This window comes from Flavihumibacter fluminis (assembly GCF_021491375.1).
Taxonomy (GTDB): Bacteria; Bacteroidota; Bacteroidia; order Chitinophagales; family Chitinophagaceae; genus Flavihumibacter; species Flavihumibacter fluminis.
The window spans coordinates 1-57,671 of the sequence record NZ_JAKEVY010000006.1 but is presented as its reverse complement, the minus strand read 5'-3'; the positions used below and the strand labels follow the sequence as shown (position 1 = coordinate 57,671).

Here is a 57,671-nt window from a genome sequence, read left to right as displayed (position 1 = left end):
CAGCAAGGAAATTCTGGATATAACAACTGGTTAGTTGGTTCTGGTAAGTAAAGGCGTAGGAACGTCTTCCTTCTTTCTCCTTTTCAAACAAGGGAGACACACTGAAATGTGTGAAGGGGTTGTTTTGTTTGGACTGAATCAGAAGCGTATCACTTATCGTTGTAAATGCTTCGAGGTAGTTTTCACCAAGACGGTATACACGATACCCAATTGCTTTTGGTACAGGTGCCCAATAGATCAGGAAGGAGTCCGCGCAGTTAAAGCCGGTAACCATTCTGGTTTCATTGGACACAGTGATGGTATCGGATACGATTTCTGTATCAGTAAACACAAAGCGGAACTGAACCCATTGAAGAGAGTCGGGCACGCTCCAGGGATAATTGCTTAATCCGGGTTGAATCGCGTTGGAGATCAGTTTCCATTGAGTGTTGCCTGATCTGTAGAAAAGCGATCCGGTTTTATTGCTGTTTATTTCCCAACGGAGGCGATGCTGGTTGCCAGGTGTAAGAATATCAGCCTTTGTTGGATAGGTGATCCGGAGCTGATCAAGGCTATCCAGTTGCCAGGCGATAGCAAAAGCTTGCTGTGTTGTTGTTAAGTCGCCTGCGCGAATTTCAATGGTATAAATTCCGGCAGTAGGCAGAGCAATACTGATTTGCTCCAGGTTATTCAATGAATCGCGGCCCCGGTTGGCGGTTTGATTACCGGAGAGGGCAGTGGCACGATGATCCAGTACCCAGGGTAGGATGGCATTCCCGTTTGGATCCATTACGCGCAGGTCCAGATCGTTTACCAGGGCAGGAAAACTATTGGCGGTGGCAGCAGGATCATTCCAGGCAAGGGTAATCTTACAGGTAGCAGTTTGTTCCGGCACCTCTATACTAAATCGCAGCACCGCATTTTCGGTTATACCTGCCAGTGTGTACTGGCCTTTTTGCAGGAGTTCTATGGCTTTGACTGCATTCAATGCCCCATAACCGGATTGAAAATCTGGTCCCGGTGCGTTTACTTCATCTGTACTGGTAACCAATACAGCCCGGAGTAGTGCTGAGGGTGCCGGCCTGGAATGCATATTTTGATAGAGCTCCTGCAGCAAAAGCGTGGTTCCGGATACCAGTGCTGCTGCGCCGGAGCTGCCATCTTCTCCAAAGGCAATGAGTTCCGGTTTGATTCGACCATCGTGTGCGGGTCCCCGTGAGCTGAGAGGCACCACCCGTTGCAGGGAGTCCATTGCTCCGACTACCAGGCTGTTTTTACTCATTTTGAAACTGCCGGTGAGGTTGGCCCATCCTGTAATGCCGGCATAGGGGCCATCCGGACTGGTTTCAGTTCCCCGGTTGCCTGCAGAAAAAACATGCAGCAGGCTGGTATCTTCATTGAGTTGCTGGTCGTAGGCAGCAGCATCCAGACCGTAAAAATTTTCTATTCCCACTCCATAGGAATGGTTCTGAACAGTAACGCCCTGGCTCTTCAGCAGGCTGGTTGCATCGGGCATCAGTTCTGCAAAATCAGCGGATCGGATACCTGCCCCCCAGGCGGCACCTTTGCCTGTGTAGTAGGTGTTCCCTCCACCTGCTGCAATCGTAGCCATATTGGTTGCATGGGTTTCCATCTCCGGGGCTGCATTTATGGAGGGCAGCCATCTGCCTTTGAAATCGATATCAGTTGTATCGGGTTTGCTTTCCTTGATAGAGATCACCTGGTTCCTGCCGGAGAGTTCGGGATACCAGAAATGGGCTGCATTAAGTTTATTGGCACTGAGGTCGAACCCGGTTAATTCTCTTTCGGTTGTGGGTTTCCGGTAGCGGGAAACTTGTTCAATGCCGGGTGATTTCAATAGCTCCGGAAGCCTGGAGGGATTCATTCGTACAACAAAAGTTGACCAGGCAGCATTGGTTCTCAGGATGCGTAATTTGCCTTCCTGTTCCAGCCCTTTAAGTTCAGCCGCGGAAGTCGCACGGATAATCAGCTCCAACTCCTGGCGCCCGATGGTGTTGGCTGGATAGTCGGCTAGTAAATCGGGGGATAGTTTCCAGAGATCATTAACCGGCCGGAGCTTGGGGATGTTTTGTTTTGATTTCGGGATCTCATCGCGGTAGCGAACAATAAACCGGGTAGGTGAGAGTCTTCGTAGAATGAGTACATCAGGAGGAACTGTACTGGATTCCAACAGAAAGAATTGTCCGCTGGTAGCTGAATCCAGCAATCGTTCTGTTCCGGGTATATGTATTTCTTCCTGTGCCTGTATGTGCAGGGTCAGGACAAGAAAAAGGAGCAGGGAACAGGTTGTCTTCATATGTTTGACGTAATCTAAAATAGGAAATCCGGACTGGATCTGACTGTGCAACACAGATGCAAAAATATTTATACTTATCTAGTACTTTAACAGTATTTTAAGACTCTAAAAACACACACACCTATGTTGAACAAATTTTATGTTGCAGCTGCTGCTGTGCTGCTATTCAGTGCTACCTCCTGTCAGAAAAACGACGCCCCCGTACAGGAAGAAACCATCACCAATGATGTTATTAACAGTGTAAAAGCGATGGGCTTCTCAACCCAGAACATCATGGCCACAGAAGGGGGCTATATCGTGGAAGGCGATATTTTTATTCCAGGTTCAGATTTGAAACGCGCTCACAATGGAACCATTCTGAGGGTGGGAGAATCTGAGCAGTACCGGACTACCAACCTCGTAACAGGATTGCCCAGGGTTATAACCATTTCAGTGGATTCAAAACTTCCCTCCTCTTATGTTGCTGCTACTGATGATGCGATTGCCCGCTTTAATGCGGAAAATTTACAGATCACCTTTCAGCGGGTTAGTTCAGGAGCCAGTATCGCTATCAAAGCTGCACCCCGTAATGCACGTTACCTGGCTTCCGCAGGATTTCCTACCAGCAACGGCAATCCTTACAACCAGGTTTTAGTTGCTACGCGCCAGATCGGAAACCAGCCTCAGGCTACTGTTGCTACTATCCTGGCACATGAAATTGGCCATTGCATTGGATTCCGTCACACTGATTATATGGATCGCTCTTATAGCTGTGGCGGTTCAACTGCTAATGAAGGTGCTTCTACTGTTGGTGCTATTCTGATTCCTGGTACACCAGCCGGACCGGATCCCAATTCCTGGATGCTGGCTTGTATCGGCAGTGGTCAGAACAGACCTTTCAATAACAATGATAAAACGGCACTTGCTTACTTATACTAACACTCAAGCATCCGTACTTGCATGAAGGAGGCCGTTCGTAGTACACGAACGGCCTCTCTTTATGGGAACCAACCTCAACCTCTCAACTTACTGAATGCTATGGTATCCTTTTCTAACCGGAGAGATATCACCGATTACCACGATGGTGGTGGGGGCTGGTAATTTCTCATTGTTCCGGCCGATGGAGTAATAGCCTTTTTTAACTTCCGGGGCTTTCCTGCTCAGGGCAGTTTCGCTTACCGGCTGTTTATTGGATGGCAGTTCAGCTGCCTTGTTTTTCATGGAATAAAATCCTTTCTGGGCGGCTTTTACAGGTTGCTTGTCCTGCGCCATGGCTGTTCCGAATGTAAGTGCTGCTATAAAAAGAGTATTTGCTATCTTTTTCATGCTATGTAATTGATGGATTAAAAAATGAAATACACGGTTTGCTGATCGTCATCTGATCAGATGCGTCAGTTAAATAAAGAAGTGAGACCAGCCTAAATCAGAAAACTTCGGTGCTGCAGATAGAGGGGAGAGTCTGGGGCAAAATGAACCCTTGTGGTCAGCCGCTCCTGTTTTGTAAGATTGGTTGAACCAAGCACTTGTTCACGAACAGGGGTTGATACCGGCAGTTGGGCTGCCTGAACCCTGGTTCGGTAATGAATGAAATGCTCCTCCTGCTTTTCTTCCGTGGTAGATCTTTGATCTCCGCTGTTTGTGATCTCAGCAAGGGAAGCAGGATCCACCAACTGCTGAAGGGCCGCTCCCGGCAAACTTGCCACCAGGAACAGAAGACCGAGCAATATGGTTAGTACCTTTTTCATTTTTTGGTAATGCAAAGATACTAGTGCCCAGTTGCTTACTTATTTAGATTTTTGTTAAATCGTTCACGCAGGTAGGAGCGGGTAAGGATGCCGGATTGCTTGAGATCAGTTTCTTTCCAGCCCCCTTCGGAGGAGGCGGAGGGGTATAATACAGAGCAGGTTTCATCCTTGTCTGAAACCGACCAGGTTACCCAACTGATCTTATTTTTCTCTGACCAGTCGATCCAGCGTTTCCACTCTTCTTCATTCAGCGGACCATTACCTGTTGCTTCCATCCCCGCGGATTCGGATATAAAGAGAGGAATCCCTTTTGACAGCGCATACTCACCCCGATCGCGCAGAAACTGCTTATGCGTGGCAGCATAATAATGCAGGGTGTACATAATATTCGTCTGCCCTTTTATTGGATCATCCGCAACCAGGTGCAGATCCTGGTCCCAATGCGGATTGCCAACCAGTATAATGTTATCGGTATCAATTGCCCGGATAGTTTTGATCAACTCAACAGAATAAGCCTTTACTTCTTCCCAGCTTTCCTGGTCTGGCTCATTGAAAATTTCATAAATGAGATGCGGGTAGTTGCCATAGCGTGCAGCAATCTCCTTAAAAAATGCTTTCGCCTCTTCCAATTGAATATTGTGCGAATGCCAGTCGACAATGACATAAATATTTTGCTCAATCGCCGCCCTGATTACTGTTTCAATGGCTTTCAGGGAGGTCGCTTTCGCATGCAGGTATCCGTTAGGTTTGGGTTCAATCCCCATGGCAGCGCGCACCAGGTCCACTTTCCAGTCATTGTGTAGCCATTTTACGGCACCGGCAGTATAAAATCTGGGCCAGAAATTATGCCAGCCAAAACTCATGCCCCGTAGTAAAACGGGCTGCCCCTGCTGATCACAGAGCTGGGTTCCGATTACCTTCAGCTGCCCATATTTTTTAACGGGCTGGGCAAAGAGGAGAGTGGGCAAAAAAATCAAAATAAGAATGATATACCGGCGCATGCATCGTTGATTGGTGAACAGTAAGTTCCAAAAAAAACACCACATTGCTGTGGTGTTGTAATTTATTCGCTAAAGTAGCTTATCCGAAAGCCTGGGTGATATCGTCCTTGATATCATCAATATGCTCGATGCCCAGGGAAATGCGCAGTAATCCGGGTTCAACTCCCGCTGATTTCTGTTCCGCCTCACTTAACTGTTCGTGGGTAGTGGTAGCCGGATGGATGATCAGTGTTTTCGCATCACCTACATTAGCGAGGTGACTGATCAGTTCCAGTTTGTTCACAAATGCATCAGCAGCTTCCTTGCCTCCTTTGATCTTGAAGGACAATACACCACCGAATCCATTCCGCAGGTATTTCTTCGCCAGCGCATGGTATTTGTTGTTCTTGAGTCCGGGGTAGTTGACATATTCCACCTGGGGTTGCTTCTCCAGCCATTCAGCCAGCTCCATGGCATTGTCAACCGTGCGCTGTACCCGAAGGCTCAGTGTTTCCAATCCCTGCAGGAAAAGGAAGGAGTTAAACGGACTCACAGCAGGACCGAGACTTCTCAATCCGGTTACCCTTGCCCGTATGATAAAGGCGATGTTGCCAAATGGTCCGCCTGAACCAAATATGTCCCAGAATTTCATGCCATGATAGGCTTCATCCGGCTCTGTGAAATAAGGAAACTTGCCATTGCCCCAGTTAAAATTACCTGCATCCACAATGATACCACCAATGCTGTTACCATGCCCGCCAATCCACTTGGTAGCGGATTCAACTATTACATTCGCACCGAAGTCAATAGGGCGGCAGAGATAGCCGGCTGCTCCAAATGTATTGTCAACAATCAGGGGAATGTTGTGCTTTTTTGCGATGTCTGACAGGCGCTCAAAATCAGGAATACTGAATCCGGGGTTGCCGATCGTTTCAACATACAATGCTTTGGTGCGGGCATCAATTTTGGATTCAAAATCAGCCGGATCATCCCCATTGGCAAATCTAACCTCGAAGCCTAACCGCTTGAAGCTCACCTTGAACTGGTTGTAGGTCCCGCCATATAGGAAAGATGAAGACACGATATTATCGCCCTGCTGCAGGATGTTCTGAAAAGTAATGAACTGTGCTGATTGTCCGGATGCCATGGCCAATGCAGCCACTCCTCCTTCCAATAACGCTACCCGTTTTTCAAATACATCCGTAGTGGGATTCATCAGGCGGGTATAGATATTACCAAACTCCCGCAGTCCAAACAGATTTGCTGCATGTTCAGCACTGTCAAATACAAAGGAGGTGGTTTGGTAAATAGGTACCACCCTGGATTTGGTTACCGGATCGGGTTCCTGCCCGGCATGCACCTGCAGGGTTTCAAATCGGAGTTGCTTGGCCATAGTTTGTTGTTTTGAATGTCTACAAATATACTAGGAATTGTAAATCAAGTGGACAATTGAGCAGGATCAGTTTTTAAGCAGGGTGTAGATTCTATTTTTAAACCTATGAAAAAGTTTCTGCTTGTACTGGATGGATTTCAACTTTCCATGGGAACAGTTGATTTTGCGATCCGCCTCGCAAAGTCGGAACAGGCGCAACTGGTGGGTTTATTTCCGGAGGAACCAACCTATCGCAGTTATGATATGTACCGGGTGATCATGGGCGCCAGTGATGTGGACCAAACGGTGGAAAATCTCGACAAGCTGGATGAAGCCAAAAGAGAGGAAGCTATGAGCCAGTTTCAGTCTGCCTGTGAAAAGGCAGGAATTACATTTTCTATTCATCGCGATAAAAGATTGGCGGATCGCGTGGTTATTGAAGAAAGCACCTATGCGGATCTGCTCATTATCTGCAAACTGGAGCGTTTCTCCCTTGCAGAAGAAGAGATCCCATCCGTTTTTTTACAGAAGCTGATGGCGTCCAGTTTTTGTCCCGTTTTGGTAGTACCCCCTGCTTACCAAGCGGTGGATGAGGTATTCATTCTGTATGATGGAAAACCATCTTCGGTATTTGCAGCTAAGCATTTCCGTTATATCCTGCCGGGACTGGCAGCAACTCCCAACGTACAAGTCGTAACCGTACACCCGGAGGGTGAGTCCAGCCACCTACCCAATAATAAACTGATGCGGGATTTTGTAAACAGATTTTATCCCAACGCGAACTATATACAATTGAGAGGATCATCAGAGGAGCAGATCAAAGGGTATGTTCGAAACAACAGCGGCAACGAATTACTGGTTGTTGGCGCTTACAGAAGATCAGACCTTTCGAGATGGTTTAAATCCAGTATGGCCGATGTTCTGATTAAGGAATTAAACAATCCGGTCTTTATTGCTCATCATTAAATTAGTAGTATGCTGAAACGATTTTTAGTCCCCACCGATTTTTCCCCCACTTCCGAAAGAGCATTTAACTATGCACTGGAGCTGGCATCCAGAACAGGCGGTACAGTTGTGCTTTATCATTTGTATACCCCGGCGGAGTCAGGTTATATTGATAATATGACCAAACTCACTGCGTATAACAAGCAGATGGAAACCGACCTGGTGAAAGAGCTCAACCGGCTGGCGGACAAATACAAGGGAAATTATCCCGGACTGATCATCTCAACCGTACTCGGGCGATCTCCTGTGGTGGATAATATCCTGGGCTTTGCTGAACACAATGCCATCGATATGATCATCATGGGCACGCAGGGGGCAAGTGGTTTGAAAAAAGCATTGGTGGGTACCATCGCCTCCCGCGTGATTGAAAAAAGTGATTTGCCCGTGCTGATGATCCCGGAACGATATGAGTGGAAACTGCCAAAGACCCTGGTACTGGCAACCGACTACCAGGCTGCCGATAAACTGGCTTTACCACTCTTATCCGGAATTGCCAATCTATTTGATGCTTCGGTTACTGTTACCCGTTTGATGGATGGCCATGGTACCCCAGATGATGCCCGCCTGGAGCAGGAACGCTTTGATGCCTATGCTACCCGGTTACAGGCTGAGTTTCCTGACCAGCCGATGGAATTTAAATTGATCCGCACCTCTTCCATAGTGGACGCGATGGAACGCCTGGATGATGAGATCCCCTATGACCTGCTGGCCCTGGTTCGCAGGAAAAAGAACTTTTTGCAGAAATTCCTCTTTGAAAGTTTTACCCGCCACATGGCCTATCTCACCAATCATCCTTTCCTGATGGTGCCGGATATTGAATAAATAGTTGGAGCCTATTGGAGCAGGATTTATTGCTGGTTTTCCAAAGTCAGAAGATGGTCGTATTTTACAAAATACGCAGACGAAATGACTGACAAACATTCCATTGGAAACTGGTTATCCAGGCTGGGTCCGGGTATTATTACAGCGGCACTTGTTTTTGGTCCCAGTAAAATGACCATCACTTCCAGGCTGGGAGCTGAATACGGTTATGCGCTAACCTGGATCATTGTAGTAGCCATCTTTTTTATGATCAGTTATGCCAATATGGGTGCCCGCGTTGGAGCTAATGCACCGGGAACTTTTCTTTCTGTGCTCCGGAAGAAATGGGGTAATGCAGCAGCCATCGCGATCGGTTTTGGTATTTTTCTGGTAACGGCATCTTTCCAGGCTGGTAATGCCATTGGAGTTGGCATCTCACTTTCAGAATCAACGCATACTAAGCCAAATGGCTGGATACTTTTATTTACGGGTGCTTCAATTGCGCTGCTCTTCTTTCGCAGTTTTTATGCTGTACTTGAAAAACTGATGATTGCGTTGGTTGGATTGATGTTGTTTGCCTTTGCATCCACCCTGTTGATGACGAAGCCTTCTCTTTCGGGTATTGCATCCGGACTTGTTCCTACAGTTCCGCAAGGATCAACCGGATTGATCATCGCCTTCATAGCTTCCTGTTTCTCCATTGTTGGAGCTGTTTATCAATCTTACCTGGAAAGAGAACGCAGGCGGTTAAAGCCCCATTTGTCCAATGGAAATTCGAGCGCAACTACAGGCATCCTTATTCTTGGCATTATGAGTGCAGTAGTTTTGATTTGTGCAGCGGCAGTTTTGCATCCCCAGCAAATCCAGGTTACCAATGCCGCCGGGATGGCTAAGGCATTGGAGCCTTTATATGGAGAATATGCATCCGGACTGTTTTATTTGGGACTTTTTGGTGCTTCTTTTTCCTCTCTTGTCGGTAACGCTACCGTAGGAGGAAGCCTGATGGGAGATGCCCTGGGTTGGGGGGATGGATTTCGCGATACAAAAGTCAAATTCCTGATAGCAACTGTTATGATAATTGGTGCAACCGTGGCGGTGCTGTTTGGAAAACTACCCCTGGAGATGATCATACTGGCGCAAAGCATAACCATTTTCCTGGTACCCTTTATTGGATTTGCGCTGCTGAGCATTGCTAATGATAAAACCATTATGGGATCAAAAGTGAATACCCGTTATCAATCCCTGGTGGGTTACCTGGGTTGGCTGCTGATTACGGTACTGGCAGTTTTTAATTTTTACGAACTCTTTATAAAATAGCAAGCATGACTGACCGAACAACTGATTTACAAAGCTGGGAAAAGCGCTTACTCGCACCCTCCGCAGCTTTAATCGAAGACCTCAAACAAATTGATGGGGATATCCTGCTGCTGGGTGTTGGTGGCAAGATGGGGCCAAGTATGGCGAAACTGGCTGTGGAAGCAATCCAGGCAGCCGGGATTTCCAAAAAAGTAATTGGGGCATCGAGGTTTTCAGAAAGCAGCCTGAAAGAAGAACTGGAAGCCAACGGGGTGGAAACCATTGCTGTGGATCTGCTGGATGATAAAGCGCTGCAAGAACTTCCCGAAGTAGAAAATGTAATCTACCTGGCCGGACAAAAATTTGGCACTACAGGCAAGGAGGCTTTTACCTGGGCGATGAACAGTTACTTACCCGGACGTGTAGCCGAAAAATTCAAAGACTCCAGGATTGTTGCATTTTCTACCGGTAATGTATATCCGTTTGCACCACTGCATAAAGGAGGATTGGATGAATCCGTTGCTCCTGAACCCATTGGTGAATATGGCCAGTCCTGTTTGGGCCGGGAACGAATTTTTCAGTATTTCTCAGAAAAGAATAATACTCCCACCCTGATCTATCGCCTCAATTATGCAGTTGATTTCAGATACGGTGTGATATTGGAAATCGCAAAATCTGTATGGGAAGGCAAGGCCATTGACCTGGGTTCAGGCAACGTAAACGTTATCTGGCAGGGTGATGCCAATGAAATTGCGATTCGTTCTTTGAGACATTGCAGCAGTCCGGCTCGTATAGTAAATGTAACCGGCCCTGAACTCTTATCCGTACAATGGATTGCCGAACAATTTGGAAAGCAATTCGCAAAAGATCCTGTACTGGTTGGCGAACCGGAACCCACTGCACTATTAAACAACGCTTCTTACTGCCACCAGTTATTCGGTTACCCACGCACCACCATCCGGGATATTATTGATATAACGGCAGAATGGATGAAACAGGGTGGCGACACATTTGGAAAAGCTACTCATTTTCAGGAAAGAAAAGGACAATTCTAAATATGGAACAAAAGAAATTAAAGCCGGCCCTTACTGCGCTTTTGCAGGAAGGAACAGTTATACCCGCGCATCCGCTTGCTCTTACTGCGGATCGTAAGCTCGATGAAAAAAGACAGCGATTGCTGTCCAGGTATTATATCGCCAGTGGAGCTGGTGGGATGGCAGTTGGTGGTCACTCCACCCAGTTTGAAATCCGTGATCCACAGATCAATCTCTTCGAAATGGTATTGCGTATTGCGATGGAGGAAGTAGAAGCTGCCCGCCTGCAACGTCCCTTTATTATGGTGGCAGGAATCTGCGGACCGGTAGAGCAGGCCATCGCTGAAGCTAAACTGGCAGTCTCCTTAGGGTATGATATAGGATTGCTGAGCATGGGAGGGTTGTCTCATTATTCGGAAAAAAAATTATTGGAACGAACAAAAGCAGTAGCAGCAATCATGCCTGTGTTCGGTTTTTACCTGCAACCGGCTGTTGGCGGACGGATATTCAGCTATGCATTCTGGGAAGAATTTGCAACTATTGAAAATGTGGTCGCCATCAAAGTGGCAGCCTTTAACCGGTATTGCACACTGGATGTGGTAAGAGCAGTGGCGGCTTCACCGAGGAAGGATGCCATCGCCTTATACACAGGGAATGACGACAATATCATTGCTGATCTGATTACTCCGTTCCGGTTTAACATCAATGGTCAATGGGTAGAGAAAAACTTTGCAGGGGGGCTGTTGGGGCAGTGGGCAATCTGGACCAGTAAGGCGGTTGAATTGCTGGATTGCATCAAGATTGTTCGGGCAGATAATTCACTGAATCGTGCAGACTTGCTGGCGGAAGGTGTACACCTCACAGATGTCAATGCTGCTATTTTTGATCCAGCCCATGATTTTCATGGTTGTATTCCCGGCATTCATGAAGTGCTGAGAAGGCAGGGACTTCTTAAGGGAACCTGGTGTCTCAATGAAAAAGAGCAATTATCAGGAGGACAGGCGGATGAAATCACCAGGGTTTATACAGCCTATCCGCACATGAATGATGATGCCTTTGTAACTGAATTTTTATCTCAACAGTCCGATTTGTTATCATAACATGAAATCATCCCTTTTCTGGATTATCATTTTATTCATTGTCTGTACGCAAACATTGAAAGGGCAATCAGCATCCACCAACCTTGGTCCTCAGCTCCGTGCTGCCATGATCCAGGGCAGTATATTTTTAACGGATACGAATAAACGAAACTGGATTTATACGGTGGTTCGCGGTGAGCCTGCTCATTTACTTGGATATGATGCTGCTTCAGGAAATCTCGTTGTTGATCAGCCATTGCCCGGTGCCGATGGTGCTTGGGATATGGCCTGGTCGGAGGATGGCTGGTTGTATGTGCCAGGTGCCAGTGGGTATCTGTTCCGGCATAAACCGGGTACACAGGAAGTAGAGAACCTGGGACTCGTATTACCTGCTCAAACCTATGTATGGAGCCTTACAACCGGTAAGAAGGGAGAATTGTTTGGTGCTACTTATCCGGGATGCCGGGTATTTCGGTACCATCCGAAGGATGGATTTACAGATCTTGGAAAAGGTCCATTGGTAGAAGGTGAGAATTATGTAAGAAGCCTGGCATTTAACAAAAAGACGGATAAACTTTACGCAGGAGTAGGCTCCCATGCGCACCTGGTTGAAATTGATACCAGGACAGGCACTAAAAGTGAGCTCCTTCCTGCAAAATATAAAGAGAAGGAATTTGTATATGGATTGGAAATCGTTTACCAGGATAAGGGGCCGGATTACCTGCTGGCCTTATTGACCGGCGGGCAATTGACCCTTGTCATCAATCTAAATACCATGCTGGTGGAAAGAGAGTTGGAAGGAATCGATATGAAAACAATTGTACAGGAACCGGGTAGTGCTATCATTTATTATACGATGAAATCAAAACTCTACCAATTGAATCTCTCAAAAAGAGGAAGCTTACCCCAACCTATAGCCGAAACCAGAGGTAGTGCTAACGCCTTTCGCTGGGATGGAAAAAAGAAACTAAGCTTGCTTACATCCAATGCGGTTTATCACCAGGTTTCAGTGAAAAACAGGAAAGCCACTACTCATAAACTCGATGTACCGGGACAACCGATTCCCATTCAGTCTATAATGAAGGGTCCGGATGGCCGCATCTGGATGGGAGGTTATCTGGCGGGGGGACATGCAGCCTATGATCCTGCCACTGGTGTAACAACTTCATACAAAGGGCTGGAACAAACGGAGGGTATGGCATATTCTGGCGATACCATTTTCATGGGTATTTATCCGCATGGACATTATTATTCCTACAACACCAAATTACCCTGGGACCCCAAACAGGGGAACCCCAAACACCTGGGCCAGGTACCTGGTCAAAGTCGCGGTTTTGCAGTGCTGCCCTTAACCGAGCGTAAGAAAGTGTTTTTTGGAACAGTACCGGATTACGGACAGTTGGGAGGAGCACTGGTAAGTTATGACCTGGAAAAACAACAGCTTGATGCTATTGTGAATATCATCCCGGATCAATCTATTGTAAGCCTTGTATCCATAAATGATATGGTGATCATGGGAAGCTCGATCAGTGGTGGATTAGGTGCTAAACCTACAGCCGCGGAGGCACGACTGGTGGGGTGGAATCTGGATACGAAGCAGAAAGTCTTTGATATTGCACCTTTGCCAGGAGCAATGGCTATTACAGGGCTGATGAAAACTCCGGATGGAAAAATCTGGGGAATGGCGGATGGCGTTTTGTTCATTTTTGATCCGGTCCTGAAGGAGGTGCTGCGTACCCAACGAATTCATCAAGCACCATCCCGTGGTGGTCATATCTGGAGAAGTGCTTTCCTGGTGATGCACCCGAATGGATATGTTTATGGAACAGGAGGCAACTGGTTATTCAGGATCGACCCCGGAACACTGGAAGTAAACATGCTGGAAGAAAATGCGGGTTTGCTGGCGATGGATGAAAAAGGCGACTTATATTTCAAACGTAATACAGAATTGTGGCGTTATAAGGTGAGTGAAAAATAACAACATGCACGAAGCGGTTTCGATTACAAGGCAACTGGTGGCGATTCCATCTGTGAATCCTATGGGCAAAGGATTAACCGGTCCCATGTATACCGAGCGCAATATGGCTCTGTATATTCAGGATTTTCTGGCAGATGTGGGTATTCGTGCTGAACTGTTTGGCGCTGATGCAGAGCGGCCCAATCTCGTAGCGTTTATTGATGCAGGTAAGTCGCACACCATTATGCTGGAAGCGCATATGGATACGGTTTCTGAGGAGCAGATGACCATTGCGCCCTTTGATCCTGTGATTCGTGAGGGGTTGTTATATGGTCGCGGTTCCTGTGATACCAAGGCTTCCCTTGCAACCTATCTCTATGCGATCAGGCGGATTATTCAGGAGGGAAAATCTTTGCAACACAATGTGGTACTGGCTTTCGTAAAAGATGAGGAATATTCATTTTCCGGTGCAAGAGAACTGGTGGCCAGGGGAATAAAAGCAGACTATGCAGTGGTAGGAGAACCCACAGAACTGAACCTGATTTATGCGCACAAGGGACTTTGCCGGTTTTTTATTCATACAGATGGACTGAGTTGTCATTCCAGTATGCCCTGGAATGGAGAAAGTGCTATTTACAAGATGGCTTCGATACTTCAGGGGGTAGAAGCATATGCGAAAAGTCTGTCTAAGCTAACGCATCCTGTTTTAGGGCAGGCGACCGCCAGTATTGGAAGGATCACAGGCGGACAAACAGTGAATACGGTACCGGCATTGTGTAGTGTTGAGTTGGACAATCGCCTGCTGCCTGGTATGACGCTGCAGGATATTTTAAAAGGATTGAAACCCTATTTGGGTGATCCTTCCGGATATCGGATCGAGGAGCCTTATTTATTGGCCATGGGAGTTGAAAATGCCATTGATGCAAAACATTTAAAAGCACTTGTAGATGCCTGTGAGTTGGAGGGAATTCATCCTACATTACAAACAGCACACTATGCTACTGATGCTGCCATTTACCAGGAAGCTGGAATTCCCTGTGTGGTATTTGGTCCGGGTTCCATTGCCCAGGCCCACACCGCCAATGAACACATCGACATAACCCAAATCGAAAAAGCCAGCGACATCATCTTCCGCCTTCTGACCACCTGATGCCTGCATCCATTTTATGACTCCCTTTCCCTTTCTTCCATTCCCCAATCTTCCGGTGTCCTTTCTTCCATTCCTTCTCACGTCTCACGTCTGACGTTTCACTTTATGAGATGCTCTCCATACCCCTCCCTCACCAGCAACTCAAAAGCATCCCAAACCTCTTCCGGAATTTCCTGTTCAATCTGAAATCCTTTCGCCGGATATTCTTTTATCCGTTGTAAATCGCCCACCATGATATTGATGATTCTGTCAAGCGGGATTTCTTCATTTGGGTAGTCATCATAAGTGAGTGGCGGGGAAGTTACCAGCAACTCTTTTTCCGGCATGTGTTTTTTGAACGTTGCATAACTCCTTCTTTCCATATAAGGTTTCTGCACCACTATAAAACGTTGAGGATCCAGTCCGCGTGCTGCCAGCAATGCCTTGGAAAAAAGGATATTCTCCCCTGTATTCGTCGACTGGTTTTCAATCAGAATAACCTCCTCCGGCACACCCATCTTTCGCGCAATTGCTGCAAATTTATCAGCTTCCTTTTCGGTCCACATGCCCTGGGTGAAATTTCCCAGTCCGCCGGATAGCAACAACAAAGGCGCCCATCCCTCCAGCCATAATTGCGCTGCCCATTCGGCAACCCGCAAATCGTGACTGCCCAATGCGAAAATGCAGTCGGACTTTTCGAGGGAATGGTTCATGTGGTGGTAGTCCCATACCAGGCGTGCTGCCTTATTGACGCTTTCTTTCATTCGCTTGTTTTTCTTCCCGGCGAAGGTAGATTTTCAATCTTGCATTGATGTAATTGATCATATCCTCTTCATTGGACTGGCGACAGAATTCATAGCTGGGCCGAAAACGTAACATAAAGGTCTGAAGGGAATCACCTTTTAAGCCTGTATAGCGCTGCACAAAGGACCTGGAGAACCGGTAATCAACATATTCAACCTTCTCATTCTCCAGGAGTTTTTTCTTGAGTTCGCGTTCCTGGCGATTTTTGGAGGAGAAAAAGCTAGCCGGACTCAATACAATTCCGAAACCAGATTGCGGGGTATTCCTGCCTGTAATTCCTGGAAGCGGTTCATCGAGTATATGGCGGTAGGCTTCTCTTCTTTCAAGGGAATCAGTGCTGTAATCTCTTTCTGTAACAATAACAGTTTTAAGCAGGTTGTATCGTTGCTTGAGAGAGATATCATACCCGGTTACAAACATGTGAAACTCTACCCTCAGGGTATCTGGCACATATCCGATAGCAGAAAAAACAATGCGATGACCTTCTGCTGCAGGAATGCTGTATCTCCCTGTTTTGGATACCGTCGTCGTTTGATTCGTGTTCAAATTTACCAGAAATACATCCTGCAAGGTGGAGTCGGTTTGCGCATCAAAAACCGTCCCGGATAGTTGTTGCTGTGCAGCAGTAGAAAGGAAACAGCTCACGCCAAAAAAGACAGTAAGGATAAGTCGAAAGGCAGTCATGGTTAAAGTTAATGAGCAAGCTGAATTGGAGTTGCTGTTAACCTGCAAACATTTGTTAATCATTCTTAATATGAAGAAAGGCAAGTTCCATGTTTATCTTTACAAAGGAGGTTATATTATTTTAATGAAGCAACTACTGGTGATTGCAGCCATTGTGCTGACCGGAATAGCTACTGTCGCATTGACCGAACAAAAAGGTTCGTTGAGAAAGATGTACGGTAAACCGACTAGTTTATGGCCGGCTCCTAGCATTGATCCCGGACTGCCCTGGAAGGAACTGGAGGCCTTGCCACTGCCTGATTCCGCCAGTATAGCAGCATTGAACGATCCCCTGGTTTTGTTAGGCAAAACCTTGTTTTTTGATCCGCGTTTATCTGCATCCAATCAGATATCGTGCAGCAGTTGTCACGATCCGGATTTGTCATGGGCCGATGGCCGGGCAGTAGCATTGGGTCATGATCACCTGCAGGGAAAAAGGAATACGCCATCCTTATTGAATATTGCAAGAATGGAGACTTTTTTCTGGGATGGTCGGGCCCGAAGCCTGCAACAACAGGCCATTAATCCGATCAGCGAACCCCATGAAATGGCCCAGGACCTGACCAAATTAATTCCAAAGATCAGGGCCATTAAAGGCTATCATCAGCTCTTTAAAAATGCCTACGATTCAGAAGAAATTTCAATGGAAGGAATACTGGATGCCATTGCTGCATTTGAAGAAACGATTGTTAGCAGACCCAACCGGTTTGACAAATTTGTAAGGGGAGAATACAATTCACTTACCGATGAAGAAATAGAGGGACTTCATTTATTTCGCACCAAGGCGCAATGTATGAATTGCCATTATGGGCCAGATTTTTCAGATCAGCAATTTCATGCACTGGGGTTCTATGATTCAACGGATCACAAAGAGGATCCGGGTCGTTTTGCTGTTACGAAAAAGAAAGAAGACCTGGGTCGATTCCGAACTCCATCTCTTCGCGATGTCATGCGAACCGGACCCTGGATGCATGATGGCAGGTACAACGAAATGGAAGATGTCATCAATTTGTTCAATGATGGCGGAGCAGGTAACCGAATCAAAAAACTGAACCTAACAGCCGCTGAAAGAAAATCACTCCAGGCTTTCCTGAATGCTATCACTGCAGCCCCTTTTAAAGTGCAACGCCCGGAATTGCCTAAATAAAAAATGCCCCCACAAAAGCAGGGGCATCTTTTCAACTATATAATGATTAAAACGCTTTCTTCTCACCTGTTATCTGAACCTCGGTTACCGGCCCGTATTTTTCAGCCAGCTTCTTAATCTCCTCCGACTTGCCCACCAGTATAAATTGCAATTTATCTTTCGGGAAATAGGTCTGGATGATCTGGCGCGCCTTCTCCAGCGTTAAGCCATCTACATTCGCCTGGAAATTATTGATAAAGGATTCATTGAATCCATACCAGAACATCTGGGTCATTAAAGAAGCCAACTGGCGACTCGTTTCAAAATCCGGCGGGAACTGTCCCTTTACATAGTTTTTTGCAGAAGTAAGCGACTCCTCTGTAACCCCCTGTGCATGCAGTCTGTTCAATACCTCCAGCGATTTGTCAATAGCCGCTTCTGTATTCTCAGTTGCTGTAAACGTGCTGATTGCAAATCCACCTCCATATTTCAGCGTGCTGAATGAACTCCTGGCTCCATAGGTCAGGCCACTGTTCACCCGCAACTCATCATTTAGCATAGAGGTAAATCGTCCGCCCAGCAGGGTATTGATCACATCAATGGCAATATAATCCGGATTGTTTCTGCTGATACCTGGTGCACCAATATAGAATGTTGTTTCCCGTGCATCATTTTTGTTCACCAGCAATACCCGGTTGCCGGATGGCTTTGCAATAGCCGATTTGGCATTGGCATCCGAAACAGCCGGACCTTTTTTCCATCCTGCAAATGCTTTGGTCACCAGTGCTTTCATTTGTTTGGCATCAAAGTCTCCCGCAATTGCAATGGCAGAACCATTCGGAATATAATGACTCGCATAAAATGCCCGGATATCGGCAACACTTAAGGGTTGTACACTTGCAGGTGTACCCGAAACAATATTTCCATAAACATGCTCTCCATAAAGAAATTTATCAAAGTAAGAACCGATCACACTTCTCGGACTCTCTTTCTGTTGTTCCAGCCGAATCAGTGCACGCTTTTTTTCTTTTGCAAATTCCGCTGTATCAAAACGCGGAGCAGTCAATACCTCGTTTAAGATGGCCAGCATCTTCTCCATATCCTTGCTGGCAAAGGAAGATGACAAGCCTGCATATTCCTTATTTGCATAACTGTTGATGCTGGCTCCTATGAAATCAATCTGCTGATCCAGTTCCTGTTTGGAATAGGAGGCTGTTCCATGCTGCAGGGCTGCTGCTGTCAGGGAAGCCAATCCCGCCTTTTCCCCATCAAAGATGGCGCCGGCCGGAAAGATAGCAGACACAGAAATCATGGGAACCTCTTTTTGCTCCATCAGGTAAACCGTTAGTCCATTTTTCAAGGTGAACTTTTGGTATGCAGGCAGCTTGAAATTCTGCGCCTGTAGAACAGTAGTGGCACTCATCGCCAATACTGTTGTCAGAAATAATATGTTGAATAATTGTTTCATTGCTTAGAATTAATAGGTTAATCATCCACTTTAGCTGCCAGCACACCAACCGTACGATTCGGTTTGGTGAAATATTCTGCCGCAACCCGTTTGATATCCTCAATCGTTACCTTGTTGTAAAGCGATGGCGCATCAAACAGTTTTTTATAATCACCAAAGAACACTTCATAGGTGCCGATATTATTGGATTTCCCATTGATGGTTTCAATCTGGCGATAGAATTCAATCAGTTTGGCATTCTTTACTTTTTCCAGCTCTCTTTCAGTAACACCCTCTTTTTTGATGGACTCCAACGCTGCATAAATCTCTTTTTCGATGTCTTCTGTTTTCACACCTCTTGAAGCGGTTGCTGTAATGCTGAACAAGGTTGGATCAAAACTTTCTTCATACCGTGCAAATACTGAGGTAGCCAGTTGTTTCTGATCCACCAGTAAGGAATACAGGCGGGATGATTGTCCTTGTGTGAGCAAATCTGACAAAAGCGACAACGCATAATAATCAGGATGTTTCGCCTCCGGTGTATGCCAGGCGATGCTGAGGTAGGGATTGGCGACCTGCTTCTGTACAGTGATTCTTTTTTCTCCGGTTTGTTTGGGCTCTTTGATATGAACCGCAGGTGGCGCCGGTTGTGCAGGTATGGGGCCCAGGTATTTCTCGGCCATTGCTTTTACATCTGCAAATTTCACTGCTCCGGACATCACTACTACACAGTTATTCGGCGCATAATAGGTTTTGAAATAGCGTTCCAGGTCTTCCTGTTTCCAGTTTTTCATATCATCCAGGTAACCGATTACCGGCCAGTGATAAGGGTGCTCAGCAAATGCCTGTCCCTGTACCGCCTCAAATAAAACTCTGTAAGGAGAATTCTCCAATCCTGTACTGCGCTCGGATATCACAACACCGCGCTCACTTTCCACTACTTTCGGATCAATGGTCAGGCTGGAAATCCGGTCGGCCTCCAGGTCAAAGATCACTTCGGTTGCGGAAGCCGGAAACCAGTTCGTGTAAACAGTTACATCTTCCCTGGTATAGGCATTATTCGCGCCACCATTAAATTCCATGGTACGATCAAACATCTTGGGACCATATTTCTTCGCCCCATTGAACATCATGTGTTCAAAAAAATGCGATAAGCCGGTAATGCCCTGGTATTCATTCCGGGATCCAACCCGGTAAAACAGGTACATATTGGCATTGGGAATGGAAAAGTCCTCTACCACCAGGAATTTCATCCCGTTGGCAAGGGTAAAACTTTGAACTTCATCTGCTTTTAACTGTGCCTGGGCCACCGATGCACAAAGTAGCAGGAGGCCCGTCCAGATTTTCTTCATAATCGTGTGTTTAGTGCGCCTTAAAGCTAACAATTGTTCACCGGGAAGAACAACCATTCCTAAAAAACCCAGCTACTTATACATTATTTTTCACGGCTTTACGTTGTAGAATCAAAGATCCAGACCTTGAAGAACTGCTACCTGCTTTTTTTACTGCTTTTTTGTTGTTTCATTGGTATCGCCCAACCTTCCATTGATACAACCGTCAAACTCATTGCCCAGAAAGAAAATGTGATAAAAGAAAATACGATCATCAAGATCGAGAACCTGGGTCCCGGTATCAATTCCGAACTCCCTGAACTGCGACCTACCATTTCTGCGGATGGCAACCTCCTCTTTTTCATCTGTGAAAATCACCCTCGTAATACCAAGTACCGCTCGGTGCCCAACAGCCAGGATATCTGGGTGGCTTTCCGCGATACCCTGGGTAACTGGAGTGAGGCCAAACACCTGGCTTCTCCACTGAATACGACACATTATAATGCTGTATACTGGATCTCTCCTGATAATAACAGGATCCTGATCCGTGGTGCTTTTATGAAAGGAGGGTATGTGGGCAAAGGAATCAGCATGTGCGTGCTGCAGGAAGATGGCCGCTGGAGTCCACCCGAAGGGCTTAATATCAAAAACTATTTCAAATATGACCGGGGCCGGCTCTCCGGTGCCTCCATGGCGCATGATGGCCAGACCCTCCTGCTCTATATGACCCCGGAAGAAGGCAGTTCACTGAATGATATTTTTGTTTGTTTTCTAAAAGCAGACGGCAGCTGGACCGAACCTAAAAGCCTGGGTAAGAAAATCAACCTGCCAGAAACCGATGAGATGACGCCCTACCTGGCTGCGGATGGGGTAACCCTTTATTTCAGCAGTAACCGTGTAGGTGGTTTGGGAGATAATGATATCTGGAAAGCCCGCCGGCTGGATGATAGCTGGACCAAATGGTCAGATCCTGAAAACCTCGGAGCCCCAATCAATTCTGAAAACTGGGATGCTTTTTTCACCATGGATGCGGGAGGAGAATTTGCCTACCTCACTACCAGTGAAGAAGGTTATGGTGCCAGTGATATTGTACGGGTCCGGCTCCTGGAAGAGAAAAAACCGGATCCTGTAGTAATGGTAACCGGCAACGTGTATAATAAGAAAACTGGCGAGCCGATTGCTGCTTCCCTCTTATATGAAACCCTGCCGGATGGGGTGCAGGTGGGCAATGCACTTTCCAGTCCCTTTGATGGAGCCTTTAAAATTGTATTGCCCTTCAATCGCAATTACAGCATTCGGGCAACTGCCAACCATTTCTTCTCTATGTCTGAAAACCTGAACCTGGATTCCATGATCCAGGCTGGTTATACTGAAATTCACAAAGACCTCTACCTGGTTCCCATTGAAATTGGGCAGACTGTAAGACTGAACAATGTCTTCTTTGATTTCGACAAATGGGATTTGCGCAAGGAAAGCTTTGTGGAGCTGGATCGGGTAGTGAAATTGCTGGCTGAAAATCCGGCCATCGAAATCGAACTGGCGGCACATACCGACAGCAAAGGTTCGGATGATTATAACTACAAACTCAGCGATAACCGTGCCCGCTCGGTGATGAACTACCTGATCTCCAAAGGAATTGCAGCATCCAGGTTGAGATCCCAGGGTTATGGAGAAACCAAACCGCTGGCTTCCAATGAAACAGATGATGGCCGTCAGCTGAATCGTAGGGTTGAGTTTACCATTTTAAAGAATTAATGTAGCTTAGCTGACAGGTTAAGGCAGGCATTCATTAAAAATTTAAACTCATGCATTCAGTTCAATTGCCTTCCGTATCTAATTTCTACAGATCAGTTCTCTACATTGGCTCTGTACTTTTTGGCTTGCTCGGGATGAATTCCGCTTTTGCGCAATCCCTTCCCGATAATTATGAATTTGCCCTGGGCGTCACTTATGAAATGAGTTCCGGCAAAAACGGGAACCTGAAAAAGGGCGAACAGATGGGGATGTGGTTCTCCAATCAGCCTTATACCGGGATGGAAGTTCCCAAGCAAAAAGGATTCTTCATGGTGATGGATCTGAAAGATCAGAAAATGGTTACCCTGATGACGGATCAAAAAATGGCCATGGTGATGGATCTTAAGAAAATGCAGGAAAAGATGAAGGGACAGGTAAAGGAAGAAAATCCATCGGATGTCAAGATTACCAAAACCGGCAAATCAGAAACGATTCTGGGATATAAATGCGATCAATACCTGATAGAAACCTCAGATGGGCAATCGCTCGTGTGGATCACTACCGAACTGGGTTCCGGTATGGGGAATCTGGCCAAAAGCCTTTCTTCCATGCTTGGTTCCGGTCCCAAACCAGTAGGACTTCCCTCCATGAAAGGAATTGAAAACGGGGTATTGATGCGCCTGGAGTCCACCGATAAAAAATCTGGTAACAGCACGCGAATTGAAGCCGTGAATGTTAATAAGGATGGCAAAAAATTCCCGACTGCAGGTTATAATGTGATGGCTATGCCGGGCATGTAATCTGTGGAAGCCGGATATCTATCCGATGCATACCATCCGGAGTTCTGTTCACCAGCAACTGACCACCTTCTGCCTGGGCCATTGAAATGGATTTTTTCAGCAATAAGAGTTTGGCTGGATCTACCACACTGTTGGTCTGTGGGCGATAGCGAAACTTCAGTTGTATATCCATTTCCTGCTGAATGCTTAATTCAAGTTGCTGAGCTCTATAGGTTTTAACCAGGGGTAGTACTGTTTGCAATAAGCGGTATAAAGTGAGTCCGCTTGCTGGAGCTAACTGTTCCTCCAGTTCCATTGTAAAATCAACTGCTACCCGGTTGTTGGCGGACCATTGATCAACCAGTTCATGAATTAACAATTTCGCGTCAGCCTGGTACGCATCAATCGGTTTGATATAATTACACAGCAGCCGGATCTCATTGATAATATGTTCTATGTTTTCCTTGCTCTTGATAAGGAATGATTCACTCAGGTCCTTTTCTGTTTGCGCGAATTCAATGTAGAGTTTGGTGGCAGCAAGCGTCTGGGCAAAATTTTCATGCAACTGGTGCGCGATAAAACTTCTTTCCTTTTCCTCTTCTTTAATGGAAAGCCGGTGCAGGGCTTTTTCTGCTTCGATCAGTTTATTCGTATAGTTGATGAGTGATTGGTTTTTTCTCCTGAGATCCATCAGCCGGCTTACCTGGTTGGCGATGGTATGCAATGCATCCAGTTGAAATTTATTCAGATTGCGGTTAGAGATGGAATCTAATACACAAACAGATCCCAGTTTATGTCCGGAACTACTTCGTATAGGAGCACCGGCATAAAAATGAATATGGGGTTCCCCATTAACCAGCGGGTTGTCCTGAAAGCGGGGATCTTTTTTTGCATCGGGAACCAGCATAATTCCATCCTGCTGAATGGTATATCGACAGAAAGCTACGTCCCGGGTGGTTTGCTTTGTACCAAGATTTTTAATTGCCTTGAACCATTGACGTTCTTTATCAATAAAACTAATAGCCGCCATCTGGCAGTTGGTGATATTCGCAGCCAGTTCAACCAACTGTGTAAAATCTTCTTCATCTTCAGAATCGAGGATCCCGAAAGAGTAAAGATCGGCCAGTCGCATTTCTTCCTGTAAGTCGGGCAATTCATTCATGGTACAGATTTTAAAGTGGGAGTCATTAGGGTTCTTACATAAACGTAAGCATCCGGTTAATAGTTTGGGCGGATCTGTCGAAATATTTCTAATCTCATTATATTCGGGTTCACTCACATATGAATAACATGACGAGATCGCAACTGGAACAACTCTTTTCAACAGAGTCAGCTCAATTGGAGAAACTGAATGAAATGGTTCGGCGGTCAGTTGAGGAAGAAAAATTATTAACAGAGAAACTAAAGGAATTTGAAGAGCAGCATCCTGGCTTCCAGAGCCGGGTCGCTGATAAAGTTGCTTCCTTCGGAGGAAGCTGGCGCTTTATTATCAGTTTTGCAATATTTATGTTGGCCTGGATCTTGCTGAATATATTTTTATTAACAAGACCCTTTGATCCCTATCCCTTCATTTTACTTAACTTGTTACTCTCTACTATTGCGGCCCTTCAAGCTCCCATCATTATGATGAGCCAGAACCGAAAAGAAGAAAAAGACCGCCAGCGTGCCATCAGTGATTACATGATCAACCTGAAGGCTGAAATTGAAGTCCGTAACCTGCACAGCAAACTGGATCTGCTGATTACCGAACAAATGCAGACCCTTTTTGAGATTCAGAAAACACAGATTGATATGATGGATGACATGAAGGATCTTTTGATGAAGATCAAAAAGTCCGATGATTAGTATCAATCTTTGCTAACAGGGTTCTATCTAGTTTCGTAACGAAATCTGACCGGCTATGATTCCAGCACTTACACCAGACCTGAGAAAGGTACTGGAGGCGGTTCATTATCGGCCTGCAGTATCTATTGTGTTGCCGTTTGATCCAAAAATGACGGCAAAGGACAGCCTATCTGCTTCTTTGAAGAACACCTGCGACCAGGTGGAAAAATCCCTTTTGAAGCAATACCCCGCCGAACTGGCCTTGCTATTGCTCCAGCGGTTACGAAATCTGCTGAATCAACTGAACTACAGTACGCATAAAAAGAGTATTGCACTGTTTCTCTCTCCGGTGTTTGAGAAACTATTGTATCTCGATATGGATGTAGTGCCGAAAATCATCATTGACGATTCATTCGAAATCCGGGATCTGATTGATTGCAAAATAGTTTCGCGGCAATTCCTGGTATTGTTGCTGCATAGTCAGCACATGCACATTCTTCTGGGAGAACCGGGTAAACAGCAACGTATTCTGTCTGCTCCAATTGAGTATTCATTGCCCACATCCATTAAACAGGCCGATCAAACCCTTGAACAATTAATGCGGGCTTACCAGTTACCGGCCTTTGTATTGGGAGAGGAGAAATTAATCGGGATCTTCAGTAACGCAAACAATTGCACCGGAAGCATCATTGACTACATCGAATTTTCCGGAACCGAGAAAGATTCGGATCAGATTGACGAGGTACTCAAACCTTACCTTGAAAAATGGTCAGACTGGAAAGAGGCGGCAGTGCTGCAGCGCTTGAAGGAAGCTGGCAAATCACAGCGCTTGACAATCGGTATGTCTGAAGTTTGGAAAGAAGCCATGCACCACAATGGCAAGTTGCTGGTAGTGGAACGCGGATTTCATTTCGATGGATTTCAGCCCCACAATCCTTACTCCTATGTAAAGGATGCGGTGGATGAGATCATTGAAAAAGTGCTGGAATCAGGGGGCGATGTTGAATTTGTGAAACAAGGAAAACTGACCGACCAAGGACAAATTGCACTGGTTCGCTTTTATTGAATCCGTGCCCAACAGAATAATCATGAGTAAATCAGCCTGGATCAGACGCTTTCGCGAAATTGGATTGACAGATGTACCCAGCGTGGGCGGAAAAAATGCCTCCCTTGGTGAAATGATCTCCCGCCTTGCTTCCTTTGGTATCCCGGTTCCTGACGGCTTTGCTACAACTGGCCTTGCATTTGAAGATTTTCTTAGCCAGAACAGGCTGCATCTGCCCTTGCGCGAACTCATCCAGCAACTGGATCATGTTCATTACAGCAATCTGCGGGAAATCGGATCTGCAGCCCGCAAGTTATTGATGGAGGCAGAATTGCCCATTCATTTAAAGCAGGCTGTACTGGAGGCCTATAAGGAACTTGGAAAGCAAGAACCAATTGCTGTAGCTGTAAGAAGCAGTGCCACTGCTGAAGATTTACCCGAAGCCAGTTTTGCAGGTCAGCACGAATCCTATCTCAATATCCGGGGAGAAGAAGCCCTGCTGCAGGCAGTGAAAAAATGTTTCGCCTCTCTGTACACTGACCGGGCCATCAAATACCGGGAAGATCATGGTTTTCAACACGAGAAAGTAGCATTATCAGTTGGTGTTCAGATCATGGTTCGATCAGATATCTCCTGCTCAGGTGTGCTTTTTACGCTGGAGCCCGAATCCGGATTCCGGGATATCATTCATATTTCCGGAGTATGGGGATTGGGAGAAAACATTGTGCAGGGCACCGTTACGCCGGATGAATTCATGGTGTTCAAACCTACTTTGGGTAAAGCAAAGCAGCCTATTCTGCAGAAGCGACTCGGCGAAAAGGAACAAACCATGATCTATGGCGATACTGCTGAAACTCCTGTGCTCAACCTTCCTACTCCACCTGAAAAGCGGGGCGTTTTTGTTCTTACAGATGAGGAGATCATCCAACTAGCCTCCTGGTCCAGGATCATTGAAGAGCACTATGCCAAGCCCATGGATATTGAATGGGCAAAGGATGGATTGCAAAATCAGCTCTATATAATCCAGGCACGTCCTGAAACAGTTCATTCCCGCGCGAATCCATTGTTGCAGAAAGAATATAAAATTGAGAAGGCAGGCGCCAGGTTACTGACATCCGGCCAGGCGATTGGATCTGCAGTTGCCATGGGTACTGCCAGGTTGCTGAAGAGCACAGCTGAAGCTGATAAACTAAAGCCCGGCGAGATCATTGTCACCGATCTTACCAGTCCCGATTGGGATCCCATTCTAAAAAAATCCGGCGCGATTATTACCAATAAAGGTGGACGTACCAGTCACGCTTCCATTGTTGCCCGCGAATTAGGTGTGCCGGCAATTGTAGGTTGCGAAAATGCAACAGAGCAGATTCAGGATGGACAGCCCATCACGGTATCCTGTTGTGAAGGAAAAACGGGGAAGGTTTATGAAGGCTTGCTGAAACTGGAAACCATTGAGCATGATTTTAGTACGATCAGCAAGCCCGAACATACCGGTATCATGCTCATCACCGGTGATCCGGAAAAGGCCTTCCAGTTATCTTTTTATCCAAATGATGGAGTGGGATTGATGCGCATGGAATTCATCATTACGCATGCCATCAAAGTTCATCCGATGGCATTGGTTCAGTTTGATGAACTCGCAGCAGAAGCGGCAGACAAGCAGGCCATCGCAACACTTACTAAAGGATATGCCGATAAGAAGGAATATTTTATAGACAAACTTTCACAGGGTATTGCTACCATCGCAGCAGCTTTTTATCCTAAGCCGGTGATTCTTAGGATGAGTGATTTCAAATCGAATGAATATGCCAACCTGCTGGGTGGTGCTGCATATGAACCCAAAGAGGAAAACCCCATGATTGGTTTCAGAGGCGCCTCCCGTTATTATCATGAAAAGTATAGAGAAGGTTTCCGCCTGGAATGTGAAGCCGTAAAACGTGTGAGAGAGGAAATGGGTCTCACGAATGTTAAAGTCATGATCCCCTTCTGCCGCACGGTGGAAGAAGCTGCAAAGGTGGTGGAACAGATGAAACTATTTGGTTTGGAAAGAGCTGCGAACGGTCTTGAATTGTACATGATGGTGGAGATCCCAAGCAATGTTTTGCTGGCAAAAGAGTTCGCCCGCTATTTTGATGGTTTTTCAATCGGTTCCAATGATCTCACTCAGCTGACACTGGGCGTGGATCGCGACTCAGCTCTGGTAAGTACACTCTTTAATGAACAGAACCCTGCCGCCAGGGAAATGATCCGCCTGGCAATAGAATATGCACATGTTGCAGGCCGGCCCATTGGTCTATGCGGACAAGCGCCCAGCGATGATCCTTCCTTTGCGCGCTTCCTTGTAGAAGCAGGTATTGATACCATCTCCTTTAACCCGGATGCACTGCTGAAAGGCATGGAAAATGTGAAACGTGAGACGTGAGAAGGGAGGAAAGGAGAAGGGAGGAATGGAAGAAAGGATAAGGGAGGAAAGGAAGACGGCCATTCCTCCTTTTCTCCTTCCTCCTTTCCTCCATACATCAAATGTTAAATTGTCCTTTCTTCTGTTTTTCCCACAAATACTACAGAATCTAAGCCCCCAGTTGCACTTGTTTATCCATACATTTGCATCCTTCAATGAATTTTAATCATGGATTGGAAACAGTTTGAGAAAGTGTCAAAGGCAATGGGTGATCAGAACCGCCTCCGAATCCTCGAAGCAATTTCAAAGAAAAAAGGTGTTTTGGAATGTGCTGCTATTGTTCAGAAACTGGACCTGGCACAGCCTTCCATCAGTCATCACATCAAAACCCTGGTGGAAGCTGGACTGATCGAACCTGAAAAATCCGGACGTAATTACACGTACATCCTGAACACTGAGCTGCTTGATAAGTATATCAAAAAGCTGAAAACGATTGCCGGCTAAGAAAGCCAACGTAGAAGCGAAACAAATCAAAAGATGAGAACAAAGTTACTCTTGTCCGCACTCCTGGTGGGGTGGTTACAGGGCAATGGACAGGCTGTTCCTGACAGTTTACCTAAACAAGTGGACCTGGAACAGGCTATTGCATTTTCCCTCAAGAACCAGCCCCTGGTGCAGCAATCAGAAATCGATGAGAAAATTACCGCAGCCAATATCCGTAACAGGTTGGCCGACTGGTATCCGCAGGTGAATTTCAATTACAACCTGCAACACAACTTCGTAGTGCAAACAAATATTATTGGCGGTAACCCGGTGAAACTGGGTGTCGACAATGTTTCTGCTTTGCAGTTTACGATGTCGCAAACCCTCTTTAACCGCGATGTGTTACTGGCCCGCAGAACCCGTACGGATGTACAGCAACAGGCACTGCAAACTACCAGACAACGTAAGATTGATCTGGTAGTGGCGGTTTCAAAAGCTTATTACGATGTGCTGGCTACAACGCAACAAGTAAAAGTGGCAGATGAAAACATTCGTCGAATTGAACGCAGTCTGCAGGATGCAAAATTTCAGTACGATGCCGGGGTAGCTGACAAAACAGATTTCAAGCGTGCTACCATCGCGCTCAACAATGCCAAAGCTTCCAGAATTGCCAATGAAGAAATTCTGAAAGCAAAGCAGGAATACCTGAAATCGCTGATGGGATACCCGGTAGAAACACCAATCGAATTGTTATATGATAGTGCATCACTGGAACAATCCATCACTGCGCCGGCTGATGAAAATCCGGAATTGAATAACCGGATCGAATACCAGTTGCTGACTACACAAATCAAATTACAGGAAGCTAACCTCAAATACAATAAGTGGGCCTACCTGCCGAATGTATCACTGAATGGTGCGTATAACCTGAACTACCTGAACAATCAGTTTGCGAAACTCTACAATGTGAACTATCCTGCTTCCTTTGCAGCCATCACACTGGGATTCCCGATTTTCCAGGGAGGTAAAAGAAAATCTGCCATCGATGCGGCAGAATGGCAACTGGAACGCACCAAACTGGATCTGCTCAGTTTGAAAAATTCTGTGAATGCGGCGTACTCACAGGCAATTGCGACCTATAAAAGCACCTACACTAATTACCTCGCACTGAAAGAAAACCTTGATCTCGCCAGGGAAGTGTATGATGTGATTCAGTTGCAATACCGGAATGGTATTAAAACCTACCTGGAAGTGATCAACGCGGAAACAGATCTGCGTACCGCCACCATCAATTATTATACAGCATTATATAATGTACTGGCCAGTAAAGTGGACGTACAAAAAGAACTCGGACAATTTAACTATTAATCAACTGGTATGAGAAGCATTTTATATACAGCCTTTATCGGATCAATTCTTTTAGCAGCCTGTGGTCAGCAACAGCAACAGGCGGGTCCCATGGCTCCTGCAGCAGTGAATGTAACATTGGAAGCTGTAAAGCCGGGCAACCCACTTTATTACGATGAATTTCCTGCTACCTTAACTGCCCTTAACCAGGTGGAACTGCGCGCACAGGTGAGCGGTTTTGTCACCGGAATTCATTTTAAAGATGGTCAACGCGTGCGCAAAGGCCAGCTGCTCTATAGCATCGACGCCCAATTATATAACGCCAACTACCAGCAGGCGGTAGCCAACCTGAATGTACAGGAAGCCAACCTGGCCCGTGCGCAGAAAGATGCAGATCGTTATCATGAACTGCAGAAAAATGATGCGGTTGCACGCCAGCTCGTGGACAATGCAGATGCAGCCCTGGAAGTGGCAAAAAAACAGGTTGATGCGGCCAAAGCATCCAATGCTGCAGCGCAAACCAGTGTACGTTATACACGTATCACGGCCCCATTTGACGGACTGATTGGAATATCCATGGTAAAACCAGGTGCACCGGTTACAGCCGGACAAACCATTCTCAACACAGTGTCAACTACCGGAGAGATGGCTGTTGATTTCAACCTGGATCAATCACAGATTTATCGCTTCAGTCAATTGTTAAATACAACCCCCAAAGATTCCATCTTCCAGCTTGCTTTTGGCAGCGATGAATATCCTGCACCGGGCAAACTCGTGTTGCTGGATCGTGCCGTGGATGCGCAAACCGGAACCATCAAGGCAAGGGTAGTTTTCCCAAATAAAGAAGAACGCCTCCGTGCCGGCATGAATGGAACGCTGAAAGTGAAGAATGCCTCCGGAGAGCAGGCTTTGCTCATTCCATATAAAGCGGTGGTAGAGCAACTGGGCGAATTCTTCGTCTACAAAAAGACCGATAGCAGTACAGTAACCCAACAAAAAGTTGTCCTGGGTAAACCTATTGGAACTGATATCATTATCCAGTCCGGACTGCAGGCAGGAGATTCCATCGTTACACAGGGAGTACAAAACCTGCGGGAAGGCGCGAAGATTGCATCAGTTCCGCCAGCAGCACCTGCTCCAGCCAAACAATAATCCCGATTCATCAGAAGAAGTACGAATAGCATGATAGCAGATATATTTATTAAAAGGCCCGTTACAGCCATTGTAGTATCCATCGTGATTGTATTGGTGGGTATTATTTCGCTGATCAATTTACCGGTTGCCCAATACCCCGATATCACTCCTCCTACTGTTTCTGTTTCCGGCAACTTTATCGGTGCCGATGCACAAACAGTGGAACAAACTACCACTACCGCTATTGAAACCCAGATCAACGGTACGCCTGGTATGACCTATATGACCAGTAACAGTACGGCAAGCGGACAAAGCAGTATTACGGTCAATTTTGAAGTGGGTACCAATATTGATATTGCCACCCTTGATGTGCAAAACAGGGTGAGTGTAGCAGAACCCACCTTACCGGATGCGGTTAAGCGCTTAGGGCTTACTGTTAGAAAGAGAAATCCGAGTGTGATGATGGTACTTGGGTTCTATTCTCCCAAAGGATCACACGATGCCACGTTTATCGGGAACTATGTGAACCTCTATGTGAAAGATGCGATTACCCGTGTGAAAGGAGTAGGTGATGTTTTCACCCGTGCAGATGATTTTTCTATGCGTATCTGGCTCAACCCGGAGAAACTGGCAGCCCTTAATATGACACCGGCTGAAGTAAACCAGGCACTGCAGGAGCAAAACCTGCAGGTGGCAGCAGGTACGGTGGGTGGTAATCCGCAACCGGGTTCCCAGGCTTTTGAATACACCATCCTTACCAACAGTCGCCTTACCACGCAGGAGCAATTCGAGAACATCATTGTAAGAACCCGCCCTGCAGATGGCTCTATTGTATACCTGAAAGATGTAGCCCGCGTAGAATTGGGAAAATTCGATTACGGTATTAACGCCTTTGTGGAAAATGGAAAAGCTGCTGCCTTCCTGCTGATTTACCAGGCTCCTGGCGCAAATGCCCTGGACACGTATAAAGGTATCCAGAAAGCCCTGGATAACCTGCGCCCCACTTTCCCCAAAGACATTGATTATGTAGTTCCCCTGGAAACTGTTTCGGTGGTGGAAGAATCAATCAGCGAAGTATTACATACACTCGTGGAGGCACTTATACTTGTGGTATTGGTTGTGTTCCTTTTCCTGCAAAGTTGGAGAGCTACTTTCATTCCCTTGCTCGCGATTCCCGTATCACTGATTGGTACCTTTATTTTCTTTGGTCCCCTTGGCTTCACGATCAACACCCTCACGCTCTTTGCCTTTGTATTAGCCATCGGTATCGTGGTGGATGATGCGATTGTAGTGGTGGAGGCTGTGCAGCATAATATTGACCATGAAAAAATGTCGCCAAAGGAAGCAACGCAAAAGGCGATGAAGGAAATATCCGGGCCTGTTATTGCGATTGCATTGATCCTGGCTGCGGTATTCATTCCGGTTGGATTTATTCCCGGCATTGTAGGGCGATTGTATCAGCAGTTCGCGATTACCATTGCAGTATCTGTATTGATCTCCGCTTTTGTGGCGCTTTCACTTACTCCTGCTCTCTGTACCCTGATGCTGCGTCCCTCCAAAGGTGCGGATGCAAAGAAAAATGTACTGGAGAAGTTTTTCTACAATTTCAACAACTGGTTTAATAAAGTAACCCGTGGTTATGCGAAATCAGTAGGTGGTTGGATTCGCCGCACACCCTGGGTATTGGGTATGATGATCGCCCTGTTTGTTGGCCTCTTTCTTTTATTTAAAGCCAAGCCAACCGGATTTATCCCAACAGAAGATGAAGGTCGAGTACTGGTTACCTATGAAATGCCGGAAGCGAGTTCTACCACCCGGAGTGTTGAGATGTTAAATGACCTGATCAAGCGCATCTCTGCGATTCCTGAAACCAGGGTGGTAGGAGGATTAGCAGGCTTGAACATAATCAGCTTTTCTAATAAATCCAATGCAGGTACTGTGTTTGTAAACCTGAAATCCTGGGATCTCAGAAAAGATAAGGGACAACATGCTATGGATGTAATGAACAAGGTAAGGGCAGCAACAGCAGATATCAAAGAAGCAAGGATCCTGGTAATTGCACCACCTGCTATACCCGGATTGGGTTCTACTTCCGGATTCTCCTTTGAATTGCAGCAATCCGGTGGAGCAGATGATGTCAAGAAGTTTGAACAGGTGGTGAATGAGTTTATAGGTAAACTGAACCAGCGACCAGAAATCGCCATGGCATATACTTTCTTTAATGCACGCACGCCTTCTTATAAACTGGATGTGGATCGCGAACAGGCAAAAAAGCTGGGGGTTCAGGTATCTGAAGTGTACAGCACCCTGTCCAATTTCCTGGGTAGTAGTTATATCAATGATTTCAATATTTATGGAAGAAACTTCCGCGTGGTAAGCCAGGCCGACAGCAGTTACAGAAGTTCACTGGCAGGCGTGGAGAAGTTTTATGTGCGCAACAGTATGGGTAATATGATACCGCTGGGCTCTCTTATCAAAACACAGGTGATCGAAACACCGGCAGTGATCAACCACTTTAATATCTTCCGGTCGGCACAGATCAATGGTTCTGCAAAACCAGGATACAGCAGTGGCCAGGCTATTCAAGCCCTGCAGGAAGTGGCTGCTACCCTGCCAGCCGGATATACCTATGAGTTTTCAGGATTAACCAGGGAAGAAGTGGCAGCAGGAAGTCAGCAAACCATCATCTTCGTGATTTCGGTTGTGTTTGTATTCCTCTTCCTGGCGGCCTTGTATGAAAGCTGGTCGGTTCCCTTCTCTGTATTGTTTGCAGTTCCGATCGGTGCTTTTGGTTCTATTCTGACCCTAACCCTGATACCCTCTCTCTCGAACAATATCTATGCACAAATTGGTTTGATCACGCTTATTGGGTTGGCTGCCAAAAATGCCATCCTGATTGTTGAGTTTGCAAAAGAGCGGGTAGATAAAGGTATCGATATCGTATATGCAACCCTGCAGGCGGTTCAACTTCGTTTGCGCCCCATCGTTATGACATCCCTGGCCTTTATCCTGGGTGTTTTGCCGCTGGCATTTGCAACCGGTGCTGCTGCTGAATCGCGCCGGACAATCGGCTGGACGGTATTTGGAGGTATGATTGCAGCAACTACCCTGGCCATTTTCGTAGTGCCGGTATTATATGTTCTGATCACCAAACTCGCCTATGGTAAAAAGCTGAAAGAAATCAAAGCCCAGAAAGACCTGGAAAGCCAGATTGATCAGCATATCGTAGAAAGCAGAAACTAATGGAAGTAAGAATTTTGAGTTATGAATTATGAATTGAGTATGGATCTCCATATCCAATTCATAATTCATAATTCACACTTCATAATTCTTCTTGATTTTTCTCATCCTTTCACCTGATGGAAATCACTCCCTTCTGTAACTAAGGACACAAATCCTCCTGTAGAAGATGGTCAAATTTGAAGTACTAAAATTGACCATCATGAAAATTGAACAGATTTATACCGGATGCCTTGCTGAAGCAGCCTATTATATTGAGAGTGCGGGAGAAGCCCTGATTATTGATCCCCTGCGGGAAACCAAGCCTTATATCGAGCGGGCCGCAAAGGACAATGCCAAAATCAAATACATCCTGGAAACCCATTTCCATGCTGATTTTGTAAGTGGTCACCTCGACCTGGCCGCCAAGACCGGTGCAACCATTGTTTTTGGTCCAACTGCAGCGCCCGGATATGCTGCGCATATCGCTACAGACGGCGAAATACTGTCTCTTGGTAAGATAAAAATTAAAGTACTTCATACACCCGGACATACAATGGAGTCAACTACTTATCTGCTCATTGATGAGGCAGGTAAGGAAGTGGCCATTTTTACCGGAGACACCCTCTTTATTGGGGATGTTGGTCGCCCTGACCTGGTTCAGAAAGTAAAGAAAGAAATTACGCCAGAGTTCCTGGCCGGACAATTATTTGACTCGCTTCGCAATAAGATCATGACCCTGCCGGATGAGATTATTGTTTATCCTGGTCACGGTGCAGGAAGCGCCTGTGGCAAGAACATGAGTAAAGAAACTACCGATACCCTCGGTAACCAGAAGAAATTCAATTATGCGCTTCGGGCGGATATGACAAGAGAAGAATTTATTAAAGAAGTTACAGAAGGATTGGTGGCGCCTCCCCAGTATTTCCCACACAACGTAATCATGAATGTGACAGGTGGATTAAACAGCATCGATCAGATCATTCGCAGGGGAACTACTGCACTCGAACCAAAAGATTTTCAACTGGTTTGGGAAACAGAAGAAGCACTGGTGATTGATGCCCGTAGCAAGGATGAGTTTCCGAAGGACTACCTGCCAGGTGCCATCTTCATCGGACTGGATGATAATTTCGCTCCCTGGGTAGGAACCCTGGTAACCGATCTGAAACAACCGATCCTGCTGATTACAGATCAAGGTAAGGAAGAAGAAGCTGTTGTTCGACTGGCTCGCGTAGGATATGATAATACGCTCGGTTATCTGAAAGGAGGCGTGAAAGCCTGGATTACAGCCGGACTCCCAACTGAGCAGATGGATGAAATAGATGCACCGGAATTTGCAGAGCTCTATATGAAGAACCCGGATATGAAAGTACTGGATGCGCGTCGTGAATCAGAGTATAATAGTCAGCATATTGAAGGCACGATCAACTTCCCGCTCGACTTCATCAACTCGAACATGAGTATGCTGGATAAAAACAGCACTTATTATATACATTGCGCAGGCGGTTATCGCTCTATGATCACTGCATCCATTCTGAAAGCAAGAGGATATGAAAACCTGATCAATATAAGAGGAGGATTTGCTGCTTTGTCTAAGACAAGTCTTCCCAAAACAACATACGAAGCTCCTAAGACAATGTTATAGGTTGGTTTTCTGGCAGTTGGTTATAAAGCCGCTCTGTTCCTCCGGTCGGTCGGAAACAGGCGGCTTTTTTGTGTGATATAAGTCACGCAGGCAATGTGACTACCATCACCGAAAAAGGTTTTTAAATGGTTCACATTTGTATTCTAAAATCAAGGATATGGAAATCATCGGATACATTGCTTCGCTGGTCATTGGAATCTCACTCGGCCTGATTGGTGGTGGCGGTTCCATTCTTACGGTACCGGTGCTGGTTTACCTGTTCAGGGTACAACCGGTTGTTGCAACAGCCTACTCTCTTTTCATTGTAGGTTCAACCAGCCTGGTGGGAAGTTTCCCCAAATACAAGGGCAATGAAATAAACCTCAAGACAGCCCTGATCTTTGGTCTTCCTTCCATCGCTGCAGTATATGCAACACGGGCGTTTATTGTTCCGGCTATTCCGGATGAATTGTTCACCATCGGATCAATCGTATTCACTAAATCACTCCTGATGATGCTGCTCTTCGCAGTGCTCATGGTGTTTGCTTCCGTATCCATGATTCGAAGCAAAAAAGAAGTAGTTACGGAAGATGAAAACGCAGTACAAAAATTTAACTATCCGGTTATTTTACTCGAAGGTGTTGTAGTAGGTATGTTAACCGGACTCGTTGGTGCAGGTGGTGGATTTTTAATTATCCCGGCACTGGTATTGCTCAGTAAACTGCCCATGAAACAGGCGGTTGGTACCTCCCTGTTAATCATTGCTGCAAAATCTCTCATCGGGTTCACTGGCGACTTGAAAAATGCTTCTATGGACTGGAGCCTGTTGCTGAGTGTAACCGGACTTGCTATCATCGGAATTTTTATCGGTAACAAACTGAGTAAAAAAGTTTCTGCAGAAGGATTGAAAAAAGGCTTCGGCTGGTTCGTCCTGGTAATGGGTATCTATATCATTGTAAAAGAATTGTTCCTCAGTTAATCAAACACTAAACTTTTAAATAATACAACCATGTTTTTTCAACACATTTACGACAAATCTCTTGCACAGGCCAGTTATTTCATTGGCTGTCAGAAAGCAGGTGTTGCTGCTGTGATTGATCCTAAACGCGATATCGATACCTATCTTGAAATCGCCAAACAACAGAATATGAAAATCACTCATATTCTGGAAACCCATATTCACGCCGACTTCCTCTCTGGTTCCCGTGAACTGGCTGCTGTAACCGGCGGTAAAATGTATCTCTCTGCTGAAGGTGGAGAAGGATGGGAATATGAATTTCCGCATGTAGGTGTTAAAGATGGTGATGTGTTGATGGTAGGTAACCTCAAACTGGAAGTGATGCACACTCCCGGCCATACACCCGAAAGCATCAGCTTTGTGTTAACGGACACACCTGCAAGCGATGAGCCTGTTATGATCTTCACCGGCGATTTTGTTTTTGTTGGTGATATCGGTCGCCCTGATCTGCTCGAAAAAGCAGCCGGTATCAAAGGAACACAGGATAAAGGAGCACATCAGCTCTATGAATCACTTCGCAAGTTCAGTGCCCTCCCTGATTTCGTTCAGGTATGGCCCGGCCATGGTGCAGGTTCCGCCTGTGGTAAAGCGCTGGGTGCAGTTCCGAGTTCCACTGTTGGTTATGAAAAAGCAAGAAACTGGGCATTCCGCTATAAAGAAAATGAAAAAGGATTCGTGGACTTCCTGCTCACTGATCAGCCTGAGCCACCGAAGTATTTCGCGATGATGAAAAAACTCAATAAAGTGGATCGCCCGCTGCTGACAGAAGTTCCCAAACTGAAAAAGCTGGATCCAGCCGCAGCAAAAGATGCGTTGAAGAAAGGTATCATGATTATCGATACCCGGAATAAAACTGATTTTGCAAAAGGATTTATTCCTGGCACAATCAACATCCAGGGTAACAATTCCTTCAGCACCTGGGCAGGATGGTATCTCAATTACGAAGAACCATTCATCCTGGTAGCAGAAGAAGCACAGCTGGATGATCTGACCCGTAAACTGATGCGCATCGGTCTGGATAATATCCTCGGATACATTGCTGTGGAGGATATCGAAAAAGTTGCTGATGGCAAACTCGATACGGTGAAACTGGTGGAATATGATGAATTCAAAAATATTGTAGATGCCGGTACTGCCGAGATCATCGATCTGAGAGGTGCGGCTGAATACAATTCGAATCATATTCCGGGTGCCAAACATGTATTTGTGGGTACGCTGCCTCAGCACCTGAATCAGATTCCAAAAGATAAAGAAGTGGTGATTCATTGCCAGGGTGGCGACCGTGCATCGATCGGTTACTCCCTGCTTGCAAAACATGGATTCACGAACGTTCGCAATTTCTCAGCGGGCATGAATCGCTGGGTACAGTCCTAAAAAAATAACAAATGAGCTTGCTAAAGAAACACTGGTTTCCGGCTCTGTTGGTAGTATTGATTGTGGTTGTTGTTGCATATCAACTGGGAAGCAGCGATAAGGCTGGTGAGAAAGTATTGCCTGTCCGCTCTGGTGAAAACCAGGGCTGGCAGGCACCCAGTTTATACCTCGACAATGAACTGGAGGGCGAAGCACGTGAGATGGTGATCTATGGGGAAGAACTCATCGCTCATACATCCAAATACCTGGGCCCAAAAGGAACTGTTGCGCAAATTTCCAATGGGCTGAATTGCCAGAACTGTCACCTCGATGCCGGTACCCGAAACTGGGGCAATAACTATGGTGCTGTTTCATCAACCTATCCCAAATTTCGCGATCGCAGCGGAAGCCTTGAAACCATTCCTAAAAGAGTAAATGATTGTTTTGAAAGAAGCCTGAATGGGAAAGCGCTCGATACTACCAGCAAAGAAATGCAGGCGATTGTTGCTTACATTAACTGGGTTGGTAAAGATGTGCAGAAAGGAGAAAAACCAAAGGGCTCAGGAATCAGGGAACTGGCTTACCTTGAACGTGCAGCTGATCCGGTAAAAGGAAAAGTTATTTACCAGGGGCAATGTCAATCCTGTCATGGTGCAAACGGAGAAGGACTGCTGGCATTGGATGGCAGCGAATATTCCTATCCTCCTCTATGGGGTGAACATAGTTACAACTCCGGAGCAGGCTTGTATCGCTTGTCGAGGTTTGCAGGTTATGTTAAAGACAATATGCCCTTCAACCAGGCAACACACAAACTCCCGATGTTGACAGATGAAGAAGCCTGGGATGTGGCAGCTTATGTGAATTCGCAGCCCCGGCCCAAAAAAGACCTGAGCGGGGATTGGCCCGATATTTCCAAAAAGCCGGTGGATCATCCTTTTGGTCCATTTGCAGATGGGTTCTCAGAACAACAACATAAATTCGGACCCTTCGGTCCAATTGTAGCAGCCCGTAAAGCACAGGCCGCCAACAAGAAATAATACAAAGTATCCGATTGCCATGCCTACTTCCAAACATTCAAATTGCACCTGCCATTCCTGCCAGCAGGAAACCGTTCGCGAAGCAGAAAAAAAATTACATGTCGAGATCAGTGAAAACAGTCGCCGTGAATTCCTCCGAAACGCCGGCCGGCTTGGCCTCGGACTAGGAATTGGTGGTGGTTTGCTGGCTACTCCCATGGCAGCTTCTGCCCTCACAGGTGAAGATGCTGCACATCAGTTCAAAGAAATTGAAAGAAACAAAGCCTTGCTAACTGGTAAGGCTAACCGCTTTACGATCCTGCACACAGCAGATATCCATGCACAATTATTGGTGCATGATGAATTCTTTATCGAGAATGGTAAAGTAGTGTATAAAAAAAGGGGCGGGATGGCTACCCTTAAAACCATGATCCGGCAACTGAAAAACGAAAACCCCGCCAACACGCTGGTGATTGATGGTGGTGATTGTTTCCAGGGTAGTGGTGTGGCTGCACTGACAGAAGGAAAAGCCATCGTGCCGTTGATGAATAATATCGGCTATGATATTATGTTGCCAGGTAACTGGGAAGTAGTCTATGGCAAGGAAATGATGATGAAGGATATGTTCGCTTATGATGGTGTGAAAGTTTGCGCGAATATGTTTCACAATACCAACGATGATCTCAATGGCGATCTGATTTTTCCTCCCTATTTCGTTCAGCATATTGGTGGATTGAAAATTGGATTCATTGGGTATAATGATCCCCTTACTCCAAAGAGGCAATCGCCTGCCTATAGTGATGGCATCACCTTTACACCACCTGAAAAAAATGTGGCCAAATACATTAAACTCCTGAAGCAATATGAGCAATGTGATATGGTCTTTTTGCTAACGCACATGGGGCTCGCTCAGCAAATTGGCTTATCCAATATGGCGCAAATAAAAGGAGCGGATTATATTCTGGGTGCTGATACACACGAACGCGTACGGGAGCCAATTCAGGGCCTGCACGCGAAAGTAACAGAGCCGGGTGCTTTCGGTTCCTTCCTTGCAAAACTGGATATTGTAATCGAGAACGGTGTTATAAAAGACCAGGTCTACCAGTTGCTGGATGTGGATCCCGAAAAATATCCGGAGGATCCTGAAATGAAACAACTGATTGAAGAAGCCCGGGAGCCGTATAAGAAAACATTACACCGGGTGATTGGTAAAACCAAAACACCCCTGGTACGCTATTACGTGATTGAAACGCCGATGGATAACTTCATCACGGATGCCATCATGTGGAAATTCAAACCGGATATCGCACTGAGTAATGGATTTCGTTTTTGTCCGCCGTTGGTACCAGATCCCAAAACAGGTGTTGCTGATATTACGATGGACTATCTCTGGAATATGTTGCCGGTGGATAGCGAGGCTAAAAAAGGGTTTGTCACCGGCGAGCAACTCTGGAACTGGATGGAAAAAGAACTGCAGAATGCCTTTGCAAAAGATCCGGCCAAACGTTTTGGCGGTTGGGTGGTTCGGTTCCAGGGTATGCAGGTCAATTTCACCATTAATAAAGACATGGGCCAACGCGTCAATTGGATCAAGGTTGGAGGCAAACCGCTGGATCGAAATAAGACTTACAGTTTTGTTGCCTGTGAACGCGAAGGTGATCCGGATACTACGATCTGTCGGGTGGAAGGAGTGAAGGAACCCAAACGCCTGGGTGCTACTTTGCACAGTGTAATCCAGGAATACCTGGCTGCCAATTCACCCATTGCTCCAAAGCTGGAAGGCAGGTGTACCGCCACCGATGCACCGAATTCACTCCTTACCCAGTTAATGGGATTTGGTTATGAATTCCGGTAAAACTGGATGAGCGGCGGAACCGGATCAGAATAGCATTGTAGCTTCATATACATGGAGCAGCATCGCAAATCACTGGTATTTTATTTAGTCTTCCTGGCTATTGCAGTCGCAGGAATTGTATATGGTGGTCAGTTAATTGACGACTATCCAAACCTGCGCTTATGGCCCTGGTCGAATATCGCATTGTTGTTAATCGGATTGCCATTTGTCTTCCTGCAAAAGCCGGTTGGACTCCCGGCTGTTTGGGATGAGCAAATTCCGGTAACAAAAAGAATTGTACAGCCAGTGCTCATTGGTTTGTTATTTGGACTGGCGGATTGGCTGCTGATTGAATTTGTCCTTCGCCAGGAGCCGCATAATGGCTTGCCTCCTTATACCCAGCCCTTTCCTTATTCAGTATTCTTGTACAGTTCCGGTGCCTTCGAAATTGAAGTCTTTTATCGCCTGGTTCCGGTTACTATAGTTTTATTGCTCTTCACCAAAATCCGGGAAGGTCGATACTGGTTGCACGCATTCTGGACCATTGCGATTCTTAGTTCCCTTCGCGAACCTATTGAGCAATTGCCAGGCGGACCAACCTGGTTTATTGTTTACGCAGTTGTATCCGGCTTCGCGATGAATTTCCTGCAGGTCTGGTATTATCGCAAAGCAGGATTCAGCGCCTCGCTTTTTCTGCGCCTCGGGCACTACCTGATTTGGCATATCTTCAATGGGTGGCTGATTGAAAATGGATGGCTTTCCTAATATTGAATTATGGCATGATGCGTTATCTTCTGTTTCAACTTTTTCTGCTGGTTTCGGCAGCCTCTTTTGCCCAATCCAAACCTTTTGTATTAGGAATTATTGAGGAAATCAATTCCAAAGAATTGAATGAAAAAAGAGTCCTGAATATTTATCTTCCTGATGGGTATAATCAAAACGACACCACCCACTACCCGGTTATTTATCTTTTGGATGGGTCAGCGGATGAGGATTTTATCCATTTAGCCGGACTTGTACAATTCAATAGTTTCGAATGGGTAAACCGGGTTCCCAAATCAATTGTAGTGGGTATCGCAACAGTTGACAGAAGAAGGGATTACACACAACCAAGCAAGGTGCCCGAAGAACAAAAAGCATTTCCTACCAGTGGAGGCTCTGCAAAATTCATAGCTTTTATTGAAAAGGAATTGCAACCCTTTATTCAAAAAAAATTCAGAACCACTTCTTCTAAAACTATTATAGGGCAGTCACTGGGTGGCTTGCTGGCGACTGAAATCCTGCTTACCAAACCATCCTTGTTTACTAAATACATTATAGTGAGCCCGAGTTTATGGTGGGATAATGCCTCCTTGCTTCAAGGGAAAGTTACTAACTGGTCGGTCAATGACTCTCTTCGTGTATACATTGCTGTTGGAAAGGAAGGACTCACGCCGGGTGCTAATCCAAGAGTTATGGAAGTTGATGCCAATCTATTGTTTGAAAAACTAAAAGCACTTTCACCGCGCATGCAATGTTATTTTGATTACCTGCCGGATGAAAATCATGCAACCATTTTGCACCAGGCCGTGAACAATGCATTCATCCGGTTGAACTAATCAGGCAGCTTCTTTTTTAGTGCCCAATGTGAGCAGCACAATTGTAATCAACACAAACAAAGTGCCCAGCCAGTCCATGCCCCCAAAGGGAACCTTCAGCCAGAGGACCGCAACAGCCGCAGCCGCCAGTGGCTCAACACAACAAAGCAGGCTGGCAGTTGGAGCCCCTATTATTATTACTGAACGCAGGAAAATATAAAAAGCAATTACACTTCCGAAAAGAATGATGTATCCAAATGCCAGCCAGGTGCCTGCATCCCACACACCCTGAACCTGCCAGGGTTTGGTGAAAATGGAAAAGATAATCCCTCCAATAAACATACCCCAACCTGTAACTGTGGCGGCTGAATATTTTCGTAGTAGCTGAACCGGTTGGATGGTGTAAAAAGCCAGGGTAAAAGCAGATAAAATTCCCCAGAAAAGAGCTGCTTCAGTGATTACCATTTTGTCCAGGCTTCCATGGGTAACCAGCAGAAAAGTGCCTCCTAGTGCTAAGAGCAGTGAAGCATATTCTATCAGCACCGGCCAACGCCTGTGTTTGATTGCATAAAATGCCACTACAAAGAGGGGACCAATATATTGCAGCACAGTGGCAGTTGCGGCATTCGACAAATGAATGCTGTAGAAATAGGTATACTGTACCGCTACCATTCCCAAAATACTGAAGAGCAGCAAAGACAAGGCATCCATCGGATGCTTCCAGATCCGGAAAGCATCACTGTCTTTTCGGGTAATGGCAAACACAACCAGGATACTACCGGCCAGCAATAACCGCCAGCTTACGAGCCAGCCTGGTTCTATAGCTTTCTGCTCAAATAAATACTGTGCACAGGTTCCGGAAAGGCCCCAGAAAATGGCAGCAAACAGTGCCATTACGATTCCTGATGCTTTGCTGGGTGAGCTCATGTTGCTGCAAGTTCTTGCATGATGGATGCAGTAATTTCATAGGACTTCAACCGGTCTTCCAGGTGGAACGCATTGGTAGTAATCATCAGTTCATTCACCTTTGTCAGTTCCAGGAATGCTTTGATCTGTTGTTTCACGGTTGCACGGGATCCAATAAAACTGTATTTCAAAAAAGACTGCAAAGCAGGATGTTCCCGCAATGCTGCCAGATCACTGGTCATTTCAGCTGGCGGTTGCAGGTAGTCCATTTGTCCGGACATAACACCGAGGATCATACGCAGATAAGAAGTCGATAATTTTTCCGCTTTTTCATCTGTTTCTGCAGCAATTACATTTATACAGGCGATTGCATAAGGTTCTTTTAAATCCGCACCTGGTTGAAACCGCTGGTGATAAATCTGAAGCGCCTCCAGCAAATGTGTGCTGGCAAAATGACTGGCAAATGCATAGGGTAATCCTTTCTCTGCCGCCAGGTAAGCACTATCGGTACTGGATCCCAAAATATACATCGGAACCTGAACTCCTTCTGCCACAGCCGCCCTTACTTTGGCACTTGCATTGGCCGGAGAAAAATACTGTTTGATCTGGCTGATCTCCTGCGGAAACTGGAAAACCGATTGCATCCGGTCGGGTCGGATCGCCTGTGCTGTTAGCTGATCTGTACCAGGCGCCCTTCCCAGCCCCATATCAATACGATTGGGATAGAGCTGACCCAATGTTCCAAATTGTTCAGCTACAAGAAGGGGAGAATGATTGGGTAACATGATCCCGCCGGAGCCCACCCGAATGGTTTTGGTGCCCCCTGCAATATGGCTGATCAGTACTACCGTAGCCGAACTGGCCACACTTACCATATTGTGATGCTCTGCCAGCCAGAACCGGGTATAACCCCATTTTTCAGCCTGCTGAGCAAGGGTTAAACTGTTTCGAAATGCATCAGCAGGGGTGGAGCCTTTTGCCACCACCGCTAATTCCAATATGGAGTAAGTAATTGCTTTCATGAGGCGCAAAGATACAACTCTGCTATTGCGTAAATAGGATCAACTGCAACAACCTTGCAATCATATATTTCTTAAATCAATACTGAAGTTGAAATTTTGAAATATGAATGAATGGTTGCCTTTTTACCTGTCGGTTTTTATACTGGCCTATCTGTTGATCAGCTTTGTAGTACCCAGTGTTAGGGTGTACAGGCAAACAGGTATTAACCCGGTCACTTTTGGAAAATCAGATTCTGCACATGATTATATTGGAAGGATCATGAAAATCATCACCGGTTTATTGGTGCTGGTGGTAATTTGTTATGCGTTCCTACCGGCTTTATATCATTGGCTGGTTCCAATCCCCTATTTTGAAAAGGATGAAATTAAGTGGACCGGATTAATCATCGCGCATCTGGCATTGATCTGGATTGTTATCGCACAGCAACAAATGAAGAACTCCTGGCGCATTGGTATTGATGAACAACATAGAACCGGACTGGTAACAAATGGCTTATTCGCTTATTCGCGCAACCCGATTTTCCTGGGCATGCTTTTCAGTGTATTCGGTTTATTCCTGGTACTGCCAAACCTGATTACTTTTTTTGTATCGTGTTGCAGTTACATCGTTATTCAAATCCAGATACGATTGGAGGAAGAGTTTCTTGGGCGTCAGCATGGGGAAGCCTATACGCGGTATAAAGAGCGGGTGAGGCGTTTGATTTGAACTTTATACCAAAAAATAAATAGAATATCCCCCTTCATTCAACTCATTGGCTGAAAAAGACTGCTGCATCAATTCGATTTTATCAAACAATTCTCCTACTCCTAAACTAGACCAAATAATAAATGCGCCTAATAATACTTTGCTCCATACCGGAATGCGAAATCCTGTCATACCCTGTATAAAATAGGTTACCGGCGGAAAATAAATCAGCGCCAGAAGCACCACAAATACACCATAAAAAGGGTCGTTTCCCCAGAACAGGTTGATCAACCCAATCAATGTAAATACCAGGCCGAAAAACCAACCTGCGAGTTGTTGAATAGAAATTCTTGCTTCCATATTGATTGTTTAAAAAGCACTTTGAAATACAAAGTTATTGGACTGGAGGACATACGCAAGCTTTTCATCGAGATTTTGATAAAAAATTCCCAGTCCTTTGGTAAGGTGCTGATAATCAGAAAGGCCGGCACAATGGCCTCAGGGCTTTTTAAATGGCAACTCCTTCTCTGCCCGTTTCCAGAGCAATTGGGCATATTCCTTACTGAAATTTTCAATGCTCGTTGGATTATACGCCTCTGTTTGAACCGACCAAAGCTGCTCCTCCGTTTTTACATCAAAAAGATTGCCTTCGAGAAAATAGGTCTTATCTGTAGTATAATAGCCGGGATCATATCCAAACGGATACCAGTAATTATAATACCCCCAGAAACCCCTTCCATAATATCCCATGTAAGGGCGATAGGGCATGGTGCCCGGAACATACCGGCTCTCACTCTCCTTATCCACAAGGGCCACTGTGAAAATGACATCACTGTTAAGTTCTCTGATCTTGCCCAGCATTTCTTCACGCGCAGGCATTTTTTCATCTGTAAAACCCGGACGAAAAACATCCGAACTTTTAATGGCCGTAAAACCTTTTTGCTGGATAAAACTTGCCAGTTCATTTTCAATTTTCGTCTTGACACTCTGCCGGTTACTCAGCACTGCAATAAAAATCGATTTGTAATCAGGGTTCGATGGCCAGTCGGGGTTTACCCAGGAACTCGTTATCTTTTGAGAAGATCCGCAACTAAGCAGGAGAGCAGTCATCAGGCAGGCAAAAAAAGCAACTGGTCGCATATGGATAAATTTTTGATGGACATGATAGCGGGTAGGATTAGCTGCTACGTTAACAAGCCGCCCCATCAGTATTGATCCGTACTAAATGTACTAAAAATTAAGATCCAACCCCATATATCAGTAGTTTAAACAGATACTATCTTTAAGCATATGAAACTGCAGAAAGGTCCCTACGACGCAAGCACTTGTTTTATTTACCAAAAATGCATGAAGGAATGGTGGCCGGCTCTGGATACCAACCGGCGGATTCAACACTACAAAAAAGGGGAACTGCTATTTAGGGAAGGCGATCCGGTAGAAGGTGTTTTCTTTATGATCAAGGGCGTGGTTAAAGTGCACAAACACTGGACAGAGGATAAGGAATTAATCATCCGGTTTGCGAGAGACCATGATATCCTTGGGCATCGCGGACTATCTGGTTCATCTGAGCCTTATCCTATTTCGGCTACTGCTTTATCACCTGTCACCGTCTGTTTTATCCCGCTCGATTTTTTTCGTGTAACCGGCACTGTTAATACCAATTTTTTGTATGAGTTCATGATTTTTATGGCGGATGAATTGCGTCTTTCGGAACAACGTATGCGCGATTTAGCACACCTGCAGGTTAAGGTCAGAACGGCACGTGATCTATTGATGTTGGAGAAAAAATTCGGTAAGGATGCCGAAGGGTTTATTGGTTTTACTATTTCCCGCCAGGATTTGGCCGCCTATGTTGGTACTGCTTATGAAACAGTGTATCGCTTATTGCTGGAGTTTACAGAAGAAAAATTAATAAAGACTGATGGCAAACGTATTGGGCTGTTGAATATAGAAAAATTGAAAAAATTACTTGAACAGTCATAAAGATTGATCAGTCTTGATCCATGGAAATAATGAGTCTATCACGTACACATAGCAAAATATTCATAGGCTTAGCTACCTTCTTTTTTGTTTCCTGTAGCGGCTCACTGAAATTACCCAAACCAGCCGACACCTCAACTTCTATAACCGGCTCCGAATTTTACAAACAGGCAGTTTCCTATAATTGGAAAGAACGCGACTCCCTTTTCCTGGAATCCTTCCAAAAAGGTTCAGTGCCGGATTTTTTTTACAGGTTTGAGAGGATTTCAATTAGCTACCAGGATTCAACCGGTGAAAAACACCAAATTCAATTCTATTGCTCGCCGGATTACCTGTTGATTGGTACAGCCGAAGACTGGGCCAGGGTGCCTGTCACTCCCATGGCGGCTGAAATCATTGCCAGGCAACTGAACTGCATACTGCCTACTCCTAAAATGGTGGATCATATTTACCGGCAGGCAAAAGTAAAACTGGAACCTGTTCCAATGTATGCGTACCGCGATAGCACCATCACCATGTGGCAGCACCACCTGATTATTGAAGGCCAACGAAAAAACCGCCAGGGTTTGATTGCCGGGATAAAAAAAGATCTTGTTCAGGCACCCGAGCAGGCTTATAAAGGAAAAACTGACCGCGTGGCAATATATGGCTGGCATCGCCTCAATGGAAGCCCCATCCAGCCTTTATACACGGGCCATATCAATTGGTATGTTGATTACAGTCACGGTGCCCGACTCATTTACAAACGCATCCGGGTAGATGGTAAATGGATGGATGTTGATGAACTGAAAAGAAATCCTTTATTGAAAAACGCTTTAATTGATTAACTATGACTACTGACCTGATCCTCTATCTTTCACTGTTTGTGAACCTCATCATTTTGATCCTTCTGTTGTTCCGGAATAAGACAGTAGACACTTCTGTCCTCACCAGGATGGAAGCTGGTATCAAAGAAGAATTCCGAAACAACCGGGCAGAAAATGCAACCCTTGCGAAGGACAACCGCATTGAGCTAAATAACACACTTCTCGAAATCAACAGGGAAAGCCGGGAATCACTGGCTGCCGGATTAAAGGATTTCACTTTTGAACAACGCAACAAATTCGACGACCTTAAAAATGAACAAAAGGAACTCAGAAACAGAACGGTTGAACAACTGGAGAAGATCAACGAAAAACTAACTCTTACCATCAGGGAATTTCAGGAATCCTTTGAAAAGAACATTCTGAACATGAACAACCTGCAACGGGAAAAATTCCAGCAACTGGAAGAAAAGCAGGTAAAACTGATCGAAAGCACAGAAAAAAAGCTCGAAGAGATGCGGGCAACAGTAGATGAAAAATTACAGAAGACACTGAATGAACGAATCGGGCAATCTTTTGAGATCGTAGGTAAACAATTGGAAAGTGTACAAAAGGGACTAGGGGAAATGCAGACCATCGCGCAGGAAGTAGGCGGACTCAAAAAAGTGCTGAGCAATGTAAAACTTCGGGGTGGAGTAGGAGAAGTGCAACTCGCGATGTTGTTGGAACAAATCCTGGCGCCGAATCAATATGATGCAAACGTAAAAACCAAAGCGGGGAGTTCTGAGCCCGTGGAGTTTGCAATCAAACTTCCCGGTCGCAGTGAAGAGGAAAACAGTTTTGTGTACCTGCCCATCGATGCCAAGTTCCCCAAGGATGTATATGAAACCCTGATCAATGCCTATGAAAATGCGGTGCCGGAAGATATTGAGACGGCAGCTAAGGCCATGGAAGCAACCATCCGCAAAATGGCGAGGGATATCCGCGACAAATATATTGATCCACCCCATACCACAGATTTCGCCATTCTTTTTCTGCCCTTTGAAGGCATTTATGCAGAAGTGATTCGCCGCACTGCCCTGGTGGATCAACTGAGGGATGAATTTAAAATAACTGTTGCGGGACCTACCACACTGGTAGCCCTGCTGAACAGTTTGCAGATGGGCTTCCGCACCCTCGCGCTCCAGAAAAGAAGCAGTGAGGTCTGGAAAGTATTGGGTGCTGTTAAAACTGAGTTTGAAAAATTCGGCGGACTCCTGGAGAAGGCGCAGAAGAACCTGCACTCCGCCAGTGATACAGTAGATGAACTCCTGGGTAAAAGAAGCAGGGCAATTACGCGTAGATTGAAAAATGTGGAAGCCCTACCGGCAGCTGAAGCGCAGCAATTGTTACCCGATATTAATAATGAGCTGCTGGAGGAAGAGGGGGACTGATTACCACAATACCCTAAAAGGGTGACTATGCGCTATCGTTTTTAAATCTTCTTTAAATTGAAGAATGAAAAAAAGCCGGAAGAAATTTTTGCAGCAATCCGCTGCAGGAGTATTGGGACTATTGGCTGCTCCCCAATTGTTTGCCCAAGTTGCCGGAGAATCACAGCCCGTTGTGATGCACGCCGAAGAAGGAGAGACCTATTGGATTGGAAGGAGAAATTCTCCCCTTACCATTAAAGTGGCAAAAGACCGGCAGGGCAATGAAACGATGTCATTCTGCACGGAATTGATTGCGCCTGGTGAAGGCATTCCCCTTCATAAGCACCTGAATGAGGATGAGTTAATTTTTATCCATCGTGGTGAAGGGAAACTGGAGCTGGATGGTAAGCAAATTCCGGTAAAGGAAGGCAGTGTAGCCCTGGTACCAAAAGGCGTTTGGCATTCCATGACAAACACCGCTAAGGAAAACCTGGTAATGGTATTCAGTTATTCGCCGGCCGGATTTGAAGGCTATTTCAGAGAGTTTGGATCACCGGTTGGAACTCCCTGGAAACCTAAGTCCCAGGAAGAATACAACCGGCTAAATAAAAAATGGGGAATTGTGTATAAATGATAGGGGCTTACGCGTGGACACCCTCTCTGATCTCTTCCACCATCTTTTTGTTAAAGGCAGGCAGATCTTTTGGTGTTCTACTGGTAACCAGCCCATTATCTACTACCACTTCTTCATCCACCCAGCGGGCACCTGCATTTTTCAGATCCATTTTGATAGCCTCAACGGAAGTAAGGGTGCGACCATTTACCACTTCTGCATTGATTAATACCTGTGGGCCGTGACAAATTGCGCCAACAGGCTTGTGCTCATCAAAGAAATGCTTCACAAAAGCGATGGCATCTCTATTGGTTCTTAACTGATCCGGATTGATCACGCCACCCGGCAATACCAGGGCATCATAATCGGATGGTCTGGTCTGGCTTAATTCTTTATCCACCTTATAGGCTTGTCCCCAGTTGGTTTTTGCCCAGGCTTTGATCTCTTCCGCTTCCGGACTCACAATATGCACGGTCCAACCTTGTTGCTCGAGTGTTTCTTTGGGCGATTTTAATTCACTTTCTTCAAAACCATGTGTAGCGAGAATCGCAATTTTCTTGTCCATGAGAATAAGCTTTAAATGTGTACAATGTCATGGATTATAAAATAATCGTGCCGGAGGTAGGTCCATTTTTTCCCCAATCAGTACATTCTCATTTAATTCTTCAGTTTGTATTCAATCCGATAACATCCTTCCTTACTTCTTTCTTCCAAACATTTCCATAGCTAGCATTTAAATGTTGGAAAATGGTTTCATTGTATTCCTGAAGGCATTCAATAGGTCCCGGAGCTACACACCCGAATATCTCATACCCGGTTTTATAGGTCTCACGGAATGTTTTGTCTGTTGGATAATATATAGGTGCAATACCCCCTTGAACCAATAACCGGGCCTTTCCGGCTTTAATATCATTGAGCGCCTGACGTTTACTGTATATTCCGTTGCAAACCGTGTCTTTAATTTGATTGGTTTGCGCTTGTATTTGCATACTTGGTTTACTTGCAAATACTACAATAATTGCTGGCAAAATCAAAATAAATACGAAGGTGATTTTTTTCATACAAGGATGGTTTATTTTTTTTATTTCAGTAATTCGTTTCAATAGAAGTGTGTCACCAATTACTGCCATGATGTTGCTTATCAGGATTTTGGTATCTATTCAGGAATAGCTAACCGCTTAAGAAGATTATTGTCCTCTTCCAAAATCTTGCTTAATAATGCTATGGTGTCAAATGTCCTGGAATGACTATCGGAAATACTTTTTAAAAGAGATAATAAATCCTCGAGTGCTTTGTCTGGTAAAGTGTCCAGGATTTTATTTATCTCGGATTTGATCTCTTCTTTTGACATTGTAATAGCCGGTAATTATTCCTTTAATAAAGCCAGTATTTAAATTAAATTTCCATGAACAAGTTTTATGGAACTTGAAATAGACAGTACAAAATAGGGATTCTTCAACGCTTTCTCTTCAATTAAGTCCACGGGTCTTTTAAATTGATCCTCTAACGAAAATTTAAAATTGAAATAGTTATTTGTATAATTTATCAAGTCCATATTGTCGAAATAGACCAAAAAATCAATGTCGCTAGATTCATTAAAATCTTCTCTGAGGACTGAACCAAAAGCATATAACTTCTTCACCTTGTGAGTCGCGCAAAGTCGTTTAATAGAGTCTGAATAATTGTCCAGCAGTTTCATATAGCTAAATTAACATTTTTGCTATATGCAGGAGTTTCTGAAAAAAGAGGCCAGGTATAATGCGCAATGATTGGGTATTGGCGAAGACAAGGCAATTATTAAGGTTCCGCCCGGCCCCCCGAAATATTATTTACAGAAAAAGCTCCATGTGCCGCCCTGCTTTTGCCATGCCCTTTTGATGGCTGAAGTGCAATTAAGTTAGTAGCTCTGAATTAAAACTTCAGTCGGAATGCCCAGTATTTGATGTAATTTTCGAATCATTTCTAGGCTAAGCTTACGCTTTCTATTAATTATTTCACTAGCCTACTTTTAATCCTAACATATTTGCAAGGTCATTTTGACTTTACCCCAATTGTTCCATACGGAACTTAATAGCTTCAATTGGGACCGGGTAATCAATTTGATAGTGCTCTTGTTCATATTTGTCAATCAGAATGCCCAATACCTCCAACTCGTCACCCTCAGGAGTTCCTGGTTGTGCATCAAAGATTGCCTTCATGCGATTGATGGCCATTTGGTAGTCTTTTTTTGTTTTAATTGGTTTGATTGTCATTTCAAGTTCTATTTATATGGCTATTTCATCAATTATATCCTACGATGCCGTGAGCAAATTTAATTTTAACGATTAGCCGGTAAAGATGAGATCTGCTTTTCATTGTCACGATGTCCTGCCAGCATTGTGCGAAACTCTTCTGTTAGGCGTTTTTTTCTGGATGATTGTTGGTATTAACTAAACTTATTCAATAAGTCCATCTGTTCATGTAATATTCGTACTACTAAAATATCCTGATTGCTTATTACTTTGTAGAAAATTATATGCCGCCCCACTTTTACACCTTGTAAGCCTGTTTCTATGATAGAATAAGATCTACCAATTTCTGGTTTATTTGAAAGATCCCTAATTGTATCAATCAATAATGAATAGTATTTGTCAGCCTGTCGCTCAGACCATGTTTCAAATGTATACAACCAAATTTCAGATAAATCTTTAACGGCACGTTTGGTCAAATTATAATTTGCCATTCTTATTTATCTTAGATTTCAATCTTTCCAGATGTTTTTTTGAATCAAAATTAGTGTCAATTCCGCTTGAGAGACCTTGTTTTATAGCGTCACGTAGCATAAGTAAACGTTGCTCATCTTCTTCCAACAGACGAAGCCCAGCTCTGATTACCTCGCTTGCATTCTTATACCGTCCCTCTGAAATTTTAGATTCTACAAAGTCCTCAAAATAGTCGCCGAGTGATACAGATGTATTACGTGCCATTTTAATGATTTTTATAAAGTTACCAAAAATTGGTACTTTTCCAAAATTGCTTTGAATCTTTTGATGCTCAATTGAATAACGCCTTATGCTATATAAAGTAGGCGTTTAGAGCGGTAGTAGTCTATTCTGCAAGCAGGATAGCTACAGTAACTTTAATAGTTAACCAAACAATTTCCCGGGGCTTCCTATCAATGTGCCTATGAAAGCGGAAAGTTTGGGTATTGGATTCAGCGCCAGTTATCTGAATTGGGTATTACCTGCCTGGTGGTTAACCCGGCTGATATTCCTTCCAGCCATAAGGATGAGGTCTATAAAACTGATAGCCGCGATTCGCGGGGTATTGGCCAGGCCTTGGCCAAAGGGCAGCTACGCGGAATCTATATCCCTCCACTTCATCAGGAAGCCGACAGAACCCTGGTTCGGCAACGAAAGAAAATCTGGCGGGATCTGGTGCGTTGTAAAAACCGGGTAAAAGGTTTTCTTGATTACAACGGAATCAACTTACCAGAAAAATTTGACAATCCGAACTGGAGTCGAAATTTTATCACCTGGCTCTTAAGTCTCGCCTTCCCCTTTGAAAGTACTAGCCGGACACTTCAGTATCAGGTCCGGGAAGTGGAGCTGCTTCGAAAAGAACTCCTGGCGATTAGTACCACCTGCTTCGTTCTGTAACCGGAATCGGACCACTAACTGCAGCATCGCTCCTTACTGAAATCGGCGACATGCGAAGGTTTCCCAATTTTTATCACCTCAATAGTTTTATTGGACTGATGCCCATGGAACACAGTTCCGGTGAGAAGCAAGTACGGTTTAATTTGACTGTTAGAAAACACCGGCAACTCCGGAGTGATCTGATCGAATGCGCCTGGGCGGCTAAAAGAAATGATCCAGCCCTGGCATTATACTACAGCGAACAGATCAGCAGAGGTATCAACGGTAAAAAAGCCATAGTAAAAGTTGCCCGTAAACTATTGAGCAGAATCCGATATGTATGGCTCACGGAACAAACCTATAAAACCTCTATTGTCAAATAATTTATTAATCAATCAACCATTACTCATTACCTGACAATTAAATTACTCAGCCGGACTACAAAACATGCGTTGTCATCGTGAAATAATCAAACAGCGAGTCATTGACTTTGCCAAGACTGTAGCCGGCTGTTTATTGCTGAAACCATCAGCAAGCCATTAAACATTTAATCACAAGGACTTGTAGTGCTGACATTCAGCCTCTACTCATAGGATGCTGGTAATGGATAATGACTGATCAAAATATTTTAGAATAGTTTAAATTTGAAGTAAGGAAAAAAACACACTTCTGAAGGCGAAGGGTGGTTGGAATTTCCCTTCTGGCTATCCTTTGCTTTCAAAAGAAAAAAGTTGATATTTTTTCACTCCCTCTAAAGGCCTATATACATAGTATACTTTTGTTGGGCGTTCGTGCCTTGAACTATTAGGAATGCACTAAAAGTTCCAATTTTGCGCCAAGTCCCTCATTTATAATTCGCATCAATGTCGATAGCCTAATATCACTCGCATCGTTCTCAATACGTGATATATAATTTTTAGTCGTCCCACATTTCTCCGCCAGTTGCTCCTGAGTTAGGTTATTCTTAATACGAAGCTCTTGCAACATAACGCCGAGCTTAAAGGACTCGTAGCCTTGTTCATATTTGTCCCGTTTCTTTGTCCCCTTTACGCCATACTCTTTGTCAAGGTGCTCCTGAAACGATACTAAATTATTTTTCTTTGTCTTCATAATATGCCTTTTTTAATCGTTCCGCTCTTTCGATTTCGGTGGCAGGTGTCTTTTGAGATTTTTTCTGAAATCCATTTAAAAGTACAACGAGCCTGCCCTCGTCAAAAAAACAGAATATTCGAAAAATGTTACTCCCAGCACTTACCCTAATCTCATAAAGGTCAGTCCCAATAATGTGTTTCAAATACTTTTCTGGTACAATCGGGATTTCCTCCAAAATTCCAATGGTCCAGTTAATGCGGGTTTTGACTTTCAGCGTTTGTCTATTATAGAACTCCCAGAAGTAGTCACCATAAACAAAAACCTGCCTTACCTTACCCTTTTGCTCCATTTAAGCAAAGTTACCTATTTAGGTAACAAAATCCAAATGTTAAACGATTTTATTAGCTCGACACGATTTATGGTGCTCAGGCATGACGCCCAACGTACATGCATTGGCGAAGGCACGGCATTTATTCTATGCTGCCAGGTACCCAAGCTGATCAATTATAAAAAGCTGATTGAATACTACTAATGTTCAGTAGCACCACTGTCGCCGAAACAACAGTTGATCTGTGAAATTATCGAAGATACATATTACGTCCGCCGTCCTTTTGCCAATGCAATTGTTGGGCGTTCGCCTTAATATCAATGCAACTCTAATTGTCTATTTTCTATCGTTACATTAAAATGAATGTCCGCTTTTAATGCTTTGAATACTCGAATTATAGTGTCAATAGTAGCACTGTTTGCACTACTCTCCAGTTTGGATATTTGCGCCTTTTGCACCCCAACTAATTCACCTAATTGTTCCTGGGTTAAATTCCGTTCCTGTCTAGCTTGTTTAATCATACGCCCTAGAACGTCCATACGAAGTTCATATTCATACTGCTCTCTCTCTTTCGTTCCTTTTTTGCCAATGTATTTGTCCTTCATCTCGGCAAGTGAATAAGATTTCATTTGTGTCTTTGCCATGATGTTATTTTTTTAATTTGCTCCTAAAATATTGTTCACGAATGTTTTCAGCCCGCGAAATCTCCTTTGCAGGTACTTTGTCTACTTTTTTAATAAAACCATGTGTCGCTATCACTAATGTCTCTTTGCTATCCGTTTTATCCCAAAATGCAAGCAGACGAACTTGACTACCTGCATACCGAGTTCTAAACTCCCAAATTTCTCCCTGAAGCTTCTTAAAAAGCCGTGGATCATTTGTTTGTTCGGCAAGGTCAATGTTGTAAATGACTTTTGCGGCAGATTTCCTGTCCATATTGGCTAAAAACTCATTTGCTTCTTCTAAAAATCTTGTCTCAAAATAGCGCACTATTGGTTTTTGCCAAAGATAATAAATGTTTCCATATTTAGAAACCTAAATTACTACCAATTTAAGGGGGTCCAGAAGGTGACGCCCAACGGTTTCGGGCTTTGCGAAGAAGCGGAATTAGATGCACAAATGTTCAGTTTAGCACAAACGTTTATCAGAATTCGAAATTTTCAATTTAGGACTGAACCCGCTTTTTTGCAAAATCCCTGTTAGTGGCTGGTGTTTATTTTTTCGGTTTAATTGGTATCCAAATTTCTTCTTCTGAATTTGGGTCGTTGTTTTTGTATTTGTCGCCCAATACTTCAAAATGAGGTCTGTCGTCTAATAAGTATTCTGAACTTGGTAACCAAGTCCCAAAAATGTATTGAAAAATACTTGGGTCGTTACTTGAACCTTTATAGTCAAATACAGCATAAAGTCCGCCTGCCAATGAAAATGTTTCCATTTCTGTCGGCACATTTACAAAATCTGTTACTTCAACGGTTGCCCATTTTTCAAATTCATTGGTTGGTTTGAAGTCCGCAAAATGTGTCGGTTTATACACTTGCATTGAAATCATATCGTTGGTTATTTTATTTGATATTTCTCTGCGTTTGGGCATAAAATTCTGCCATAGTTCGCCTGTCCTGTTGTTGGCTAAACTCATATTAACTCGTTTACCAATTAGTTTTTTCTCTGATAAAATTTCAATTCTTGGTGTCATATTTTTTTAATTAGAAAGTTCAATTTCAATATCGTATTTCTCTAAAAGACCTGCAACGCCCAAAATTGAAAACTTTGCTCTCTTAATTCGGTTAATTTCTGGGTCAATAGAATAATTGTAAGAAGTCCGTAAGTCCGCTTTTTCAAGTATAGTTTGGTCAAAAGTTGCTCGTTCTAAATTACAGTTGTCAAACATAGTACTTGTCAAGTCGGCTTCTGAAAAATCTGTTTCTAGTAATTGTGAATTTTTGAAAATCGTCTTTTTTATTTTCGTTTTGTAAAAAGAAGAATGATTAAGTTGGCAACCATCAAACGAAAATGAAAGTCCAAATTCATTGCATGTGTCAAACCGAAGTCCCAGCATTTTACAGTCCTTGAATTTTATGTCCCGAAACGCTGTCTTGTTGAGCTTTGTCAAACTTAAATTACAACTGTTAAATGTGCAGTCTGTGAACTTAAATTCAGAAAAGTCTTTATTGGCAAAATTGCAACTGCTGAAAATGCAGTTTTCGTATTCACCATTTGTCAGTGTATCAACTAGGTCAAAGGTTTTGTCTGTAATATAAATTTCTTTCATTTTTCTGTTTTTTCGTTTGGAACGGCGTCTTGTTACACTTGCCACTAACGGCCGGCAGCTTTGCGCAGTGCTGGTAATGAAGCACTCTTGCCGGATCCGGTGTTCATTTATTGATTAAAGTTTCAATATCTATTCTTTTGATGAATCTGTACACAGCCTGAACTGCTGTACAGAAAGGATCTGCTGTTCATTGTACCGGTGTCTCGCCAGCATTGCGCAAAGCATCTATGTAAAAGCGATCAATTAAGCTGCCCAATTTTTGATGTGGTATAAGTATTCATTACCCACTAAAATTTCGAACTATGCAGTCTCAAATGATCGCTACACCGAAGTTATTTATTGGCTTAGATGTACACAAAAAAAGTTGGCAGGCCCACCTTCGAACTGACATTTCAGATCATAAAGGCTTTAGCTTACCCCCCGATCCGGAAATTCTGGCTAATTACGTGTTTAAA

Annotated in this window: 57 protein-coding genes and 1 pseudogene (1 of these 58 running past the window's edge); 32 read left to right on the top strand and 26 right to left on the bottom strand. The window is 44.8% G+C overall.

All coding sequences use genetic code 11. The annotated features are described in order from the left end of the window. Nucleotides 1–2,296: the 5' portion of a S8 family serine peptidase gene (locus L0U88_RS19130; RefSeq protein WP_234868208.1), read on the bottom strand. 491 nt of this gene lie to the left of the window's left edge; the window shows 2,296 of its 2,787 coding nt (coding positions 1–2,296); its start codon is at nt 2,294–2,296; its stop codon lies beyond the left edge, outside the window. Between the two features lie 123 nt (nt 2,297–2,419). On the opposite strand from L0U88_RS19130, the gene L0U88_RS19125 reads away from it, so the two are divergent. Further along, nucleotides 2,420–3,214: a M57 family metalloprotease gene (locus L0U88_RS19125; protein ID WP_234868206.1), complete on the top strand. Its 795-nt coding sequence runs from the start codon at nt 2,420–2,422 to the stop codon at nt 3,212–3,214. 87 nt (nt 3,215–3,301) lie between these two features. Here the strand turns inward: L0U88_RS19125 and L0U88_RS19120 are convergent, their stop codons facing one another. The 4 genes from L0U88_RS19120 to L0U88_RS19105 all read right to left on the bottom strand — a co-directional run bounded on the left by L0U88_RS19120 (nt 3,302) and on the right by L0U88_RS19105 (nt 6,393). Beyond that, nucleotides 3,302–3,601 carry a hypothetical protein gene (locus tag L0U88_RS19120; protein WP_234868204.1) on the bottom strand — a complete coding sequence of 100 codons (300 nt, stop codon included), beginning with the start codon at nt 3,599–3,601 and terminating at the stop codon, nt 3,302–3,304. A gap of 92 nt (nt 3,602–3,693) precedes the next feature. Then, nucleotides 3,694–4,020 (bottom strand): hypothetical protein, encoded by a 327-nt coding sequence (locus L0U88_RS19115; RefSeq protein WP_234868202.1) that lies wholly within the window; start codon nt 4,018–4,020, stop codon nt 3,694–3,696. Between the two features lie 35 nt (nt 4,021–4,055). Then, complete coding sequence (locus L0U88_RS19110) at nt 4,056–5,021, bottom strand: glycoside hydrolase family 5 protein (RefSeq protein WP_234868198.1); 966 nt, start codon at nt 5,019–5,021, stop codon at nt 4,056–4,058. 79 nt (nt 5,022–5,100) lie between these two features. Beyond that, nucleotides 5,101–6,393 carry an O-acetylhomoserine aminocarboxypropyltransferase/cysteine synthase family protein gene (locus tag L0U88_RS19105; protein ID WP_234868196.1) on the bottom strand — a complete coding sequence of 431 codons (1,293 nt, stop codon included), beginning with the start codon at nt 6,391–6,393 and terminating at the stop codon, nt 5,101–5,103. A gap of 105 nt (nt 6,394–6,498) precedes the next feature. On the opposite strand from L0U88_RS19105, the gene L0U88_RS19100 reads away from it, so the two are divergent. From L0U88_RS19100 to L0U88_RS19070, 7 genes are all read left to right on the top strand, one after another. Next, the gene (locus tag L0U88_RS19100) at nt 6,499–7,338 is read left to right on the top strand and encodes a universal stress protein (RefSeq protein ID WP_234868195.1); all 840 of its coding nucleotides are present in this window, start codon (nt 6,499–6,501) and stop codon (nt 7,336–7,338) included. Nucleotides 7,339–7,347: 9 nt separating this feature from the next. Beyond that, nucleotides 7,348–8,199 (top strand): universal stress protein, encoded by an 852-nt coding sequence (locus L0U88_RS19095; RefSeq protein WP_234868193.1) that lies wholly within the window; start codon nt 7,348–7,350, stop codon nt 8,197–8,199. Nucleotides 8,200–8,283: 84 nt separating this feature from the next. Continuing rightward, a complete protein-coding gene (locus tag L0U88_RS19090; protein ID WP_234868190.1) occupies nt 8,284–9,495 on the top strand; it encodes an NRAMP family divalent metal transporter in 1,212 nt (403 codons plus the stop codon). 5 nt (nt 9,496–9,500) lie between these two features. Continuing rightward, nucleotides 9,501–10,529: an NAD-dependent epimerase/dehydratase family protein gene (locus tag L0U88_RS19085; RefSeq protein ID WP_234868188.1), complete on the top strand. Its 1,029-nt coding sequence runs from the start codon at nt 9,501–9,503 to the stop codon at nt 10,527–10,529. A 2-nt stretch (nt 10,530–10,531) separates the two neighbouring features. Continuing rightward, nucleotides 10,532–11,608 carry a dihydrodipicolinate synthase family protein gene (locus L0U88_RS19080; RefSeq protein WP_234868186.1) on the top strand — a complete coding sequence of 359 codons (1,077 nt, stop codon included), beginning with the start codon at nt 10,532–10,534 and terminating at the stop codon, nt 11,606–11,608. A gap of 1 nt (nt 11,609) precedes the next feature. Next, the gene (locus L0U88_RS19075; protein ID WP_234868184.1) at nt 11,610–13,565 is read left to right on the top strand and encodes a ligand-binding sensor domain-containing protein; all 1,956 of its coding nucleotides are present in this window, start codon (nt 11,610–11,612) and stop codon (nt 13,563–13,565) included. A 4-nt stretch (nt 13,566–13,569) separates the two neighbouring features. Beyond that, nucleotides 13,570–14,694 (top strand): M20 family metallopeptidase, encoded by a 1,125-nt coding sequence (locus L0U88_RS19070; protein ID WP_234868182.1) that lies wholly within the window; start codon nt 13,570–13,572, stop codon nt 14,692–14,694. A 98-nt stretch (nt 14,695–14,792) separates the two neighbouring features. Here L0U88_RS19070 and L0U88_RS19065 read toward each other — a convergent pair whose 3' ends face one another. Further along, complete coding sequence (locus tag L0U88_RS19065; RefSeq protein ID WP_234868180.1) at nt 14,793–15,437, bottom strand: YdcF family protein; 645 nt, start codon at nt 15,435–15,437, stop codon at nt 14,793–14,795. Next, nucleotides 15,418–16,161 carry a carboxypeptidase-like regulatory domain-containing protein gene (locus tag L0U88_RS19060; RefSeq protein WP_234868178.1) on the bottom strand — a complete coding sequence of 248 codons (744 nt, stop codon included), beginning with the start codon at nt 16,159–16,161 and terminating at the stop codon, nt 15,418–15,420. Before L0U88_RS19060 ends, L0U88_RS19065 begins: the two co-directional genes overlap by 20 nt. A 70-nt stretch (nt 16,162–16,231) precedes the next feature. Here L0U88_RS19060 and L0U88_RS19055 point away from each other — a divergent pair, with 70 nt between their 5' ends. Continuing rightward, nucleotides 16,232–17,347 (top strand): cytochrome-c peroxidase, encoded by a 1,116-nt coding sequence (locus L0U88_RS19055; RefSeq protein WP_234868176.1) that lies wholly within the window; start codon nt 16,232–16,234, stop codon nt 17,345–17,347. A 46-nt stretch (nt 17,348–17,393) separates the two neighbouring features. On the opposite strand, the gene L0U88_RS19050 is transcribed toward L0U88_RS19055, so the two are convergent. Both L0U88_RS19050 and L0U88_RS19045 read right to left on the bottom strand, forming a co-directional pair. Beyond that, entirely contained in the window at nt 17,394–18,794 is a 1,401-nt protein-coding gene (locus L0U88_RS19050; RefSeq protein ID WP_234868174.1) for a M16 family metallopeptidase, read from the bottom strand. Between the two features lie 17 nt (nt 18,795–18,811). Then, nucleotides 18,812–20,125, bottom strand: a complete 1,314-nt coding sequence (locus L0U88_RS19045) for a M16 family metallopeptidase (RefSeq protein ID WP_234868172.1) — start codon at nt 20,123–20,125, stop codon at nt 18,812–18,814. A 126-nt stretch (nt 20,126–20,251) separates the two neighbouring features. Between L0U88_RS19045 and L0U88_RS19040 the strand changes: the two genes are divergently transcribed. Together L0U88_RS19040 and L0U88_RS19035 are read left to right on the top strand one after the other, a co-directional pair. After that, entirely contained in the window at nt 20,252–21,859 is a 1,608-nt protein-coding gene (locus tag L0U88_RS19040) for an OmpA family protein (RefSeq protein WP_234868170.1), read from the top strand. Between the two features lie 50 nt (nt 21,860–21,909). Continuing rightward, on the top strand, nt 21,910–22,638 hold the full coding sequence (locus L0U88_RS19035) for a DUF4412 domain-containing protein (protein ID WP_234868167.1): 729 nt from the start codon (nt 21,910–21,912) through the stop codon (nt 22,636–22,638). Here the strand turns inward: L0U88_RS19035 and L0U88_RS19030 are convergent. Further along, nucleotides 22,622–23,779: a sensor histidine kinase gene (locus L0U88_RS19030; protein ID WP_234868165.1), complete on the bottom strand. Its 1,158-nt coding sequence runs from the start codon at nt 23,777–23,779 to the stop codon at nt 22,622–22,624. The genes L0U88_RS19035 and L0U88_RS19030 overlap by 17 nt on opposite strands. A gap of 128 nt (nt 23,780–23,907) precedes the next feature. Between L0U88_RS19030 and L0U88_RS19025 the strand changes: the two genes are divergently transcribed. From L0U88_RS19025 to L0U88_RS18960, 14 genes are all read left to right on the top strand, one after another. Continuing rightward, nucleotides 23,908–24,462, top strand: a complete 555-nt coding sequence (locus L0U88_RS19025; protein WP_234868163.1) for a DUF1003 domain-containing protein — start codon at nt 23,908–23,910, stop codon at nt 24,460–24,462. A gap of 55 nt (nt 24,463–24,517) precedes the next feature. Then, the gene (locus L0U88_RS19020; RefSeq protein ID WP_234868160.1) at nt 24,518–25,507 is read left to right on the top strand and encodes a baeRF3 domain-containing protein; all 990 of its coding nucleotides are present in this window, start codon (nt 24,518–24,520) and stop codon (nt 25,505–25,507) included. A 22-nt stretch (nt 25,508–25,529) separates the two neighbouring features. Next, complete coding sequence (gene ppsA / locus L0U88_RS19015) at nt 25,530–27,905, top strand: phosphoenolpyruvate synthase (protein WP_234868158.1); 2,376 nt, start codon at nt 25,530–25,532, stop codon at nt 27,903–27,905. 207 nt (nt 27,906–28,112) lie between these two features. Beyond that, complete coding sequence (locus L0U88_RS19010) at nt 28,113–28,388, top strand: ArsR/SmtB family transcription factor (protein ID WP_234868156.1); 276 nt, start codon at nt 28,113–28,115, stop codon at nt 28,386–28,388. Nucleotides 28,389–28,421: 33 nt separating this feature from the next. Then, nucleotides 28,422–29,735, top strand: a complete 1,314-nt coding sequence (locus tag L0U88_RS19005) for a TolC family protein (RefSeq protein ID WP_234868154.1) — start codon at nt 28,422–28,424, stop codon at nt 29,733–29,735. A 9-nt stretch (nt 29,736–29,744) separates the two neighbouring features. Continuing rightward, nucleotides 29,745–30,866 (top strand): efflux RND transporter periplasmic adaptor subunit, encoded by a 1,122-nt coding sequence (locus L0U88_RS19000; RefSeq protein WP_234868152.1) that lies wholly within the window; start codon nt 29,745–29,747, stop codon nt 30,864–30,866. 30 nt (nt 30,867–30,896) lie between these two features. Beyond that, nucleotides 30,897–34,091, top strand: a complete 3,195-nt coding sequence (locus L0U88_RS18995; protein WP_234868150.1) for an efflux RND transporter permease subunit — start codon at nt 30,897–30,899, stop codon at nt 34,089–34,091. Nucleotides 34,092–34,290: 199 nt separating this feature from the next. After that, nucleotides 34,291–35,712: an MBL fold metallo-hydrolase gene (locus tag L0U88_RS18990; RefSeq protein ID WP_234868148.1), complete on the top strand. Its 1,422-nt coding sequence runs from the start codon at nt 34,291–34,293 to the stop codon at nt 35,710–35,712. 157 nt (nt 35,713–35,869) lie between these two features. Beyond that, a complete protein-coding gene (locus L0U88_RS18985; RefSeq protein WP_234868146.1) occupies nt 35,870–36,670 on the top strand; it encodes a sulfite exporter TauE/SafE family protein in 801 nt (266 codons plus the stop codon). 30 nt (nt 36,671–36,700) lie between these two features. Then, nucleotides 36,701–38,083, top strand: a complete 1,383-nt coding sequence (locus L0U88_RS18980; RefSeq protein ID WP_234868144.1) for an MBL fold metallo-hydrolase — start codon at nt 36,701–36,703, stop codon at nt 38,081–38,083. An 11-nt stretch (nt 38,084–38,094) separates the two neighbouring features. Further along, nucleotides 38,095–39,099, top strand: coding sequence for a c-type cytochrome (locus tag L0U88_RS18975; protein ID WP_234868142.1), 1,005 nt, complete (start codon nt 38,095–38,097; stop codon nt 39,097–39,099). A gap of 19 nt (nt 39,100–39,118) precedes the next feature. Then, nucleotides 39,119–40,933: a bifunctional metallophosphatase/5'-nucleotidase gene (locus tag L0U88_RS18970; RefSeq protein WP_234868140.1), complete on the top strand. Its 1,815-nt coding sequence runs from the start codon at nt 39,119–39,121 to the stop codon at nt 40,931–40,933. Between the two features lie 51 nt (nt 40,934–40,984). Next, a complete protein-coding gene (locus L0U88_RS18965; protein WP_234868138.1) occupies nt 40,985–41,677 on the top strand; it encodes a hypothetical protein in 693 nt (230 codons plus the stop codon). A 14-nt stretch (nt 41,678–41,691) separates the two neighbouring features. Beyond that, nucleotides 41,692–42,510, top strand: coding sequence for an alpha/beta hydrolase (locus tag L0U88_RS18960; protein WP_234868136.1), 819 nt, complete (start codon nt 41,692–41,694; stop codon nt 42,508–42,510). On the opposite strand, the gene L0U88_RS18955 is transcribed toward L0U88_RS18960, so the two are convergent. Then, on the bottom strand, nt 42,511–43,416 hold the full coding sequence (locus L0U88_RS18955) for a DMT family transporter (RefSeq protein ID WP_234868134.1): 906 nt from the start codon (nt 43,414–43,416) through the stop codon (nt 42,511–42,513). Continuing rightward, the gene (locus L0U88_RS18950) at nt 43,413–44,417 is read right to left on the bottom strand and encodes an LLM class flavin-dependent oxidoreductase (RefSeq protein WP_234868133.1); all 1,005 of its coding nucleotides are present in this window, start codon (nt 44,415–44,417) and stop codon (nt 43,413–43,415) included. The genes L0U88_RS18955 and L0U88_RS18950 overlap by 4 nt, the downstream gene beginning before the upstream one ends. 103 nt (nt 44,418–44,520) lie before the next feature. Here L0U88_RS18950 and L0U88_RS18945 point away from each other — a divergent pair, with 103 nt between their 5' ends. After that, nucleotides 44,521–45,123 carry a methyltransferase family protein gene (locus tag L0U88_RS18945; protein WP_234868131.1) on the top strand — a complete coding sequence of 201 codons (603 nt, stop codon included), beginning with the start codon at nt 44,521–44,523 and terminating at the stop codon, nt 45,121–45,123. A gap of 3 nt (nt 45,124–45,126) precedes the next feature. Here the strand turns inward: L0U88_RS18945 and L0U88_RS18940 are convergent, their stop codons facing one another. Both L0U88_RS18940 and L0U88_RS18935 read right to left on the bottom strand, forming a co-directional pair. Beyond that, on the bottom strand, nt 45,127–45,462 hold the full coding sequence (locus L0U88_RS18940; RefSeq protein WP_234868129.1) for a hypothetical protein: 336 nt from the start codon (nt 45,460–45,462) through the stop codon (nt 45,127–45,129). A gap of 138 nt (nt 45,463–45,600) precedes the next feature. Then, nucleotides 45,601–46,242: a hypothetical protein gene (locus L0U88_RS18935; RefSeq protein ID WP_234868127.1), complete on the bottom strand. Its 642-nt coding sequence runs from the start codon at nt 46,240–46,242 to the stop codon at nt 45,601–45,603. Between the two features lie 150 nt (nt 46,243–46,392). On the opposite strand from L0U88_RS18935, the gene L0U88_RS18930 reads away from it, so the two are divergent. The 4 genes from L0U88_RS18930 (at nt 46,393) to L0U88_RS18915 (ending at nt 49,931) form a co-directional block, all read left to right on the top strand. Beyond that, on the top strand, nt 46,393–47,085 hold the full coding sequence (locus L0U88_RS18930) for a Crp/Fnr family transcriptional regulator (RefSeq protein WP_234868126.1): 693 nt from the start codon (nt 46,393–46,395) through the stop codon (nt 47,083–47,085). A 20-nt stretch (nt 47,086–47,105) separates the two neighbouring features. Next, nucleotides 47,106–47,909, top strand: a complete 804-nt coding sequence (locus tag L0U88_RS18925) for a hypothetical protein (RefSeq protein ID WP_234868124.1) — start codon at nt 47,106–47,108, stop codon at nt 47,907–47,909. 2 nt (nt 47,910–47,911) lie between these two features. After that, nucleotides 47,912–49,318, top strand: coding sequence for a DNA recombination protein RmuC (locus L0U88_RS18920; RefSeq protein ID WP_234868122.1), 1,407 nt, complete (start codon nt 47,912–47,914; stop codon nt 49,316–49,318). 64 nt (nt 49,319–49,382) lie between these two features. Then, nucleotides 49,383–49,931 (top strand): cupin domain-containing protein, encoded by a 549-nt coding sequence (locus tag L0U88_RS18915; RefSeq protein ID WP_234868120.1) that lies wholly within the window; start codon nt 49,383–49,385, stop codon nt 49,929–49,931. A gap of 7 nt (nt 49,932–49,938) precedes the next feature. Here L0U88_RS18915 and L0U88_RS18910 read toward each other — a convergent pair whose 3' ends face one another. The 6 genes from L0U88_RS18910 to L0U88_RS18890 all read right to left on the bottom strand — a co-directional run bounded on the left by L0U88_RS18910 (nt 49,939) and on the right by L0U88_RS18890 (nt 52,876). Continuing rightward, a complete protein-coding gene (locus tag L0U88_RS18910; RefSeq protein WP_234868118.1) occupies nt 49,939–50,475 on the bottom strand; it encodes a type 1 glutamine amidotransferase domain-containing protein in 537 nt (178 codons plus the stop codon). A 100-nt stretch (nt 50,476–50,575) separates the two neighbouring features. Continuing rightward, on the bottom strand, nt 50,576–50,971 hold the full coding sequence (locus L0U88_RS18905) for an FEKKY domain-containing protein (protein ID WP_234868116.1): 396 nt from the start codon (nt 50,969–50,971) through the stop codon (nt 50,576–50,578). 329 nt (nt 50,972–51,300) lie between these two features. Further along, on the bottom strand, nt 51,301–51,609 hold the full coding sequence (locus L0U88_RS21155; RefSeq protein ID WP_353620678.1) for a nucleotidyltransferase family protein: 309 nt from the start codon (nt 51,607–51,609) through the stop codon (nt 51,301–51,303). Nucleotides 51,610–51,952: 343 nt separating this feature from the next. Then, nucleotides 51,953–52,162 carry a helix-turn-helix domain-containing protein gene (locus L0U88_RS18900; RefSeq protein ID WP_234868115.1) on the bottom strand — a complete coding sequence of 70 codons (210 nt, stop codon included), beginning with the start codon at nt 52,160–52,162 and terminating at the stop codon, nt 51,953–51,955. Nucleotides 52,163–52,335: 173 nt separating this feature from the next. Then, nucleotides 52,336–52,632 carry a type II toxin-antitoxin system RelE/ParE family toxin gene (locus L0U88_RS18895; protein WP_234868113.1) on the bottom strand — a complete coding sequence of 99 codons (297 nt, stop codon included), beginning with the start codon at nt 52,630–52,632 and terminating at the stop codon, nt 52,336–52,338. Beyond that, nucleotides 52,619–52,876 carry a type II toxin-antitoxin system ParD family antitoxin gene (locus L0U88_RS18890; RefSeq protein ID WP_234868111.1) on the bottom strand — a complete coding sequence of 86 codons (258 nt, stop codon included), beginning with the start codon at nt 52,874–52,876 and terminating at the stop codon, nt 52,619–52,621. The genes L0U88_RS18895 and L0U88_RS18890 overlap by 14 nt, the downstream gene beginning before the upstream one ends. A 219-nt stretch (nt 52,877–53,095) precedes the next feature. On the opposite strand from L0U88_RS18890, the pseudogene L0U88_RS18885 reads away from it, so the two are divergent. Continuing rightward, a pseudogene (locus L0U88_RS18885) lies at nt 53,096–53,548 on the top strand (IS110 family transposase); the annotation flags it as partial. Next, complete coding sequence (locus tag L0U88_RS18880) at nt 53,533–53,910, top strand: IS110 family transposase (protein WP_255723230.1); 378 nt, start codon at nt 53,533–53,535, stop codon at nt 53,908–53,910. The pseudogene L0U88_RS18885 and the gene L0U88_RS18880, both read left to right, overlap by 16 nt. A 421-nt stretch (nt 53,911–54,331) precedes the next feature. Here L0U88_RS18880 and L0U88_RS18875 read toward each other — a convergent pair whose 3' ends face one another. The 6 genes from L0U88_RS18875 to L0U88_RS18850 form a co-directional block, all read right to left on the bottom strand. Further along, on the bottom strand, nt 54,332–54,637 hold the full coding sequence (locus tag L0U88_RS18875) for a helix-turn-helix domain-containing protein (protein WP_234868107.1): 306 nt from the start codon (nt 54,635–54,637) through the stop codon (nt 54,332–54,334). Beyond that, on the bottom strand, nt 54,618–54,968 hold the full coding sequence (locus L0U88_RS18870; protein ID WP_234868105.1) for a type II toxin-antitoxin system RelE/ParE family toxin: 351 nt from the start codon (nt 54,966–54,968) through the stop codon (nt 54,618–54,620). The genes L0U88_RS18875 and L0U88_RS18870 overlap by 20 nt, the downstream gene beginning before the upstream one ends. A gap of 296 nt (nt 54,969–55,264) precedes the next feature. Continuing rightward, nucleotides 55,265–55,591 carry a helix-turn-helix domain-containing protein gene (locus L0U88_RS18865; protein ID WP_234868104.1) on the bottom strand — a complete coding sequence of 109 codons (327 nt, stop codon included), beginning with the start codon at nt 55,589–55,591 and terminating at the stop codon, nt 55,265–55,267. A gap of 4 nt (nt 55,592–55,595) precedes the next feature. Then, the gene (locus L0U88_RS18860) at nt 55,596–55,937 is read right to left on the bottom strand and encodes a type II toxin-antitoxin system RelE/ParE family toxin (protein ID WP_234868102.1); all 342 of its coding nucleotides are present in this window, start codon (nt 55,935–55,937) and stop codon (nt 55,596–55,598) included. 223 nt (nt 55,938–56,160) lie between these two features. Then, nucleotides 56,161–56,640: a GyrI-like domain-containing protein gene (locus L0U88_RS18855; protein WP_234868100.1), complete on the bottom strand. Its 480-nt coding sequence runs from the start codon at nt 56,638–56,640 to the stop codon at nt 56,161–56,163. A gap of 6 nt (nt 56,641–56,646) precedes the next feature. Further along, complete coding sequence (locus tag L0U88_RS18850) at nt 56,647–57,216, bottom strand: pentapeptide repeat-containing protein (protein WP_234868098.1); 570 nt, start codon at nt 57,214–57,216, stop codon at nt 56,647–56,649. Nucleotides 57,217–57,671: the final 455 nt, after the last annotated feature.

Coding starts and splice junctions, on each gene's coding strand:
- L0U88_RS19105 (WP_234868196.1), bottom strand. CDS start 6,393: ATGGCCAAGCAACTCCGATTTGAAACCCTGCAGGTGCATGCCGGGCAG.
- L0U88_RS18990 (WP_234868148.1), top strand. CDS start 34,291: ATGAAAATTGAACAGATTTATACCGGATGCCTTGCTGAAGCAGCCTAT.
- L0U88_RS19120 (WP_234868204.1), bottom strand. CDS start 3,601: ATGAAAAAGATAGCAAATACTCTTTTTATAGCAGCACTTACATTCGGA.
- L0U88_RS19085 (WP_234868188.1), top strand. CDS start 9,501: ATGACTGACCGAACAACTGATTTACAAAGCTGGGAAAAGCGCTTACTC.
- L0U88_RS19035 (WP_234868167.1), top strand. CDS start 21,910: ATGCATTCAGTTCAATTGCCTTCCGTATCTAATTTCTACAGATCAGTT.
- L0U88_RS19090 (WP_234868190.1), top strand. CDS start 8,284: ATGACTGACAAACATTCCATTGGAAACTGGTTATCCAGGCTGGGTCCG.
- L0U88_RS19070 (WP_234868182.1), top strand. CDS start 13,570: ATGCACGAAGCGGTTTCGATTACAAGGCAACTGGTGGCGATTCCATCT.
- L0U88_RS18940 (WP_234868129.1), bottom strand. CDS start 45,462: ATGGAAGCAAGAATTTCTATTCAACAACTCGCAGGTTGGTTTTTCGGC.
- L0U88_RS18870 (WP_234868105.1), bottom strand. CDS start 54,968: ATGGAGCAAAAGGGTAAGGTAAGGCAGGTTTTTGTTTATGGTGACTAC.
- L0U88_RS19110 (WP_234868198.1), bottom strand. CDS start 5,021: ATGCGCCGGTATATCATTCTTATTTTGATTTTTTTGCCCACTCTCCTC.
- L0U88_RS18855 (WP_234868100.1), bottom strand. CDS start 56,640: ATGACACCAAGAATTGAAATTTTATCAGAGAAAAAACTAATTGGTAAA.
- L0U88_RS18910 (WP_234868118.1), bottom strand. CDS start 50,475: ATGGACAAGAAAATTGCGATTCTCGCTACACATGGTTTTGAAGAAAGT.
- L0U88_RS19060 (WP_234868178.1), bottom strand. CDS start 16,161: ATGACTGCCTTTCGACTTATCCTTACTGTCTTTTTTGGCGTGAGCTGT.
- L0U88_RS19100 (WP_234868195.1), top strand. CDS start 6,499: ATGAAAAAGTTTCTGCTTGTACTGGATGGATTTCAACTTTCCATGGGA.
- ppsA (WP_234868158.1), top strand. CDS start 25,530: ATGAGTAAATCAGCCTGGATCAGACGCTTTCGCGAAATTGGATTGACA.
- L0U88_RS19025 (WP_234868163.1), top strand. CDS start 23,908: ATGACGAGATCGCAACTGGAACAACTCTTTTCAACAGAGTCAGCTCAA.
- L0U88_RS18900 (WP_234868115.1), bottom strand. CDS start 52,162: ATGACAATCAAACCAATTAAAACAAAAAAAGACTACCAAATGGCCATC.
- L0U88_RS19030 (WP_234868165.1), bottom strand. CDS start 23,779: ATGAATGAATTGCCCGACTTACAGGAAGAAATGCGACTGGCCGATCTT.
- L0U88_RS18890 (WP_234868111.1), bottom strand. CDS start 52,876: ATGGCACGTAATACATCTGTATCACTCGGCGACTATTTTGAGGACTTT.
- L0U88_RS18920 (WP_234868122.1), top strand. CDS start 47,912: ATGACTACTGACCTGATCCTCTATCTTTCACTGTTTGTGAACCTCATC.
- L0U88_RS19115 (WP_234868202.1), bottom strand. CDS start 4,020: ATGAAAAAGGTACTAACCATATTGCTCGGTCTTCTGTTCCTGGTGGCA.
- L0U88_RS18935 (WP_234868127.1), bottom strand. CDS start 46,242: ATGCGACCAGTTGCTTTTTTTGCCTGCCTGATGACTGCTCTCCTGCTT.
- L0U88_RS18850 (WP_234868098.1), bottom strand. CDS start 57,216: ATGAAAGAAATTTATATTACAGACAAAACCTTTGACCTAGTTGATACA.
- L0U88_RS19125 (WP_234868206.1), top strand. CDS start 2,420: ATGTTGAACAAATTTTATGTTGCAGCTGCTGCTGTGCTGCTATTCAGT.
- L0U88_RS19020 (WP_234868160.1), top strand. CDS start 24,518: ATGATTCCAGCACTTACACCAGACCTGAGAAAGGTACTGGAGGCGGTT.
- L0U88_RS19055 (WP_234868176.1), top strand. CDS start 16,232: ATGAAGAAAGGCAAGTTCCATGTTTATCTTTACAAAGGAGGTTATATT.
- L0U88_RS18915 (WP_234868120.1), top strand. CDS start 49,383: ATGAAAAAAAGCCGGAAGAAATTTTTGCAGCAATCCGCTGCAGGAGTA.
- L0U88_RS19045 (WP_234868172.1), bottom strand. CDS start 20,125: ATGAAGAAAATCTGGACGGGCCTCCTGCTACTTTGTGCATCGGTGGCC.
- L0U88_RS18895 (WP_234868113.1), bottom strand. CDS start 52,632: ATGGCAAATTATAATTTGACCAAACGTGCCGTTAAAGATTTATCTGAA.
- L0U88_RS18965 (WP_234868138.1), top strand. CDS start 40,985: ATGGAGCAGCATCGCAAATCACTGGTATTTTATTTAGTCTTCCTGGCT.
- L0U88_RS18945 (WP_234868131.1), top strand. CDS start 44,521: ATGAATGAATGGTTGCCTTTTTACCTGTCGGTTTTTATACTGGCCTAT.
- L0U88_RS18905 (WP_234868116.1), bottom strand. CDS start 50,971: ATGAAAAAAATCACCTTCGTATTTATTTTGATTTTGCCAGCAATTATT.
- L0U88_RS18960 (WP_234868136.1), top strand. CDS start 41,692: ATGATGCGTTATCTTCTGTTTCAACTTTTTCTGCTGGTTTCGGCAGCC.
- L0U88_RS19095 (WP_234868193.1), top strand. CDS start 7,348: ATGCTGAAACGATTTTTAGTCCCCACCGATTTTTCCCCCACTTCCGAA.
- L0U88_RS19000 (WP_234868152.1), top strand. CDS start 29,745: ATGAGAAGCATTTTATATACAGCCTTTATCGGATCAATTCTTTTAGCA.
- L0U88_RS18950 (WP_234868133.1), bottom strand. CDS start 44,417: ATGAAAGCAATTACTTACTCCATATTGGAATTAGCGGTGGTGGCAAAA.
- L0U88_RS18970 (WP_234868140.1), top strand. CDS start 39,119: ATGCCTACTTCCAAACATTCAAATTGCACCTGCCATTCCTGCCAGCAG.
- L0U88_RS19075 (WP_234868184.1), top strand. CDS start 11,610: ATGAAATCATCCCTTTTCTGGATTATCATTTTATTCATTGTCTGTACG.
- L0U88_RS18930 (WP_234868126.1), top strand. CDS start 46,393: ATGAAACTGCAGAAAGGTCCCTACGACGCAAGCACTTGTTTTATTTAC.
- L0U88_RS19050 (WP_234868174.1), bottom strand. CDS start 18,794: ATGAAACAATTATTCAACATATTATTTCTGACAACAGTATTGGCGATG.
- L0U88_RS21155 (WP_353620678.1), bottom strand. CDS start 51,609: ATGAAACTGCTGGACAATTATTCAGACTCTATTAAACGACTTTGCGCG.
- L0U88_RS18985 (WP_234868146.1), top strand. CDS start 35,870: ATGGAAATCATCGGATACATTGCTTCGCTGGTCATTGGAATCTCACTC.
- L0U88_RS19010 (WP_234868156.1), top strand. CDS start 28,113: ATGGATTGGAAACAGTTTGAGAAAGTGTCAAAGGCAATGGGTGATCAG.
- L0U88_RS19005 (WP_234868154.1), top strand. CDS start 28,422: ATGAGAACAAAGTTACTCTTGTCCGCACTCCTGGTGGGGTGGTTACAG.
- L0U88_RS18980 (WP_234868144.1), top strand. CDS start 36,701: ATGTTTTTTCAACACATTTACGACAAATCTCTTGCACAGGCCAGTTAT.
- L0U88_RS18865 (WP_234868104.1), bottom strand. CDS start 55,591: ATGGCAAAGACACAAATGAAATCTTATTCACTTGCCGAGATGAAGGAC.
- L0U88_RS18975 (WP_234868142.1), top strand. CDS start 38,095: ATGAGCTTGCTAAAGAAACACTGGTTTCCGGCTCTGTTGGTAGTATTG.
- L0U88_RS18875 (WP_234868107.1), bottom strand. CDS start 54,637: ATGAAGACAAAGAAAAATAATTTAGTATCGTTTCAGGAGCACCTTGAC.
- L0U88_RS19080 (WP_234868186.1), top strand. CDS start 10,532: ATGGAACAAAAGAAATTAAAGCCGGCCCTTACTGCGCTTTTGCAGGAA.
- L0U88_RS18925 (WP_234868124.1), top strand. CDS start 47,106: ATGGAAATAATGAGTCTATCACGTACACATAGCAAAATATTCATAGGC.
- L0U88_RS18995 (WP_234868150.1), top strand. CDS start 30,897: ATGATAGCAGATATATTTATTAAAAGGCCCGTTACAGCCATTGTAGTA.
- L0U88_RS18955 (WP_234868134.1), bottom strand. CDS start 43,416: ATGAGCTCACCCAGCAAAGCATCAGGAATCGTAATGGCACTGTTTGCT.
- L0U88_RS19065 (WP_234868180.1), bottom strand. CDS start 15,437: ATGAAAGAAAGCGTCAATAAGGCAGCACGCCTGGTATGGGACTACCAC.